The sequence below is a fragment of the Kocuria rhizosphaerae genome (assembly GCF_044462265.1).
GTDB classification, from domain to species: Bacteria; Actinomycetota; Actinomycetes; order Actinomycetales; family Micrococcaceae; genus Kocuria; species Kocuria rhizosphaerae.
The window spans coordinates 1-54,672 of record NZ_JBISWL010000095.1 but is presented as its reverse complement, the minus strand read 5'-3'; the positions used below and the strand labels follow the sequence as shown (position 1 = coordinate 54,672).

The window sequence follows — 54,672 nt, the reverse complement described above, 5'->3', positions numbered from 1 at the left end:
CGTCGCGGATCCGCGCCGGGTCCTCGTCGTGCGGGTCGTCGTCGGTCACGACGACGACGTCGGCGTGCCGCGCGGCGACCTCGCCCATGATCGGGCGCTTCGTCCGGTCCCGTTCGCCCGTCGCGCCGAAGACCACGACGAGCCGTCCCCGCGGCGGGTCGACGGCCTCCAGCGCCCGGCGCAGGGCGTCCGGGTTGTGCGCGAAGTCCACGACGGCGATCGGCTCGGCGCCGATCAGCTGCATCCGCCCGGGCACGTCGGTGGTCAGCGGGTCGGACGCGTCGAGGACCCGCTGGACCTCGGCCGGGTCCGCCCCGGAGGCCAGGACCATCAGCACCGCCAGTGCGGCGTTGGCCACGTTGAAGTCCCCGGGCAGGCCGGTGGAGACCCGCAGCGTCCGGCCGTCCCGGTGCCGCAGCTCGAAGGAGTGCCCGATGCCGTGCCGGGCCGGGGCCGTCACGGTCCAGTCCGCGAGCTCTCCGGACACGGTGCCGTCCAGCGCGACCGTGTCCACGGCCTCGGCCCCGAGCTGCTCGCGGGCGTGGGCGGCCATGCGCGCGGCCCAGACGTCGTGCTCGTCCTGGACGACGACGACGGCGCGCCGGGTCCGCTCCCGGGTGAACAGCCGGGCCTTGACCGCGAAGTACTCCTCCATGCTCCCGTGCAGGTCGAGATGGTCCTGGGTCAGGTTGGTGAATCCGGCCACGTCGAAGCGCACGCCGTCCACGCGGTGGAACTGGAGGGCGTGGGAGGAGACCTCCATGGAGGCCGCCGTGATGCCGCGCTCCCGCATGAGGGCGAGCAGTGCGTGCACGTGGGGAGCCTCCGGGGTGGTGAGCCGGGAGGGGATGGGCTCCTCGCCGGCGAGGATCTCGATCGTCCCGATGAGGCCGGTGCGGTGGCCCAGGGCACGCAGCAGCGAGTTGGTGAAGTACGTCGTCGTCGTCTTGCCGTTCGTGCCCGTCACGGCGAACAGCGTGGGCGCCGTGCCGTCCTCGGGGCGGGAGTCGTAGACGCGGGCCGCGATGGCCCCGACGGCCCGGCGGGGATCCGGGGAGACGACCACGGGCAGCTCCACGCCCGCCCGGTCGAGGAGCTCTGCGCCCCGGGCGTCCGTGAGCACGGCGACCGCTCCGGCGCGGGCGGCGTCGGCGGCGAACTGGGCGCCGTGGGCTCGGGCGCCGGGCAGTGCCGCGTAGAGGTCGCCCGCCCGCAGCTGACGGGAGTCCAGGGAGACGCCGGTGACGTCGGCGGAACGGGCGGGGGCCGGTGCGTGCGCGAGGCGGGCCGTCTCCGCGAGGCTCAGCGGGCGGGGCCGGGCGGGGCGCATCGTCTGCGCGTCGTGTCCCTGCTGGGCTGTCGCGTCCATCAACGTCCTTCGTGATCTGGTGGCGGGTGGGGGGGCCCGCCGGGTGGGGGGCGGTCCCGGTCTGACCGGGACGGCGATACGGAAGTCTAGCCGCCCTCGTCGGCCGGGCGGGACGGGACCACCGCCTCCCGGGCCGCCGAGGCCTCCTGTCCCTCCCCGTCAGCCGTGGCCGCGCCCTCCTGCGCGGAGTCGTCCTCCTCCGCTCCGGGGGCCTCGACCTCCGGCGGGGCGTCCACAGCCGGGACGTCCTGCGTGCCCTCCGCGGTCCTCGGGTCGTCCGTGCCCTCGGGGTCGTCGGTGCGCAGGGGGATCTCGACCGGCTCCGTGGTCGAGGGCGGGACGTCGTAGTGGCGCAGCACCTGGCCCATGATCTTGCTGAAGGTCGCCGTCGTGCCGATGGTCCGCACGTCGCCCTTCGGCCGCTGGAGGGTCACGGCCACGAGGTACTGGGGGTCCTCGATCGGCGCGACCCCCACGAAGGAGGTCGTGTAGCCGTCGTAGCCGCCCTTGGGGCTGGGAGCCTCGGCCGTGCCGGTCTTGCCGCCCACGCGGTAGCCCTCGACGGCCGCGTCCTTGGCGCCGCCCTGGGTCACGGTCACCTCCATCATGTCGAGGACCTGCTCGGCGGTCTTCTCGGAGACGATCCGCTCCCCCTCGGGCCGCTCGGCCGGCGTGGTGGTGCCGTCGGGCTCGACGTAGGACTCCACCACGCGCGGCTCGACCTGGACCCCGCCGTTGGCGACGGCCTGGAAGATCGTGGCCGTGCGCAGCGGGGTCTGTGCCACGCCCTGGCCGAAGAGCACCGTGTACTGCTGGCGCACGTCCCACTGGTCGGCGCTGGTGAGGATCCCGGGCGACTCGCCGGGCAGCTCGACGCCCGTGCGCTCGCCGACCCCGAACCGCTTCATCCACTCGTGCCGCTGCTCCGGGGAGAGCTTGCCGCCGACCAGCACGGTGCCGGTGTTCATGGAGTCGGCGATGATCCCGGCGAACGTGCGCCGCTGCTCGCCGTGGTCGAAGGCGTCCGTGATCTTCTGCCCGTCGATCTCCAGGAAGGGCGGCACGGTGACCTCCGTCCGGGGGGTGGCGATCCCCTCCTCCACCGCCGCGGCGGCCGTGAGGATCTTCTGGGTGGAGCCGGGCTCCACGGCCTGGGTGACCGCGCGGGCGCCGAGGTCCGCGGGCTCCGCCGAGCCGATGTCGTTGGGGTCCACGGTCGAGGAGTCGGCCAGCGCCAGCACGGCCCCGTCCTCCACCCGCATCACCACCGCGGTGCCCCACTCGGCGTCGAGCTCCTCGGCCCGCTCGGTGACCGCCTGCTGGGCGATGAACTGCACGTCGCTGTCGATCGACAGCTGCACGGAGGTCCCGTCCACCACGGGGCTCTCCTCCTGCGGGGCCACGGGGATCCGCACGCCGTCGGCGCTGATCTCGAACGTGCGGCTGCCGTCCGTGCCCCGCAGCAGCTCGTCCTGGGTCTGCTCGATGCCGCCCAGGGCCTCGTCGTCGCCGCCCATGAAGCCGACGACGCTGCCGCCCACCGGTCCGTTGGGGTAGATGCGGTCGGAGGCGGGCTGACCGTAGACGTAGGGCAGGCCGAGCTCGCGCACCGTGTTCCACTGCTCCGGGGTGACGCCGCGCGCGACGTAGGCGAAGGGCTTGTCGCCGTCCAGCGACTCCTTGACCTCGGCGTCCTCGAGCTCGAGGGCGTCGGCGAGCCGGTACACGGCCTCCGTGGGGGTCACGGTCTCCGTGGTCCCGTCCGCCCGGGGCCGCTCGAACTCCCGCACCAGGGACTGGTCCACGGTCACGTCGTAGCGCTGGAGGGTCCGGGCCAGGACCTTGCCCGCGGTGTCGCGGATCTCGCCGCGCAGGGCGGGGACGACCTCGGTGCGGGAACGCTCCTGAGCCGCGGCCTCGGCCCGTCCGGCCGCGTCGAAGCCCTGCACCCACACCAGGCGCAGTCCCAGGACCACCAGCAGGGCGAGGACGAGGGCGACGCCGATGCGGCTGCGGCGGGTGCCCAGGGCATCCTCACCGGTCGGCGTCGTCGAACGTGCGCGTGCCACGTGGTTGCCTCGTTCCTGGTCAGGGGTGGGGGTGGTCCGGGGAGGTGCGTCGCCTCCGCGAGGAGGCCGCCGCCCCGGTCACTCCCCGGGCGTGCGCTGCGGCGGGGCCGGCAGGACGCCGTCCGCGACCCCGGGGGCCGACGCCGCCCGTCGTTGCCGCTCCTCGGCCTTCGCACGCTCCTCCGCGGCCTTCTCCCGCTCCCGCTCCGCGGCGCGGTCCGCGGCCTCGGACCCGGTCTGGTGGGCGTGGTCGACCAGGATCTCGTGGTTCTCCCGGGGCTGCGCCGGCTGGGGGTCGCCCTCCACCGTACCCTTCGTCAGGTCGACCGTGCCCGAGTCCTGGGCGGGGACCATGCCCAGGTCCGAGGCCATCACCGCGAGGTTCTGCGGGGCGTTGTAGAACTCCAGGTCCTGGGTGAGCGCCTCGTTCTGCTGGCTCAGGGCCTGCTCCTGGGCCCGCAGCTCCACGAGCCGGTACTGGCCGCCGGAGATCTGGATGTTCAGCACGAGGATGGAGGCCAGCGCGACCACGAGCGCGATCAGGCTGAGCACCACCGTGGAGAGCCTCCGCCGCCGGGCCTGGTTCGGCACGACCGACAGGGGCGCCCGTCCCGCGCCGGGCGCCTCGGCCGGACGGGACGCGGGGACCTCGAGCTGCCGGGCGGAGCTGCCCTCGACCGGAGGGCGCTGAGCGCGCCGGGCCGCCCAGGCCCCGATGCCGGTGCGGGACGCCGCCGGACGCGCCGGTCGTCGCTGGAGTCCGGTTGCGCTCATGCCTCGTACCTCGTCGTGTTCGGTGCTGTGTGCCGGATCGCCGGCCGGATGCGCTCGACCGCGCGCAGACGTGCGGACGCGGCTCGGGGGTTCTCGTCGATCTCGCGGGGCGTGGGGGTCTCGGTCCCGCGGGTGAGGATGCGCAGGGTGGGCTTGTGCTCCTCGAGCTCCACCGGGAAGCCCTTCGGCGCCGTGGAGGTCGCACCCCGGGCGAAGGCCTGTTTGACGATGCGGTCCTCGAGCGAGTGGTAGCTCATGGCCACGACGCGTCCGCCGACGCGGACGGAGTCCAGGGCGGCGGGGATCGCCCGGCGCAGGACGTCGAGCTCCTCGTTCACCTCGATGCGCAGCGCCTGGAAGGTCTGCTTCGCGGGGTGGCCCTTCCGGTGCTGCGCGCCCTGCGGGACGGCCGCGCGGACGACCTCCACGAGTTCCCCCGTGGTACGCAGCGGGGCCTGCGCGCGGCGCTCGACGACGGCACGGGCGATCCGGGCCGCGAACCGCTCCTCGCCCCAGTCGCGCAGGATCCGGCGCAGCTCGGCCTCGCTGTAGCCGTTGACCACGTCCTCGGCGGTGCGTGGGGCCGTGGAGTCCATGCGCATGTCGAGCGGGGCGTCGTAGGAGTAGGCGAAGCCGCGCTCCCGCTGGTCCAGCTGGAGGGACGAGACGCCCAGGTCGAAGAGCACCGCGTCGGCGTCGCCGAAACCCAGCTCCGCGAGCGCCTCGGGGATCCGGTCGTAGGTGGTGTGGACGGGGTGGAACCGGCCGGCGAACCGGGCGAGCCTGGCCCCGGCCAGTGCGTGCGCCTGGGGATCCCGGTCCACCGCCACCAGCTGCAGCCGGGGGAACCGGCGCAACAGCGCCTCGGAGTGCCCGCCCATGCCCAGCGTCGCGTCCACCGCCACGGCTCCGTCCTCGGCGAGCGCCGGTGCCATGAGTTCGAGGCAGCGCTCGAGCAGCACGGGGACGTGGAGCTGCTCGGCTGGGCGTTGCGCCATGGGCCCTCTCTTCGGCGGTCGGGGGGATCGGTGGGGTGGCCGGCGCCGTGGCGACGCCCGGGTGGACTGACGGGCCTTGCAGGATCAGAACCCCATCCGCTGACCGCCTCTCGAATCCGGCCTGGCTCAGGGGAAGTTGAGCCAGGACGGTGACGGCTGTGCGGCTGGAGATCTCATCCGGGAAGCGCCTCGCACGCTCCGCGGTCTGGTTCGCGGCTCTCGGTCAGAAGAGCCCGGGCACCACTTCTTCCTCGGTCTCGGAGAAGGCGGCCTCCTTCTCGCTCAGGTAGTCGTTCCAGGACTGCGCGTCCCAGATCTCCGCCCGAGAGCCCGCGCCGATGACCGCCAGCTCGCGGTCCAGCCCGGCGTACTCCCGCAACGGAGGCGGTATGGTGACGCGGCCCTGCTTGTCCGGAACCTCGTCCGAGGCGCCCGAGAGAAAGACACGGATGTAGTCCCGTGCCTGCTTCGAGGCCAGCGGAGCGGCCCGGAGCTGCTCGTGGACCCGCTCGAACTCACCGATGCTGAAGACGTAGAGGCACCGCTCCTGGCCTCGCGTCAGGACGAGTCCGTCAGCGAGCTCCTCCCGGTACTTCGCCGGCAGGATCAAGCGGCCCTTCTCGTCGAGACGGGGTGAGTACGTTCCGAGAAACATGCTCACCGCCTCTCCAGCCCGAGAGTTCTCCCAGATCCATCTCCGCGCCCCACTTTACTCCACTTCACTCCCCGGTCAACGAAACCGGGGCCGGGCCGCCCCGGCGTGGCGCGCCGCGGCACGCCCCGCGACGGCATCCGCGCTGGTCAGGGGCGGGGGCGAACCGGTGGGGTGGAGAGGAGCGCCGTGGAGCGGGGCGTGGGGCGGGTCATGGCCCGCGCGTGGCGGAGGGCCGCGGAGGACCGGGGGCGGCCTGCCGCAGGCCGCTCCGGACGGGGAACGGACGGCCCGGGGAGCGGAGTGGAGGCCCCGCGCCCGCTGCCGGGGAGGGCAGTGGAGCGGCCCGGCCCGCCGCCCGGGGAGGGCGGTGGAGCGGCCCGGCCCGCCGCCCGGGGAGGGCAGTGGAGCGGCCCGCCGCATCTCGAGCACGAAGAAGCTCCCCGGCGGTAGGCCGGGGAGCTGGTCGAATGCTGTGCTGTCGGAGGGCGCGCGGTGGTGGTCCTGTCGAGGCGTGCGGTGCGGAGCGGCCGGCTAGGGCTGACCGCCCTGCCCACCGGAGTTGCGCTGGTCCCAGCGTTGCTCGAGATTCTGCAGGAACGGCGAGGACCGTCGGGGCCCTCCCCCCTTGCCGGGTCCCCCTCCGGAGCCCGGTTTGCCGGAGCGCAGCGTCGCGACGTAGACGCCCGCCCCCATGACGAGGAAGCCCAGGACACCGATGAGGGTCAGTTTGGCCATGATCCCGGCGAGCAGGACGAGCAGGCCGACCACGGCGATCACGATTCCCAGGACGATGTTGCGGGTGGAGGCTCCCCGGACGGCACGTGACCCCATGCTCGTCACGAACCTCGGGTCGTCCGCGTTGAGCTGCTTCTCCAGCTGGGCCAGGAGCTGTTGCTCGTGCTCGGACAGTGGCACGGTATGCCTCCTCATCCTTCGGGTGCGGGGTCCCCGGCTGTTCCGGCGCCGCCTGCTACCAGGATAGCCCGTCGGGTGGGGGTTTGGCACCGCGCACACGGCTGTCAACAGGCTCGGAATTCCCTGCCCGATCCCGTGGTGCGGAGGGGAGCAGGCGCGCCGGGCCGAGGCGGTCGGCGCCGAATCGTGCGTGCACCCGGTCCATGGCTTCCTCGGCCGCGCTCCACTCCTCCTCGCGACCGTCGAGACTGAGCTGGAGGGCGTCCGTGGCGTGCTCCAGGCGCTCCGCCCTGATCCCGATCAGCCGCACGGCCTGGGGCCGGTCGCCGATCTCCGCGAGCAGACCGGCTCCGTGCTCGAGCAGGTCGTGGGCCGACGTGAACGGGTGGGCGAGGGTCCGCGAGCGCGAGATGGTCGTGAAGTCGGCGTAGCGCAGCTTGAGCCCCACGCGCCGCGAACGCAGTCCCTGGCGCCGCAGCCGGGACGCGGTCCGGTGGCTCAGCCGCAGCAGCGTGTCGTGGAGCACCTGCCCGTCCGTCACGTCCTCGGGGAACGTCTCCTCGGCGCCCACGCTCTTCTCCTCCCGAACCGGAACCACCGGCCGCGGATCGCGGCCGTGGGCCAGCTCGTGGAGGTGCAGGCCGGCGGCCTGTCCGACCAGGCGGGTGAGCTGCGGCAGCGGCGCGGCGGCGAGGTCCCCGACCGTGCGCAGTCCGGCACCGACGAGGGCCTCGGCCGTCCGGGCGCCCACGCCCCAGAGGGCCGAGACCGGCAGCTCCGCGAGGAAGGCGACGGTGTCCTCCGGCTGGACGAGCAGCAGTCCGTCGGGCTTCGACCGCGTGGAGGCGATCTTCGCGACGGTCTTGTTGACCCCGATCCCCACGGAGGCGGTCAGGCCGAGCTCTCCCTGCACCCGGGCGCGCAGCCGGCGGGCGATGCGCACCGGGGGGCCGAGCCGGCGGACCGCTCCCCCGACGTCGAGGAAGGCCTCGTCCACACTGATCTGCTCCACCCGGTCCGTGATCTCCCAGAACATCTCCATGACCCGGCGGGAGTAGGCGTCGTAGGCACCGCGGTGGGGCTCGAGGAGGACGGCCCTCGGGCACATGGCCCGTGCACGGGCCAGGGGCATGCCCGACCGGACGCCGTAGGCTCGGGCCTCGTAGGAGGCGGAGAGGACGACCGAGCGGTTGCCGGCGGCCGCGACGACGACCGGCCGCCCGCGCAGGTGCGGGGAGGCCAGCAGCTCGACTCCCACGTAGAACATGTCCATGTCCACGTGCATGACGGCGCAGGCCCGCCAGCGCGCCATCCGCTCACTCGACGTCTCCGTCACCGTGCCTCCGTCACCACGTCCTCCTCCTGCACCGGCACAGCATAGCCGCCACCCCCGACGTCCTCGGAGGGCCCCGACCGGGCCCCGATCGCACCCGCCCCCTTGGGTAGGGTGGAGCCGAGACGGCGGGGCCGGCCAGGTCCACCCGCCACCGCCTTCGAGACCGAGGTCGTCCGCCCATGACCCCCGCACCGCCACCGCACCGCCCCGGGGCGCCCGCCGGCACCGCGCCGAGCTCGGCCCCCGAGGACGCCTTCCGCGCCGAGGACGAGCTCTTCGTCCGCCGGCTGCACGCCGAGCTGGAGGTCTTCTTCGATGGTCAGCGGGAGCTCCTCTCCGGCATCTCGGCGGACACCCTTCCCCTGCTCGACGCCGTGGCCGAGCTCTCCGCGGGCGGCAAGCGAATGCGCGCGCGGCTGTGCTACTGGGGCTGGCGCGCCGCCGGAGGCGACCCCGAGGATCCGACGGCGGTCCGGGCGGGAGCGGCTCTCGAGCTCTTCCAGTCGGCAGCGCTGATCCACGACGACGTCATCGACCGCTCCGACACCCGCCGGGGCGCCCCCAGCGTCCACCGCCGCTTCGAGCACCTGCACGCCGCCCGGGGCTGGAGCCTCGACGGACCGGCCTTCGGCGTGGCCTCAGCGATCCTCTCGGGCGACCTGTGCCTGTCCTGGAGCGAGGCGCTGTTCGCCCGGGCCGCCTCGGCGGCGCCCGGGGCCGAACGCGCCCGGACGGTGTTCGACCTCATGCGCTCCGAGGTCATGGTCGGGCAGTACCTGGACGTGCACGGCGAGGTGGCCGGGGCGGGCCGGGACCGGGAGGGCGCCGTCCGGCGCGCCCTGGACGTGATCCGGTACAAGTCGGCCAAGTACTCCGTGGAGCACCCCGTGGTGCTCGGCGCCGCATTGGCCGGCGCGGCCGATCGCGACCTCGAGCGGTGCTCCGCGTTCGCGCTCCCCCTCGGCGAGGCCTTCCAGCTGCGCGACGACGTCCTGGGGGTCTTCGGCGACCCCGCCACGACGGGCAAGCCGGCGGGTGACGACCTGCGCGAGGGCAAGCGCACGGTGCTCGTCGGCTTCGTGCACCGGCTGGCCGGGGCGGACGACGCCGCCCGGCTCGAGGCGGCCCTGGGCCGGCCCGACCTCGACGAGGACGAGGTGGCCGGGCTCCGCGAGATCATCACGGACTGCGGCGCCCTGCGCTCCACCGAGGAGCTCATCGACTCCCTCAGCCGGGAGGCCTTCGCGGCCCTCGAGCGGGTCGCGGCCGAACCCGTGCCGATGGCCGCACTGCGGGCGCTCGCCGCGGCGGCGGTCCGGCGCTCCTCCTGAGCACCGGTGGCGCACCCGGGCGCGCCACCGGTGCTCAGCGGCCGGTCACCAGGCCAGCGCCTGCGCCCGTCGCCGGATCTCCGTCTTCCGCCCGTCCCGCAGCGCGTCCACCGGCCGGCCCGGCAGGGACTCGTCCGCCGTGAACAGCCACGTGATCGCCTCCACGTCCGAGAAGCCCGAGTCCCGCAGCACCGCCACCGTGCCCTTCAGCGAGTCGAGCACGGTGTGGCCGAGCAGGAACGCGGCGGGCACGCGGCGGACGTTGTCGTGGGGGCTGCGCACCGCGAGGAGGGCGCCCTCGTCGACGAGGCCGTGGACGCGGGTGACCACGACGCCCAGACGCTCGGCGACGTCGGGAAGGGGCAACCACTCCTGGACGAGCCCGTCCAGTCGGTCGAACTCCTCGGTGCTGATTCCGGATGTGTTCTTCACGCCCCCAGCGTGCCACGACCTCGGGTGACCGTGCCACGCGGGCACGCCACGGTATGCTCGACGGGCGGAGACCGCTGAGACCTCCGCGCCTTCCCCGATCAGCGTCAGAGAGTCCCTCCATGCCGTTCCCCCCAGACCACGACACGACCGATCCCGACGACGCGGCGCACAGCACCTCCTCCCCCCGCACGGACGGCCCGTCCGCGCCCGCCGGCTCCCCGGAGGAGCGATCCGCAGGCTGGGCCCGCCTGGCCCGCACGGGCTCCGCCGCGACCGCCGTCGCGGCGCTCGCCGCCATCGGCGGCGGGTCCATGGCCCAGGCCGCTCCCCCGCAGACCCCCCAGGTGGCCTCGGCGCCCGTGCTGATCGGCCAGCAGGGGCCCGAGGTCCCCGAGCACACCGTGTCGCGCGGCGACTCCCTGTGGGCGATCGCCCAGCGCCACGGCGTCGAGGTCGCCGACCTCATGCGCTGGAACGACCTCTCCGGGGCCGCGGTGCTGCACCCGGACCAGAAGCTGCGTCTGGCGGGGGCCGAGAAGACAGAGCGCCCCGGGGAGGCACCGGCCCCCGAGGAGCCGGGGCCCGCCCCGGAGCCCGCCCCGGAGGACTACGTCGTGCGGCCCGGGGACTCGCTGTGGAGCATCGCCCAGGCGCACGAGGTGTCCGTCCAGGAACTGCTGGAGGCCAACGACCTCACGGTCGGCTCCCTGCTGCGACCGGGCCAGGAGCTCGCCGTGGGGGGCCCCACGCTGCGGCCGGCCTCGGCAGCGGAGCCCGAGCCGGTGCCCGAGCCGGCCGCCCCGCCCGAGCCCGAGCCCGCAACGGAACCCCGCCCGGAGCGAGCGGTCGGCGACACGTTCCTGGGACGCACCTACGAGGACGCCGTGGTGGATTCCGCCAACCGCCACCACGCGGAGCTGGCGTCCCGCCCGGTCCCGTCCCGTGAGCAGATGCGGCAGATGGTCCGCGACACGGCCGAGCGGATGGGCGTGGATCCGGCCCTGGCCCTGGCCCACGCCCACCAGGAGTCGGGATTCGACCACCGGGCCGTCTCACCCGCCGACGCCGTGGGCACGATGCAGGTCATCCCCGACGCGGGGGCCTGGGCCTCCGCCATGGTGGGCCGCGAGCTGGACCTGATCGACCCCCAGGACAACGTCACGGCCGGGGTGGCGATCATCGGCCGGCTGGCGCGGTCCGCGGAGAACACCGACGAGGCCATCGCCGCGTACTACCAGGGCCTGCACGGGGTCCAGAAGTACGGCATGTACGAGGACACGAAGCGGTACGTCAAGAAGGTCAAGGCGCACCGCGAGTCCTTCTCCCGGTGAGGCGCGGCCCAGCGATCGCCCAGCACCGGGCCGTAGGCTGACGCCGTGCAGCACGCGCTCCCCGACCACCTGACCGGCACCCTGCTCGAGGGCCGCTACGAGCTCGGCCCGCGCATCGCCCGCGGGGGAACGGCGGCCGTGTACCGCGCCGAGGACACCCGGCTCCAGCGCGTGGTGGCCGTCAAGCTCATGCACCCGCACCTGGCCGAGGACCCGGCCGCCGCGGAGCGCTTCGTGCGGGAGGCCCGGGCCGCCGCCCGGCTGTCCCACCCCCATGTCGTCTCGGTGCTCGACCAGGGCCACGCGCCCGACGGGGTGCCGTACCTCGTCATGGAGCACGTGCACGGAGTCACGCTGCGCGACCGTCTGCGCCGCCGAGGCAGGCTCACCCCCCGGGAGGCGCTCCAGATCATGGAGCCGGTCCTGGACGGGCTGGCCGCGGCCCACCGCGCGGGGCTCGTCCACCGCGACGTCAAACCGGAGAACGTGCTGATCGCCGACACGGGCCGGGTGACGGTGGCGGACTTCGGTCTCACGCGCGCGGTCGACCAGCACACCGCCACCGGCACCGTGCTGGGCACCGTGGCCTACGCCGCCCCGGAGCTCGTGACCGGCCGGCCCGTGGACACCCGCGCGGACGTCTACTCGACCGGGATCGTGCTCTTCGAGCTGCTCACGGGACGCCGGCCCTTCACCGGCTCACCCGTGGCCGTGGCGCGGGCCCACGCCGAGGGCCGCGTCCCCGACCTCCGCTCCCTGGACCCCGGGGCACCGGCCGGGCTCGCGCGCCTCGTCGCCCGGGCCACGGCTCGGGAGCCCGAGCGGCGACCCGCGGACGCCGCACGGATGCTCGAGGAACTGCGCGCGGTGCGCGCGGGGATGCGCCCGGCGGAGCTCGACCGGCTCCACGGGGAGCACGGCCCGCCCACCGCCGCGCACCGACCGGCGGCGACGGAGGGCCTCCGGCCGGGCACGGCGCCGGGCGCCGCCGCGACGGAGGCACTGCGCCCGGACGCGACGCGCCCGCTCGCCGCGGACCCGGGCCGGCCCGGGGACCACCGGAGGACCGGCGCCCCTCGTGCAGCCCGACGCCCCGGCGGGTCCTCGGACCCCTGGCGGCCCCAGGTCGAGCTGCGTCCCGTCCGCCCGCTGCGCGCGGCCGTGACCGCGGCCCTCGGTGGGCTGGCCGTGGGGGCCTCGGCCTTCCTGGGCTGGCTCATCGGCACCGGACCGGGCTGACCGGGGAGGGCTGACCGGACCGGCCGAGCAGGACCGACCGGGACGTGCGGGCGGCCCCCGAAGAACCTCCCGCAGGGCTCCGGCGCTCAGCGGCGGGAGAGGTACCCCGCCACGAGGAACGCGATCTCCAGCGACTGCATGTGGTTGAGCCGCGGGTCGCACAGGGACTCGTAGCGGTCCACGAAGGACGCCTCGTCCACGGGGTCGGACCCGCCGAGGCACTCGGCCACGTCGTCACCGGTCATCTCCACGTGGATGCCCCCGGGGAAGGAGCCGATGGCCTCGTGCACCTCGAAGAAGCCGCGCACCTCGTCCACCACGTCGTCGAAGTTGCGGGTCTTGTACCCGGAGGGCAGGGACACGGTGTTGCCGTGCATCGGGTCGGTGACCCACACGACCTTCGCGCCCGAGCGCTCGACGGCCTCGACCAGGGGCGGCAGCTTCTCACGGATGTTCTTGGCGCCCATTCGCGTGATGAAGGTGAGCCGGCCGGGCTCCCGCTCCGGGTCCAGCTTGTCGATGAGGGCCAGGGCGTCGTCGCCGGTGGTCTTCGGCCCGAGCTTGACGCCGATCGGGTTGCGCAGCCGGGAGAGCAGGTCCACGTGGGCGCCGTCGAGCTCACGGGTGCGCTCACCGATCCACAGGAAGTGCCCCGAGGTGCCGTACGGCAAGTGGGTGCGGGAGTCGATCCGGCTGAGGGCCCGCTCGTAGTCCAGCAGCAGGGCCTCGTGACCGGCGTAGAACTCCGTGGTGCGCAGGGCGTCGAAGTCGGCGCCGCACGCGTCCATGAACTTCACGGCACGGTCGATCTCCCGCGCCAGGGACTCGTAGCGGGCGTGCGCCGGGTTCGTGGTGAAGCCCATGTTCCACGCGTGCACGAGTCGCAGGTCGGCGAAGCCGCCCGTGGTGAAGGCCCGGATGAGGTTCAGCGTGGAGGCGGAGGTGTGGTAGCCGCGCACCATGCGCCGGGGGTCGTGCGTCCGGGACTCCTCCGTGAAGTCGAACCCGTTGACCATCTCGCCGCGGAAGCTCGGCAGGGTCACGCCGTCGCGCGTCTCGTCGTTGGACGAGCGCGGCTTCGAGAACTGTCCCGCCATCCGGCCCATCTTCACGACCGGCATCGAGGCCCCGTAGGTGAGGACCACGGCCATCTGCAGGAGCGTCTTCACGCGGGCGCTGATCCGGTCGGCCGTGGCCCCCTCGAAGGTCTCGGCGCAGTCGCCGCCCTGCAGGAAGAAGGCCTGGCCGTTGGCGACCTCCCCCAGCCGGGAGCGCAGCTGGTCGACCTCCCCCGCGAAGACGAGCGGGGGGACCGCGTTGAGCTCGGCGATCGAGGACGTGAAGGCCGGGTGGTCGCGCCAGGTGGGCTGCTGGTCGGCGGCCAGGTCGCGCCAGTCGTCCAGCCCCGGGTAGTCGGCCGCGGAGGGCACGGGCGAGCCCAGGTTGCGGAGGCTGTCGGGAACGGTGTAGTCGAGCATGGTGTCTTCCTGTGTCTCGTCCGGGTCGGGCCGGGCGGGGATTCAGCGTGCGGTGGGACGCTTCTCGTCGTCGGAGGCGGGCTCCGGACGATCGCGGTGGGTGATGGCGTCCGCGGCGTTCTTCGCGGACTGCGCGGCGGTGCGCGCCTTGTCCTTGGCGCTGCCGACCATCTCGGCGGCGGCCTGCCTGGCCTCCTGGCGCTTCTGCTCGGCGAGGCGCTTCTTGTGGTCACCGGCGTAGACGTCCACGGACACCTGTCCGGACAGGGCCTGGATGGCCCGCATGATCTCGTCGGTCACCTCGCGCAGCAGCGCGTGCTCGCCCTGCCGGCCCCGGTAGCCGGAGAAGTCCAGCGGCTCGCCGAAGATGGTGGTCACCCGCGCCTTCCGGCGCGGCAGAGGCATCCGGGAGCCGACGGGCTGGACCTTGTCCGTGCCGACCATGGCGATCGGCACCACGGGCGCCCCCGTCTCCAGCGCCAGCCGGGCCACGCCGATCTTGCCCTTGTACAGGCGTCCGTCCGGGGAGCGGGTGCCCTCCGGATAGATCCCGAGCAGCTCTCCCTCCGCGAGCTTCTGCCCGCCGTTGCTGAGGGACGTCGCGCTCGCCCGGCCACCGGAGCGGTCCATCGGGATCTGGTTGATCGCACGGAAGAAGGCCCCCACGACCCGGCCCTTGATCCCGGGGCCGGTGAAGTAGTCGGACTTCGCCAGGAAGAACACCTGGCGCGGCACGGCGACGGGCATGAACACCGAGTCGGAGACCGAGAGGTGGTTGCTCGCCAGGATGGCGGGTCCCTCGGTGGGCACGTGCTCCAAGCCGCGGACCTCGGGACGGAAGGCCACGTTGACCAGCGGGCCGACGACGTAGCGCTTCAGGAACATGTAGACCATGTGGGAGAGGACTCCTTCGTGGTGATCGGGGTGTCGCGTGGGTCCGTGGCGCTCGGACCGGATCCGGCCTCCGGTATTCTCTCACGTCCGCGCGCCGGGCGGGGCCAGGGGCACCGCCCGGCGGTCCCTCCTGACATCATGGACCCATGACTCCGCCGGACGAGGCCCGCCTCCAGCCCTCCCCCGCCGACCCGTTCCGCTTCCCCGCCGAGGGGGCGGCCGGGGTGCTCGTGCTGCACGGGTTCACGGGCGTCCCGTTCAGCGTCCTCCCGTGGGGCCGGGCCCTGCACCGTACCGGAGCGGAGGTCGTCGGCCCCCTCCTGCCGGGGCACGGCACACGGTGGCAGGAGCTCGCGGACGTGCGGTGGGAGCAGTGGCGCGACCACGCCGCGGAGCACCTGCGGTCCCTCCGCGAGCGGCACGACGTCGTCGTGGTGTGCGGGCTCTCGATGGGCGGCACGCTGGCCCTGCACCTCGCGGCGAGAGAGCCCGTCGACGGGGTCGTGGCGGTGAACCCCGCCCTGTCCTTGGTGAGCCGCGCGGCACCCCTGGCACCCGCCCTGCGCCACGCCGTGGCCTCCGTGGACGCCGTCGCGGACGACATCAGCGTGCCCGGGGTGACCGAGCACGCCTATCCGCGCACACCGGTGGCGGGAGTCGCCCAGCTCGGCCGGCTCATGTCCCGCACCCGCCGGATGCTGCCCTCCGTCACGGCGCCCGTCCTGGTGCTGCGCTCGCGGCACGACCACGTGGTCTCCGAGGCCTCGACGCGGCACGTGCTGCGCCACGCGGGCGGTCCCGTGGAGCTCGTCCGGCTCACCGAGAGCTTCCACGTGGCCACCCTCGACCGCGAGGCCGACGTCGTCCACGCCCGGTCGGTGCGGTTCCTCGGCGACCTCGTCGGCGGGCGCGACCCCGTGACCGCGCTGGCCCCCGACGGCGAGCCCCGGGGAGCGGGCCGGTGACCGGGCGGCCGGGCGGGCCCGCGCCCGGGCCCGAGGAAGAGTGGGCCCGGATCGTGGCCGGACTCGAGGACGTCCGCCGAGCCGGGGACCGCCACCTTCCCGGCCCCCGCGACTGGTCCCCCGAGGAGGCGCCCCTCCCGGAGTCCGCCGTCCCGGAGTCCGCGGCCGGGACGGCCGACGACGACGCGCCCTACTCACCCGACCCGGGGCCCGTCACACAGGGCCTGAGCGGCGTGGCCCTGCTGGCCTGGACGGTCCTGATCGGGGTGCCCGTGCTGCTCGTGGTCCTGGCGCTGCTGCCGGGGTCCCTCCCGTGGTGGGCGGTGGTCACCGGCCTCGTGGCGGTGGTCGTCGCGATCGGCGTCCTGCTGCGCCGGCTTCCCGAGGAGCGCGACGACCTCGACGACGGCGCCCGCGTGTGACGGCGTGTGCGTGAGCGAACTCACTAGACTGGGACCGTCGGCACACCCGAGCCGATCCGCTCACGCCGTTCCTCCGGACCCGGCCCGCCCGCCCGACCCGAACCACCCGTTCCGACCCGCCGATCACGACCTGAGGAGAACCACCATGCGCCACGTCGCCACCGAAGCCCTCGTGGACCCGCCCGTGCACCGCAGCATCACGGACTTCCTCGTGGCGCAGGCGGAGCGCGACGGCGACCCGCACCTCTACACCGTGCTCTCCGCCGACGCGGCGCCTCGTGAGGTGCACGCCCGGGAGTTCCACGCCGCCGTGCGGGGCGTGGCCAAGGGCCTGGTCGCCGCCGGCATCGAGCCCGGGGACCGGGTCGGCATCCTCAGCCGCACCCGGTACGAGTGGACGCTGGTGGACCTCGCGATCTGGTACGCCGGAGCAGTGCCGGTCCCCGTCTACGACTCCTCCTCGGCCCAGCAGATCTCCTGGATCATGGGCGACTCCGACGCGCGGGCCGTGTTCGTCGAGACGGAGGCCCTCGAGAACGCGGTGCTGGCGGCCGCCGAGGAGTCCGCCTTCCGCGCCTCCGAGCGGATCTGGCGCCTGGACGGGACGGGCACGAGCCTCGACGACCTCACCCGCTCCGGGGCGGAGGTCTCCGACGAGGAGCTCGAGGCGCGCCGGACGTCCCGCGGGCTCGACGACATCGCCACCATCATCTACACCTCCGGGACCACCGGCGCGCCGAAGGGGTGCGAGCTGACCCACGGCAACTTCGTGCGGCTCAGCGAGAACACCGCCCTGGTCGTCTCGGACATCGTCCACCCCGGAGCCCGGACGCTGATGTTCCTGCCCCTGGCCCACGTCTTCGCCCGCTTCGTGGAGGTCATCGCCCTCTACACGGGGACCGCCCTCGCCCACACCCCGGACGTGAAGAACCTCATGGCGGACCTCGCGTCCTTCCGGCCGACCTTCATCCTGGCCGTGCCGAGGGTGTTCGAGAAGATCTACCAGAGCGCACGGCTCAAGGCCGAGAAGGGCGGCAAGGTCAAGACGCTGATCTTCTCGCGCGCGACGGCCACGGCCGTGGCCTACTCGACCGCGCGCCAGGCCGGGCCCGTGCCGCCGCTGCTGCGCGCCCGGCACGCCCTCTTCGACCACCTCGTCTACTCGAAGCTGCGGGCGGCGATGGGCGGAGAGGTCACGCACGCGGTCTCGGGCGGCGCCGCCCTCGGCACGCGCCTGGGCCACTTCTTCAACGGCATCGGCGTCTACGTCGTCGAGGGCTACGGGCTCACGGAGACCACGGCCCCGATCTCCGTGAACACGCCGGAGGTCGGCAAGATCGGCACCGTGGGCCGGGTCCTGCCGGGCAACGAGATCCGGATCGCCGACGACGGCGAGGTCCTCGTCCGCGGCGCCCACGTGATGCGGAGCTACCACGGCCGCGAGGACCTCACGGCGGAGGCCTTCGAGGACGGCTGGTTCCGCACCGGCGACCTCGGCACGCTGGACGAGGACGGGGCGCTGAGCATCACCGGCCGCAAGAAGGAGATCATCGTCACCGCAGGCGGCAAGAACGTGGTGCCCAATGTGCTCGAGGACCCCATCCGCGCCTCCGCGCTGGTCTCACAGGTGATGGTCGTCGGCGACGACCGGCCGTTCGTCGCCGCGCTGATCACCCTGGACCAGGACGTCCTGCCGGCCCGGCTGGAGCTGATGGGCCTCGACCCGTCGATGCCCATCGCCGAGGCCGCGCGGCACCCGAAGGTCGTGGAGCACGTCCAGGAGATCGTGGCGCACGCCAACCGCGCGGTCTCCCGGGCGGAGGGCATCCGCGCCTTCGAGATCCTCGACGTCGACTGGACGGAGGCCTCGGGCCACCTGACCCCCTCCATGAAGATCAAGCGCGCCAGGATCGCCCAGGACTTCGCGGAGACGATCGAGGAGATCTACTCGCGGCCGGCGCCCGCCGAGGCGCCGGTGTCCAGCACCGCGGCGGAACGGCTCAGGGGGAAGCTCTCCTCCGCCCACCTGCCCGGCCGCGGCGAGGGCTGAGCACGCCCCGCGTCACCGTCCCCTGACGAGCTCGTGCGGGGGCAGGGGGGTGTGCTCGGGCACGTCGAGGCCCAGCAGGGCGTTCTCCACGACCTCGCTGAGGGCCGGATGGATCCAGTACTGGCCGCGGGCCATCGCATGGGCGTCGACGCCGAAGGACATGGCCTGGACCAGGGGCTGGATCAGCAGGGAGGCCTCCTCCCCGATCAGGTGGGCGCCCAGCAGCCGGCCCGTGCCCTTCTCCGCGACGATCTTGCACAGCCCGGTGTGGTCCTCCATGGCCCAGCCGTAGGCCGTCGCCCCGTAGTCCTGGACCTTGACGGTGATCTCCGTGCCGTTCTCGACGGCCCAGTCCTCGGCCTCGGCCTGGGTCATGCCCACGGAGGCGATCTGCGGGCTCGTGAACACGGCGGAGGGCACGAACCGGTGGTCGGTGGCACGCAGGTCCTCGGGGTGCAGCAGGTTGTGCTGGACCGTCCTGGCCTCCGCGTTGGCGACGTGCTTGAGCTGGTACGGCGAGCAGATGTCGCCGAGCGCCCACACGCCCTCGACCGGTTCCCCGCCGTGGAGGGCGTGCTGGAACTCGTCGACGGCCAGCAGACCGTCCTCGCGCACGTCCAGCCCGCCCGCCCGGGCGTCCAGCACGTCCGTGTTGGGCTGCCGTCCGGTGGCCACGAGCACCACGTCGGCGGGCAGGCGCATGGTCAGCTCGGGGTCCTCCGGGTCGTGGAAGGTGACCGTCACCGCGGAGCCGTCACCGGCCGACTCCTCGACCCCGGCCAGCGACCAGCCCGCCTCGAGCTTCCACTGCCGTGAGGCCTCGCGGGCGAAGCGTTGGGCGATCTCCGGATCGTGGTATCGCAGGATGCGGTGGGACCTGTTCACCTGGGTGACCCGGGAGCCGAGGCTCGAGAACATGTGGGCGAACTCCGCGCCGATGTAGCCGCCGCCGACGACGACCACGCGCCGGGGGAGCTCGTCGATGCGCATGACCGTGTCCGAGGTGTGGACCTGGGGCAGGTCGATGCCGGGGACGTCGGGGACGACCGGCCGCGACCCTGCCGCCACGACGATCTGCCGCGAGGTCAGCTCATGACCGGAGGCCGTGCGCAGGGTCCGCGGGCCGGTGAAGCGCACCCGCTCCTCGACGACCGTCACGTTCGGCAGGGTCCGGCGGTACTCCAGCCCGCCGTGGGAGATGGCGTCGATCCGCCCGAAGATCCGGTCGCGCATCTCGCGCCAGCGCACGTCCCGGACCTCGGCCCGCACGCCGAGGCGGTCCGCCTCGACCGCGTGCCGGGCGAGGGTGGCGGGGTACACGTACATCTTCGTGGGGATGCAGCCCACGTTGAGGCAGACCCCGCCGAAGGTCCCGCCGTCCACGATGGCCACGTCCAGGCCGTCGAAGTCCTCGGTGAGGATCGAGTTCCCGGAGCCCGAGCCGATGATGATGAGATCGAATTCGCGCATGGCGCCCATCCTATGCGGGCCTCGTGCGGTCGCCCGGCCGGCCCTACGCTGATCCCACGGCACGAGGACGGAGGCCCCGGGATGCTGGGCGTGGCGGCGGACGCGTGGTGGGTCGAGCACGCCGGGCCGGAGGCGGTCGCCCGCCGACAGCGGGCCCGCCTGGCGGCTCTCGTCCGGCACGCCCGCCACGCGTCGCCCTACTACCGGCGGCTCTACCACGGACTGCCCGCGGAGGTGACGGATCCTCGGGTGCTGCCGCCGGTCGACCGGCCGGGACTCATGGCCCGGTTCGACGAGTGGGTGACCGACCCGCGGCTCACCCTGGAGGCCCTGCACCGCGACGTGCTGGACGGCCCGTCGCCCGTCGGCGCCCGGTACCTCGGCGGCTACCACGTGATCACCACGTCGGGGACCAGCGGAGAGCCCGCGGTCCTCGTCCACGACCGGGCGTCCTGGGCCGCGGCCGCGGCCGTGCTGCGCGTCCGGGCCCGGCGCACGGCCCTGCGTCCCGAGGTGCTGGGGCCGGTGCTGCGCCACGGCCTGCGCACCGCCGTGCTGGTGGCCACGGGCGGGCACTTCGCCGCGGTGACCGTGGCCGAGGACCTGCGCCGGCGCAGCCGTGCGCAGGCCCGGCGGCTGCGGGTGGTGTCGGTCCTGCGCCCGCTCCCGGAGATCGTCGCGGAGCTGGAGGAGTTCCGGCCCACGGTCCTGGTGGGCTACCCGAGCGTCCTCCGGCTCCTGGCCGGGGAGCGGCGCGCCGGGCGGCTGGGGGTCGACCCCGCGCTGGTCGCCGTCGGGGGCGAGACGCTCACCCCGGCGGCCCGCAGGGCGATCTCCGGCTCGTTCGGCTGTCCGGTGCTCGACGAGTACGCGGCCTCGGAGGTCCCCGCCCTGGCCGTGGAGTGCCCCCGCGCGGCCCTCCACGTCAACGCCGACCGCTATCTCTTCGAGCCCGTCGACGAACGGCTGCGGCCGGTGCCCCCGGGCACCGTGTCCGCCACCGCCCTCGTGACCAACCTCGACAACCGGGTCCAGCCCCTCCTGCGCTACGACCTCGGCGACAGCGCCGTGCTGGCGGCCGGGCCGTGCCCCTGCGGCAGTCCCCTGCCGGTGGTTCGGGTGGAGGGGCGCAGCGGCGCCGTCCTCCGGCTCCGGGCCGGGGCCGGGCCGACCGTGGAGGTGCCTCCCCTGGCGCTCGGCACGGTGATCGGGGAGACGCCGGGGGTGCGCCGGTTCCAGGCGGTGGGCACGGGACCCGAGACGCTGACCGTGCACCTGGAGCCCGACCCCGGTGCCGACCTCGTGCTCATCCGCTCGGCCGCCGAGGCTCGGCTGCGGGCGTTCCTGGACGCCCGCGGGCTGGTCACGGTCGCCGTCCGGCACTCCCCCGATCCGCCCCGTCCGGACCCGCGCAGCGGGAAGTTCCGGGAGGTCTGGTCGCGGTGACGCCGTCCCGGGACCGGCCGGAGGGCCCGGGCTCCGCGCGGTCCGGGCCCTGAGGGCCCGGACCGGCGGGCGGTCAGTCGGTGGGGTCCAGGACGAGGAGGAGGTCCCCTCCGGTGACCTGGGTGACGCCGGTGAGCGCGACGCGGGTGACGGTGCCCGCGGTGGGCGCGGTGATGGAGGCCTCCATCTTCATGGCCTCGATCGTGGCGACCTGGGCGCCGGGCTCGACGGTCTGGCCCTCGGTCGCGGTGACGGTGACCGCCCCGGCGAAGGGCGCGGCGACGTGGCCGGGGTCGGTGGGGTCGGCCTTCTCGGTCTCGGGCACCGCCGAGGCCACGGAGGTGTCGCGGACCTCGATCATCCGGGGCTGTCCGTTGAGGGTCACCATGACGGTGCGCATGCCCTTGTCGTCGGCCTCCGAGATCGCCTGCAGGGTCACCAGCAGCCGCACGCCCTTGCCCAGGGAGATCACGTGCTCGTGCTCGGTGGTCAGCCCGTAGAGGAAGTCCCGGGTGTGCAGCAGGGCGAGGTCACCGTACTTGGCCCGGCTGGCCAGGAACTCCCGGGTGGGGCCTGGGAAGAGCAGCCGGTTGAGGGTGGCCCGGCGGGTCGCGGAGTCCTCGGCCAGGGCTCGGGCGTCCTCGGGGGCCAGCTCGGTGATCCCGACCTTCACGTTGCGCCCCTGAAGCGCCTTGGTCCGGAACGGCTCGGGCCACCCGCCCGGCGGGGTGCCCAGCTCCCCGGCGAGGAAGCTGATCACCGAATCCGGCAGGTCGAAGCGCTGGGGATCGGCCTCGAAGGCGGCCGGGTCCACGCCCATGCCCACCAGCTGCAGCGCGAGGTCGCCCACGACCTTCGAGGACGGGGTGACCTTCACCAGCCGGCCCAGCATGGCGTTGGCCGCGGTGTACATGTCCTCGATCGCCTCGAAGCGCTCGCCCAGGCCCAGCGCGATGGCCTGCTGGCGCAGGTTGGACAGCTGCCCGCCGGGGATCTCGTGCCGGTAGACCCGCCCGGTCGGGGCGGTGAGCCCGGACTCGAACGGGGAGTACATCCGGCGGATGACCTCCCAGTAGGGCTCCAGCGCCGAGATGGCCTCCAGGGGGATGCCGGTGTCGCGCTCGGTGTGCTCCAGGGCGGCCACCAGCGCCGAGGCCGAGACCTGGGAGGTGGTACCGGCCATGGAGGCGTCGGCGACGTCGACGGCGTCGACCCCGGCCTCGATCGCGGCCATCAGCGTGGCCAGCTGCCCGCCGGCGGTGTCGTGGGTGTGCAGGTGCACCGGCAGCGCGAAGCGCTCCCGCAGGGCCGACACCAGCCGCTTGGCCGCGGCCGGGCGCAGCAGCCCGGCCATGTCCTTGATCGCCAGGATGTGCGCCCCGGCCGCCACGCACTGGGCGGCCAGATCCAGGTAGTAGTCGAGGGTGTAGAGGTCCTCGTCCGGGTCGTTGAGGTCGCCCGTGTAGCACAGGACGACCTCGGCCACCGCCGTGCCCGTCTTGCGCACGGCCTCGATGGCCGGGGCCATCTGCTCCACGTCGTTGAGCGCGTCGAAGATCCGGAAGATGTCGACCCCGGTGGCCGCGGCCTCGGCGACGAACGCGTCCGTGACCTCCGTGGGGTAAGGGGTGTAGCCCACCGTGTTGCGCCCGCGCAGCAGCATCTGGATGGGGATGTTGGGCATCGCCTGGCGCAGCAGCGCCAGGCGCTCCCACGGGTCCTCGCCCAGGAAGCGCAGGGCCACGTCGTAGGTGGCCCCGCCCCAGGCCTCCACCGAGAACAGCTGCGGCAGGGTGTGCGCGTAGGCCGGAGCGGCCGCGAGCAGGTCGCGGGTGCGCACCCGGGTCGCGAGCAGGGACTGGTGGGCGTCGCGGAAGGTCGTGGACGTCACCGCCACCGCCGTCTGCTCCCGCAGCGCCGCCGCGAAGCCCTCCGGACCCTTCTCCTGGAGGACCTGGCGCCACCCCGGCGGCGGAGTGTGCTCGGAGGGGCCGTCGAACGGGGACCGCAGCGGCTCGTCCTGCTTGTCCCCGGGGTAGCGCGGCAGCTTCGTGCGCGGATCGATGCCCTCCACCCGCTCCCCGTTGGGCCGGTTCACCGTCACCTCGGCCAGCCAGGTCAGCGCCTTCGTGGCCCGGTCCCCCGAGGTGCGCGCCTCCAGCAGCTCCGGACGGCGCTCGATGAAGTCCGTGGCCACGTTCCCGGCCAGGAACTCCGGATCGGCCAGCACGGCCTGCAGGAACTGGATGTTGGTCGCGACCCCGCGGATCCGGAACTCCGCCAGGGCCCGCTGGGAGCGGTGCACGGCCGTGGCGTAGTCCCGGCCCCGGCAGATGAGCTTGACCAGCATGGAGTCGAAGTGGGGGGAGACCTCGGCACCGGCGTAGACCGTCCCGCCGTCCAGGCGCACCCCCGCCCCGCCGGCCGAGCGGTAGGCGGAGATGCGACCGACGTCGGGGCGGAAACCGTTGGCCGGGTCCTCCGTGGTGATCCGGCACTGCATCGCCGCCCCCCGCACGGTCAGCTCCCGCTGGCTGATGCCCAGGTCCGTCAGGGACTCCCCGGCGGCGATGCGCAACTGGGACTGGACGAGGTCCACGTCGGTGATCTCCTCGGTGACCGTGTGCTCGACCTGGATGCGGGGGTTCATCTCGATGAACACGTGCTGCCCGGCCCGCTCCCCGGCCGTGTCCACCAGGAACTCCACGGTGCCCGCGTTCACGTAGCCCAGCTCGCGCGCGAACTTCACCGCGTCGGCGTGCAGGGCCTGACGGATCCCCTCGTCGAGGTTCGGGGCCGGGGCGATCTCGATGACCTTCTGGTGGCGGCGCTGCACGGAGCAGTCCCGCTCGAAGAGATGGACGATGTTGCCCTCGGCATCGGCCAGGATCTGCACCTCGATGTGACGGGGACGCAGCACCGCCTGCTCCACGAACATCGTGGGATCCCCGAAGGCCGTGTCCGCCTCCCGCATCGCCGCCGCCAGCGCCTCGGGCAGCGCCTCGGGCGTCTCCACCCGCCGCATCCCGCGACCACCGCCGCCGGCGACGGCCTTGACGAAGACCGGGAAGCCGATGCGCTCGGCCTGGCCCAGCAGGTACTCCACGTCCGAGGAGGGGGCCGAGGAGTCCAGGGTGGGGATCCCCGCCCGCTGGGCCGCCTTCAGGGCCTCGACCTTGTTGCCGGCCAGCTCCAAGATCTCCGCGGCCGGGCCCACGAACGTGATCCCCGCCGCCTCCGCGGCACGGGCCAGGTCCGGGTTCTCGGAGAGGAACCCGTAGCCGGGATAGATCGCATCCGCCCCGGACTCCTTGGCCACCCGCACGATCTCCGCCACGTCGAGGTAGGCCCGCACCGGGTGACCCTCCTCACCGATCTGATAGGCCTCGTCCGCCTTCTGCCGGTGGATCGAGTGACGGTCCTCGTACGGGAACACCGCCACCGTCTTGGCCCCCAGCTCATAGGCCGAGCGGAACGCCCGGATCGCGATCTCCCCGCGATTGGCCACCAGGATCTTCTCGAACATCTACAACCGTCCCGCACCCGGTGCGCCTCGTGGACACCCGGGCACTTCTTCTCCGAAGTCGTGCACATGAAACCGTCAGGGTCAGGATCTCCGCCGCAGGGCGGTCCGGTCAGTCAACCACGCCGGGCCGCGGCGCACCGTGATCCGGCTCACAGCTTCCCCGGGTCAGCGTACCCGGTCCGCGGACCGGGCCCCGGCCGCCGCTCCGGGCGGTGCGCGCGGCACCGGCGACGACCCCGCCCGCACCGCTACCATGGGCCGGGACCGCCCTCCTCTCCGCGGCCCCCGTCCCGGACGAGGAGCCGTCTCCTCCGGTTCCGTTCCCTGATTCCCGCGAACGAAGGGTCCCCCTCCGTGCAGATCGTCAGCGTCAGCAGCCTCAAGGGCGGTGTCGGCAAGTCGTCCGTGACCCTCGGGATCGCCTCGGCGGCCCTGCAGGCGGGCGTGCCCACGCTCGTGGTGGACCTCGACCCGCACGCGGACGCCACGACGGGTCTCGGCGTGCGACCGCACGAGGGGCGCGACGTCGGCGAGGTGCTGCGCAGGCCACGTCGCGGAGCGCTCGAGCGCGCGGTCATGGCCTCGGCCTGGGCTGTGCAGGACGGACGGGACAGCAAGGCGCTGGACGTCGCCCCCGGCTCGGCCCGCTCCTCCCACCTGGACCGGTCGGGCTACCGGGACAAGGACCTCGGGCGGCTCGAGCGCGCCCTGGCCGGCGTGACGGGCTACGACCTGGTGCTCGTCGACTGCCCCCCGAGCCTGAGCGCGCTGACGCGCACCGCGTGGGCCGCCAGCGACAAGGTCCTCTCGGTGGCCGAGCCGTCCCTGTTCTCCGTGGCGGGCACGAAACGGACGATGACGGCGATCGCCCAGTTCGAGCAGAGCCGCACCTGGGCCGTCCCCGCGGCGGGCGTGGTCGTCAACAAGGTCCGGCACTCCTCCGCCGAGCACCGGCACCGCCTGGCCGAGCTCGAGGAGATGTTCGGTCCGCTCCTGGTCACTCCCGTCATCCCGGACCTCCCGGTGTGGCAGCAGGCGCAGGGCGCGGCCTGGCCGATCCACCGCTGGCCGGGCGCGGAGGCCCGGGACCTCGCCGGGCGCTACACGGCCATCCTGCACGGCCTGCTGGACCGCGCGGACTGAGACGGCCGGGTCAGCCGGCGTTCTTGCGCCGGGCGCGACGGGCCGACAGCTCGTCGCCGGGCGTCGACGCACGGGGGGCGGGGCCGCCCCGCCCGGTGTGCTCCCCGGGCATGGCCGCGAGCGTCCCCTCGACCTCGCGCCACACGCGGCCGACCGCGATCCCGAACACGCCCTGTCCGCCCTGGACCAGGTCGATGACCTCGTGCGGGGACGTGCACGCGTAGACGCTCGCGCCGTCGCTCATCATCGTCAGCTGGGCGAGGTCCTCGACGCCCTGGGCGCGCAGCGCGCCCACCGCCGTGCGGATCTGCTGGAGGGAGACCCCCGTGTCGAGCAGTCGCTTGACGATCTTCAGGACCAGGATGTCGCGGAAGCTGTAGAGGCGCTGGCTCCCGGACCCGGACGCGCCGCGCACCGTGGGTTCCACGAGGCCGGTGCGCGCCCAGTAGTCGAGCTGCCGGTAGGTGATCCCCGCGGCCTTGCACGCGGTGGGACCGCGGTAGCCGATGGACTCGTCGCGGACCACCGAGTCCTCGAAGAGGACCCCCTGGGTGCCGTGCGGGCTGTCGGGGCCGGCGGGGCCGCCGGGCTGCTGGCCGTTGCTCACGCCGCCTCCTCGCTGGTGGGTCCGGACCTCGCGGCACCGGGAAAGAGTGGAACAGCCGAACGACGTCCGCCCCCCTGGGCCGCCTCGGGTTCAGCTCCGACGTTAGACCTCCCCGGGGGTCCGGTCAAAGACATCGGGCCCCCGGGTCCCGTGTCGTCCCGGCCGCCGGCCGCGCCCCTCAGAAGTCCTCAGGGTCGACGTTGTCCAGGAAGTCGCGGAACTGCTCGACCTGGGTCTCCGGGGGCAGCTCCGGCTCCCCCTCGGCGGGCCGCTGGGGCGGCTCGCGCAGTTCGCCGTCCGCGCTCATCACCAGCCCCGCCTCCTCCAGGACGGTCTCGGTGCACAGGATGGGGCACTCGACCCGCGCGGCCAGCGCGATGGCGTCCGAGGCGCGCGAGTCCACGACCGTGCCGTCGGAGAACTCCAGCGCCGCGTGGAAGACCCCCTCCTCCACGGTGTGGATGCGCACGCGGGTGAGGCTGCGGCCGAAGGCGGTGGCCACGGAGAGGACGAGGTCGTGGGTCAGCGGCCGGGGCGGTTCGATCCCCTGGACGGCGAAGACGATCGACGTCGCCTCGTTCGTGCCGATCCAGATGGGCAGGTGCCGCCCGCCCTCGACCTCCCGGAGGACCACGACGGGCTGCGCGGACGGCACGTCCATGCGCACGCCGGCGATCTCCATCAGGACCTGGTGGACGGCCATCTCAGCCCTCCACCGCCGCGCGCTCCTGGAGGACGGCGATCTCCGACCTCACGAGCGACGTGTGGATGGTCAGGCACAGCCCCGAGATCTCCTGGGCGCGCTCCACGGCCCGGGCGCGCGAGGCGGGATCGCGGCGGGAGGTCAACGGCGCCACGGCCTGCTCGACAAGTCCGAGCTCGCGGTCGGCGGCGGCCTTGAACGGGCGCAGGTGGCGCGGTTCCAGGCCGTGCGCGGTGAGGGCCAGGGCGGCGCGGGTGATCGCCAGGGCGTGGTCGTCGAAGGTGCCGTCCTGCTCGCGGATCAGGCCGTAGCTGATCAGCTCCCGGACGAGCGAGATGCCCGCACCGGTGCGGCCTGCCAGTTCCCGCAGGGTGTAGGCGGGCGCCGGGACGACCGGTGGCGGGGCCGAGGCCGGTCCGGCCGGCGGGACATCACGGCGGTCGTCCTGGTCGCCGGTGTCCTCGTCGGCGTCCAGCCGCTCCCGGATGACCTTGAGTGGGAGGTAGCGGTCCCGCTGGAGCTCCAGGATCCGGCGCAGCCGGTCGATGTCCGCCCGGGAGAACTTCCGGTAGCCCGAGGACGTGCGCGCGGGATGCACGAGCCCCTTGTCCTCCAGGAAGCGGAGCTTGGACGCGGTGATGCCCGGGTGCTCCGCGCCGAGTTCCCGGAGAACGGCGCTGATGCCCACCCGGGGTTCGTGCTGGTCGCCCTCCCGGGGGGGATCGGTCTCCGCGGGGTCGGTCATGGCTCCCTTCTACTGGTCCGACTGCGGGCGCAGCGAACGGTAGAACGTGAACCGGAACTTCCCGATCTGGACCTCGTCGCCGTTGTCGAGCACCGCGTTGTCCACGCGGTCGCCGTTGACGTAGGTGCCGTTGAGGGACCCGGTGTCGATGACCTCGAAGGTGTCACCCCGCCGGACGAACCGGGCGTGCCGCCGCGATACCGTGACGTCGTCCAGGAAGATCTCCGAGGACGGGTGGCGGCCCGCCGGAACCTCGTCCCGGTCCAGGAGGAAGCGGGATCCCCCGCCCGCGCCGTCGTGGGCCACGAGCAGCGCGGTGCGCGGCGGGAGCGCCGACACGGCGGCGGTCTCCTCGGGTGAGAGCTTGTGGGAAGCGGCGTGCGAGAGGACCTCGGCCACCATCTGGATGGATGTGGTCTCCGGCTCCCCGTGGGGTGCGTTCGTGCCCTGACGGTTGTTGGACATCTCTTCCCTCGACTGGTGACGTGTTGGTTGACGGATCCCTCGGGATCCCGACCCCGCGACCGCCTCCCCGGCGGTCTTCCGGGGACCGGTCGGAGCCACCCGGACGTTTCTCAGTGTACCGGGTGGCGGCGACACGGACGGGCCGCCGGGCGCTCCCGGGCGTCCGGTCGACCCCGTGCGGGGCGGAGCGGCCTCAGCCCAGCTCGGCGGCGTAGCCCTCGGCGTCGAGCAGGCCCGCACGGTAGTCCTCGCCGGCCGGCCGCACCTCGAACAGCCATCCGTCGCCGTAGGGCGAGGCGTTGACGGCCCCGGGCTCCTCCTCCAGGCGCTCGTTGACCGCGGTGACCTCACCGGAGACGGGAGCGAAGATGTCGCTCACCGACTTCGTCGACTCGATCTCGCCCACGGCGGCGCCCGACTCGACCGTCTCCCCCACCTCGGGCAGCTGGACGAAGACGACGTCGCCCAGCTCGCTCTGCGCGTGGTCGGTGATCCCGATCCGCACCACCCCTTCCGCGTCCGGGGCCGCGATCCACTCGTGCTCGGCCGTGTAGGACAGATCGGCAGGGATGTTGCTCATGTGTCACTCCTGTTCGAGCGGACGTGGTCGGCTCGATTATGGCACAGGCCCGCCCGACGGACAGGGAGCCGTGCCCCTCCGACACGGCCCTGCCGCGGGGCCCGTGAGCGGACGGCCACGACGCCCCGCTCCGGGCGTCCCGGGGTGTACTGTGCTCGCCAACCGGCCCGACGAGGGAGGAGAGCGCCGTGTCCGCAGTCGCTGTGGTGGGCCAGGTGGGACGGGATCTCGTGCTCACGGTCGACGAGCTGCCCGGGGCGGGCGGCGCGGCGGGTGTGCGCGAACGCCGGGAGCTGCTCGGCGGCAAGGGCGCGAACCAGGCCGTGGCGTGCCGGCAGCTCGGCACGGAGGTGGCCCTCGTGGGCGTCGTCGGCGCCGACGCCGCCGGGGAGGACGTCCTCGCCCAGGCCGTCCGCGACGGGATCGACGTGTCCGGCGTGGTCCGGCGCCCCGGGGCGTCCACCGCGCTGCTCGTGGACCTGGTGGGACCGCCCGGGGTGCGCCGGCTGCTGGAGGACGTGGCCGAGGACGTGCTGCTGCGCCCCGAGGACGTGCGCGCAGCCGCACCGCGGCTGCGGGCCGCCGACGCGGTGCTGGTCCAGCTGCAGCAGCCGGGACCGGCGGTGACCGAGGCGCTCGCGCACGCGCGCGCCGGCGGTGCGCTCACCGTGACCGACGGCGCCCCGGCCGACGCGGGGGTGCGCCGTCGGGTCCTGGAGTCCGCGGCCGTCGTGCGCGCCGACGCCCAGGAGGCGGAGGCGCTGCTGGGACGGGTCCCGCACGGCGTGGGCGGGACCGTCCGGGCGGCGGGCTCGCTGGTCGAGGAGGGTCCGCGCGTCGTCGCCCTCGCGGCCGGGGACGCGGACGTGGTCGCGTGGGCGGGCGGCCATGTGGTGCTGCCGCACCTGGGGACGGACATCGTGGACCGCACCGGTGCCGGCGACGCGTTCGTGGCCGCGCTGAGCGTCGCCCTGCTCCAGGGCGAGAGCCCCGAGACGGCGGGCTGGTGGGCGGCTGCGGCGGCGGCGGAGCTGGTGGCCCGGGCCGGTGGCCGCCCGGACCTCGCCCCGGACCGGCTGCGCGCGGCGGTCCGTCGAGCGCGGGGGGCGCGCGGGCGCCGGCCGTAGGCCCTGCTCCCGCCGGCACCGGCGCGAGCACAACGGCGAGCCCGCCACCGGCCGGGCGAACCGCCGACAGGGGGACAACCGGTATCCCGCCCCACCCGGTCCGCCGGGCGCTGACGCCCCCATTGGCCTCTCCATGGCCTCCGGATCAGGGGAAACGTCGGGGAATGTGGGGACAGCTCTGCCATGGTGCACGGGTCATACCAGCCCGTATCTTGATGAATACGCAACGAGCGGCGAACGGCCCCTCGTGAATACCCCAGTATCGTCCCGACCCCTGGAGTCCTCTCCAGCGCGGACGACAACCATTCCCCCTCCTGGCCGGCGACGCCCCACGGGCTCATCCGATGCTGCCCCCGGCAGCACGAACGGTCTCTTCTCGCAAAGGATTCTCACCATGAACAAGCTCACCAAGGGCTCCCTCGCGGCCGGCGCCGGCATCGTCCTCCTCCTCGGCGGAACGGGCACCTTCATGTCCTGGAACGACAGCGCTGCGGTCGACGGCGCCACGGTCGTCTCCGGCCACCTGGACGTCGCGGCCGCCACCGGCACGTGGGCCGTCAACGGCGTCCCGGTGACCGACATCGGCACCTACCCCGTCGTCCCGGGCGACACCGTCGAGTACACCACCGACCTGACCGTGACCGCCGAGGGCGAGAGCCTCGAGGCCACCCTGGGCCTGACCGGCGACTCGATCGCCGCGGCGGACCCTGCCGCCGGCGCGGACGTGGCTCTCGCCGCGGAGCTGGACCGGACGGCGTCGATCGCTCTGGCCACGGGGAACACCGGGCTGCTGAGCGTCACCGACACGGACGGCGACGGCGTCTACACCGTGGACGCCGGAGCGGAGTCGGCCACCGCGACGATGACGGCGACGGTCACGATCCAGTTCCCGTTCACGGGCGAGGACCAGAACGCCTCCCAGGACGGCTCCGTCACCCTCGCCGACATGGCCGTGAACCTGACCCAGGTCGTCTAGGCCCGGCGGGGGCACCGGCCGGGGCGCCCGCGCCGGCGGCCGGGAGCGGTGTTGACCGGGTGGTCCGGGGCCACGGCCCACTCCGGCGAAGATGACGCGGCAGACGAGGAAGAGGGCCGACAGGTGGCGAACCATCAGGTGACCACGGCACGCTCCAGGCTCCGAAGCACGACCTGCGCGGTGGCCGCGGCGGTCGGCGTGGCCGTTGCCGTCGGCGGTGGGACCTACGCCGGGTGGAACGACCGGGAGGCCCTCGCCGGTGGCGTCGTGGTGACGGCGGGCACCGCGGGCCTGTCCGTGACTGCGCCCACGGGGCTGGACGCCGGCCGGCTGTACCCGGGCCGGTCGGTGTCGGCGGGGTTCTCCGTGCACAACACCGGGACGGTGCCCCTGGACCTGCGCGTGGCGGCCCTGAGCTGGCCGTCGGCCGGGGCGCCCGCGGACCGAACGGCGCTGGCCGGGGCGTCGACCGTCCACCTCTGGCCCGACACCGGCGAGGGCTGCGGTCCCGTCCCGGCCACCCCGGCGTGGACGGGCACGTTCGCCGCACCGGCGGGCGACCTGGGCGTCTCCGTGGCCGGCGGCGCAGGGCAGGCGATGTGCCTCGCCGTCGCTCTGGCTGCCGACGCCCCGGACGTCGCGCAGGGCGCAACCGTCGATGTCAGCCTCACGCTGGGCGGGGTGCAGCCGTGACCGGCCGGGCGCCCGCCTCGTCACCGGCCGGCCCGCGCCTCGCCGCCGTCCTGGTCCTGGTGCTCCTCCTCGTGCCGGCGGGAACCGGTCTCGCGCACGCGTTGTGGACCGCATCGGCCACGACCACCGCCACCGTCACCGGCGGCGTGCTCGGCACGGCCGTCGCGGGGACGCAGGGGCTGACCGCCGAGAACATCGCCACGGCAGGGCACACGAGACCGGTCCCGGTGACGCTGCACAACACCGGCGACGAACCCCTCGGCCTCTCCCTGGCGATCGCCACGGACGACGTCACCCTCGACCCTGCGCGGATCGAGCTCGTCCTGTGGAAGCGCACGGACGCCACGTGTCCCGGCACGGTGCCGGCCACGGGGACCGTGACCGGCACCCTGGCCGCCCCACCGGCTCTGCCCGCCGGCGCCCAGAGCGCAGGGGGCGCCTCCGCCACGGTGGTGTGCGCCGCGACCCGCTTCACCGGCACCGTCTTCGGCTCCGCCGGGCAGTCGCTCACGGCCGCTCCGTCCCTGATCGGGCGCCTCGCCGGAACGAACTGGAGCGCCACCGCCCACGGCGCCACCTTCACCCAGACCATGGCCCCCGCCCCGGCCCCCGTGACGGGACTGACGTGCGCGAACCGGGACGTGCTGAACCTCCTGGGCCTGGTCGTGGGCGGCAACGGCATCCGGCTCTCCTGGTACACCGTGCCGGACGCCACCGGCTACCAGGTGCGCTCGGCCACCGGCCAGGTCCTGGCCGACACCGCCACGGCCGCCGCCGACCTCGGGCAGGGCGTCGACCCCGGCGCCTCGGTCCAGGTCGCCGCCGTCGGCCCCACGGGCTACTCGGCAGCGGTGTCCCATCCCGTGCACAGGAATCCCCTGCTCGGCCTGCGGTGCGGAAGCGCACCGTGACCGCCCGCCGAGCCGCTCTCCCGCCCGTCACCCACCCGAACCGAGGAACGTCATGCTGACCCGCCGCCATCCCTCGCACGCCCCGGCGCCGGAGGACACCACGCCGGAGACCTCGGACGCCTCGGTGTGGCAGTACCTGTGGACGGGACTCAGTGCGGGCTTCCTGGCCCTCGTGCTGGGGCTCGGTGTGCTCGTCATCGGGCTGCCCGCCGCGGTGGGCGGCATGCCCCTGACCGTGCTCTCCGGGTCGATGGAGCCGACGTACTCGCCCGGAGACCTCGTGGTCGTCAGGCCCACCCCGGCGGAGGAGATCCGCCTGGGGGACGTGGTGACCTATCAGGTGCGTTCCGGGGACCCGACCCGGGTCACCCACCGTGTGGTGTCCCGATCGGTCGCCACCGACGGCACGACGGCCTTCGTCACCCAGGGAGACAACAGTGCCGCCCAGGACGAGGCGCCGGTGCGGGACGTCCAGGTCGTGGGCACCGTCTGGTACAGCATCCCGTGGCTGGGCTGGGTGAACCACTCGGTGTCCGGGTCCACCCGGCAGTGGCTGCTGCCCGCGGTGGCCGCCTGCCTGTTCCTCTACGCGGGCTGGACGGCGGTATCCGCCCTGCGCGAGCGCGCCGGGCCCGGCGTCCTGCCGTCTGCCCGCAGCCGGCCCCGCGGCGACCGCTGACTCGGTGCGCCGGTGGCCGTCGACGACGGCGACAGCGCCGAGCGAGGTCGCCGGCATCGCGCGCCCGGGCACAGCAAAACACCCCGGACCTGCGGTCCGGGGTGTTTCCGATGTCCTGAGACATCACACGGTCGGGATGACAGGATTTGAACCTGCGACCCCTTGACCCCCAGTCAAGTGCGCTACCAAGCTGCGCCACATCCCGTGGTGCCCGGCGCGTTCCCGCCCCGGGCACTCGCATCACACTACAACAAGCTCGGACGGAATTCATCTCGGCGCGGGGCCCTCAGCGTTTCCGGCTCCGCTTCTCCCGCACCCGCATGCTGACCTCGATGGGGGTGCCCTCGAAGCCGAACGTCTCGCGCAGCCGGCGGGTGATGAACCGCCGGTAGCCCGGGTCCAGGAACCCCGTGGTGAACAGCACGAACCGCGGCGGACGCGAGGCCGCCTGCGTGCCGAAGAGGATGCGGGGCTGCTTGCCCCCGCGCACCGGGTGCGGGTGGGCGGCCACGATCTCGCCGAGGAACGCGTTGAGCCGCCCGGTGGGGATGCGGGTGTCCCACGACTCGAGGGACCTCTCGAGGGCCGGGACGAGCCGGTCCTTGTGCCAGCCCGTCTTCGCGGACACGTTCACCCGCGGTGCCCAGGCCACGTGTGCCAGGTCGCGGTCGATCTCCTTCTCCAGGTAGTAGCGGCGGTCCTCGTCCACGAGGTCCCACTTGTTGAACGCGAGCACGAGCGCCCGTCCGGAGTCGACGGCCAGCTGCAGGATCCGGACGTCCTGCTCGGAGAGCACCTCGTCGGCGGCGAGCAGCACGACGGCCACCTCGGCACGTTCCAGGGCCGCCTGGGTGCGCAGCGAGGCGTAGAAGTCCGCCCCCTGGGCCATGTGCTGCCGGCGTCTGATGCCCGCGGTGTCGATGAACCGCCACGGCTTGCCGCCGAGCTGGATCAGCTCGTCGACCGGGTCCCGGGTCGTCCCCGCGAGGGGGTCCACGACCACGCGCTCCGACCCGGCCAGCTTGTTGAGCAGGGAGGACTTGCCCACGTTGGGCCGCCCGATTAGCGCCACCCGGCGGGGGCCGCCGGTGATCTCGGTGCCCGCCACGCCGGAGAACTCCGGCAGGACGTCCATGACGACGTCGAGCACATCAGCCGCGCCGCGACCGTGCAGCGCGGAGACGGGGTGCGGCTCGCCCATGCCGAGGGACCACAGGTAGGTGGCCTCGACCTCCAGGTGCGGGGAGTCCACCTTGTTGGCGACGAGCACCACCGGCTTGCCGACCTTGCGCAGCATCTTCACGATGGCCTCGTCGGCGGCGGTCACGCCCACGGTCGCGTCGAGCACGAGCAGCACGGCGTCCGCGAACTCCACGGCCAGTTCGGCCTGCTCCGCGACCCGTGCGTTGATGCCCTTGGCGTCGTACTCCCACCCGCCGGTGTCCACGAGGGTGAAGGGGCGCCCGTTCCACACGGCGCGGTAGGTGACACGGTCTCGGGTCACACCGGGGGTGTCCTCCACGACGGCCTCGCGCCGGCCGAGGATGCGGTTCACGAGGGTGGACTTCCCGACGTTGGGCCGCCCCACGATGGCCAGCACCGGCGCGGGTCGGCGCTCCGGCGCCCGGTCCTCGCCGTCGCCCCACTCCTCGAGCAGGGCGGCGTCCTCCTCGTCGAGCTCGTAGTCCTCGAGGCCGGCCCGCAGCGCCTGCGCGCGCTGCTCGGCCTCGTCGTCGTCGAGGGCCGCGAGCCGCTCGGCGACGTCGTCCGTCACCCCGACGAGGACGTCGTCCTCGTCGGGGCCGTGGGCGTTCGCGGAGTTCTCGGCAGTCATGGTCGTCCTTCGCTGGGCCGGGTGCGGCCGGTCGGGGTGCGGGGTGCGGTGGGGTCCGGGGCCCAGTCTAGGCGGGGCGACCGGCGGCCCGGACGACGGCGTCGACCACGGCCTGGACGGTCTGCTCGACCGTCAGGGCGGACGAGTCGATGGTCACGACGCCGTCGGCGGCCTCGGTGAAGTTGACGACCGTGGAGTCCTTGGCGTCCCGCTCCACGACGTGCGCGCGCAGCTGCTCGGCGTCCTCGACCCCGCCGTTCTGCAGCCGCCGCCGGGCCATCCGGGCCCGTTCGTCGGCCGTCAGGAGGATCCGGGCGTCGGCGTCCGGGGCCACGACCGTGGTGATGTCCCGGCCCTCGGCCACGATGCGCCGCCCGCTGCCGGCGATGACCTCCTGCTGACGGGCGACCAGGACGCGGCGGGCGGACGGGTTGGTGGCCACGGAGCTGACCGCCTCGGTGACGCGGTCGCCGCGGATCGCGGCGCCCACGTCGGTGCCGGCCACGAGGACCTGCTCGCGGTCGGGGTCGGTGCCCTGCGACAGCGGGAGGGCGCGGGCGGCCTCGACGACGGCCCCGGCGTCGGCGAGGTCCACCCCCTGCTCCAGGCACCACCAGGTCAGCGCCCGGTACATCGCCCCGGTGTCCAGGTAGGCCAGACCGAAGCGGCGCGCCACCTCCTTGGACACGCTGGACTTGCCGGAGCCGGAGGGCCCGTCGATGGCGACGACCAGACGGCGGCCCGCCGCGAGCGGCGCCCCGGCGTCCTGGACGGGGGTGTTCGTTCGGGTGTTCACTGCACGACCTTCCATCCGCGCTCCTGGAGCGCCTCGACGAGTTCATTGCGACGGTTGGGGAGCACCGAGACCTCGACGAGGCCCACGGGCCGGCCCGGGGAGTGCTCGAGGCGCAGGTCCTCGAGGTTGATCCCGGCCTCTCCGATCTCCGTGAGGAGCCGGGCGATCTGCCCCGGGACGTCCCCCACGAGCACGGTGACGGTGGCGAAGGCGCGCGGCGCCCCGCCGTGCTTGCCGGGGATGCGGGCCCGCCCGGCGTTGCCCTCGGCCATGAGCTGGGCGATGTCCAGCCGCGCACCGGGGGCGGCGGGCGCCTCGAGCGTGGCAATGAGCCGGTCGAGGTCCTCCCGCACACCGTGCAGCGACGCCACGACGGGGGCGGCGTTCGCGGAGAGGATCTGCACCCACAGGCCGGGGTCGGACGCGGCGATGCGGGTGGTGTCCCGCAGGCCCTGGCCGGCGAGCGAGAGGTGGTGCGGCGGGGTGTCCTGGAGCCGGGACGCCAGCAGCGAGGACATGACCTGCGGCAGGTGCGAGATCAGCGCGACCGTCGCGTCGTGCTCTCGCGCGTCCATGAACGTCACGGTCGCGCCGAGGTCGACGGCGAGGTTCTTGGCGGCGGCGAGCGCGGCCGGCGAGGACTCCCCGGTGTCGCACACGATCCAGGGCATCGAGGTGAACAGCTCACCCCGGGCGGCCACGGGGCCCGACCTCTCCCGCCCGGCCATGGGGTGGGTGCCCACGTACCGGCTCAGGTCGCCGCCGAGGGAGCGGACGTCGTCGAGCACCGCCTGCTTGACGGAGGCGATGTCCACGACGACGGCGCCCGGGTGCCGGCCCAGGGCCTCGACGACCGTGTGCGCGGTGACGTCCGGCGGGGTGGCGACGACCACCAGCGCCGGCTCCGGGACGGGGCTCTCGCCCGCCTCACGGCAGGAGCGGCCGGCGCCGATGTCCTGGGCCACGGCCTCCGCGGTGGGCGAGGCGTCCTGGAGCCAGACGTCCACGCCGAGGTGGCGCAGTCCCAGGCCGATGCTGGCGCCGAGCAGGCCGGCGCCGATCACGAGGACCGGGCCGGCCGTCGCAGCGGGCGCGGGATTCTCCGGCACGGACCGCCCCCTACATCCCGACCGAGGCCAGGAGGTGCCCGACCTCGGTCCTCGACAGCTTGCGGACGGTCCCCTGGCGCTGGTCGCCGATCCGGATCGGGCCCACCTGGGTGCGCACGAGCTTCTCCACGGGGTGGCCCACGGCGTCGAACAGCCGGCGCACGATGCGGTTGCGCCCCGAGTGCAGCACGACCTCCACGAGCAGGTGGCCCGGTGTCGAGTCCACGAGCCGGAAGGAGTCGACCGCCGCGATCCCGTCCTCGAGCTCGATGCCGGCCTTCATGGCGGCGCCGACACCCTTGTCCATGGGTCCGCGGACCTGCACGAGGTAGGTCTTCGGCACCTCGTACGACGGGTGGGTGAGCCGATTGGTCAGCTCGCCGTCGTTGGTCAGCAGCAGCAGGCCCTCGGTCTCGACGTCGAGGCGGCCCACGTGGAAGACGCGCTCCCCGCGCTGCCGGTTCAGGAAGTCTGCGACGCACGGGCGCCCCTCAGGGTCCTCCATCGTGGACAGCACGCCCTCGGGCTTGTTGAACGCGTAGTAGACGAGGTTCTCGTCCAGCTGGACGCGGATCCCGTCGACGTGGATCTCGACGGTGCGGGGGTCGACCCGCAGGCCCAGCTCGGTGACGGTCTCGCCGTTGACCTGCACGCGGCCGCCCTCGATCATCTCCTCGCAGACTCGGCGGGAGGCCACACCTGCCTGGGCCATGAGCTTCTGCAGGCGCACACCCTCCGGGTCGTGCTGGTCGAGGCGGTCCACCGGCGGGTTCGTGGGCCGGCGCTTGCGGTGCGGCGGCCGGTACGGGGTCGCCGGCATCCTCCGGGAGCTGCGCTCGGAGGACGCGAAGGGGCGGGGGCCGCGCTCCGCGCCCGGCACGCGCTTGGCGGATGCCTTCGGTGCTCCGGGCCGGGAGGCTACGCCCTTGGCGCCACCCCTGGATGCCGGCCCCTGGGCGCCGGCCGCCCGGGGGGCACCGGACCGCGGAGCCGCGCCATCGGGCGCACCCGACCGCGGGGCACCGCCCTTCGGCGCACCGGACCGGGGAGCCGCACCCTTGGGCGCACCCGACCGCGGGGCACCGCCCTTCGGCGCGTCGGACCGGGGAGCCGCACCCTTGGGCGCACCCGACCGCGGAGCACCGCCCTTCGGCGCGCCGGACCGGGGAGCCGCACCCTTGGGCGCACCCGACCGCGGAGCACCGCCCTTGGCGCCGCCGCGCCCGGGGGCCGCCCGGCCGCCCGTGGCCGCCGTGCCGCTGCGGGGAGCGGCGCCCCGCCGTCCGCCGGGGCGGCCGGATGAAGATCGTGAAGTGGCCATGGTGGTGTCTCAGTCCTCGTAGTGGTCGATCTGGTCGATGCCCGGCAGGTGCGGGGCGATGTCGGGGAGCTCGTCGAGCGAGCCGATGCCCATCTTCTCCAGGAAGTACGTAGTGGTGCCGTAGAGCACGGCGCCGGACTCGCCGTCCCGCTCGAGCTCGCGGACCAGCCCGCGCTGCACGAGAGTGCGCACGACGCCGTCGACGTTGACCCCGCGGATCGCGGAGATCCGACCCCGGCTCACGGGCTGACGGTAGGCCACGACGGCCAGGGTCTCCAGGGCCGCCTGGGACAGCCGTGCCGTCCGTCCTTCGGCGACGAACGCGGAGACCACGGGGGCGAACTCGCTGCGGGAGTAGATCCGCCACCCGGCGCCGGTGCTGCGCAGCTCGAATCCGCGCGGCTCCAACGTTCCATCATACCCGGGATCCAGAGCGACGCCGTCGTACTCCGCGCGCAGCCGGTCCAGGACCCCCCGGACCCGGGTCACGGGCACCACGAGGGCGGCTGCGAGCTCGTACTCGCTCACCGGCTCCTCGGCCACCATGAGGATCGCCTCGACTGCGGAGCGCAGCCCCCCGGGCAGCGCCTCGAGGTCGCCGGCGGGCGCGGTCGTGGGCTCGGCTGCGGGCTCCGCGTCGGGCGCCGCGGCCGGCTCGGCGTGGGGCTCCGGGGCGGCGCTCATGCCGGTGCCCTCTCCGGCGCCGGCCCGGCGGCGGGAGCGCCGTCGTCGGACAGCCGCTCGACGCTCCATCCGCCGTCCGCCGCGGTCCAGCGCACCGTCAGCTCGCCCAGCGGGGACTCCTGGACCAGCTCCACCACGGCGTCCCGGTACATCTCGAGCAGGGCGAGGAACCGGACGACCACCGCGAGCGAGGACCCGGCGTCAGCCACCAGAGCACGGAAGGGGTGCGGACGGCCGTCCTCGAGCAGGCCCACGAGCACCTCGGCCTCGTCGCGCACGGTCACGGCCGCCCCGTGCAGGTGGTCCACGCCGACCTCGACGGGAGCATCGGGCCGGGCCTCGAACACCGCGCGGGCGATCCGGGCGAACTGCTCGGGAGTGGTCCCCCAGTCCAGCTCGGGCAGCGCGGCGGTCAGCTCCGGGTCCAGCGGCACCGACCGGGGTAGCCGCGCGGACTCGGCGTGCATCCTCTCGTCGAGCAGGCCGGCCACCTCCTTGAAGGCCTTGTACTGCAGCAGACGCGCGAACAACAGGTCGCGGGCCTCGAGCAGGGCCACGTCCCCTTCGTCCTCGACCTCGCCGCGAGGGAGCAGCCGGGCGGCCTTGAGGTCCAGGAGCGTGGCCGCGACCACGAGGAACTCACTGGCCTCGTCGAGCGCGCGCGCGGAGCCGACGTCCCGCAGAGAGCGCACGTAGTGCAGGAACTCGTCCGTCACGGTGGCCAGCGCGATCCGCGTGATGTCCATCTCGTGCTTGGCGATCAGCGTCAGCAGGACCTCGAACGGTCCGGCGAAGTCCTCCAGGCGGACCGCGAAGCCACCGGCCCCCTCGGGGGCCGGCAGCTCCTCCGGGTGCATCAGGGTGCGCCGCCGCGCGAGATGAGCTCCCGCGCCAGCTGACGGTAGGACTCGGCGCCCTGGTGGCCGGTGGCGAAGGAGAGGATGGACTCGGCGGCCACCGTCGCGTCCGGGAACTTGACGGTTCGCTTGATGACGGTGTCGAAGACCTTCTCCCCGAACGCGTCGACGATCCGGGCCATGACCTCCCGCGAGTGCAGGGTCCGGGAGTCGAACATCGTGGCGAGCACTCCGTCGATCTGCAGCCGCGGGTTGAGCCGGTCCTGGACCTTCTCGATGGAGTCCACGAGCAGGGCCACGGCGCGCAGCGCGAAGAACTCGGCGATCAGGGGGATGATCACCCCGTGCGCGGCGGTCAGCGCGTTGACGGTCAGCAGGCCCAGGGAGGGCTGGCAGTCGACGATGATGACGTCGTAGTGCTCCTCGACCTTGCGCAGCGCGCTGGCCAGGACCTGCTCCCGGGCGACCTCAGTGACGAGCTGCACCTCCGCCGCGGACAGGTCGATGTTGGCGGGCAGCAGGTCGACGCCCTCGACGTCGGTCTCCTGGACGACGTCCCACACGTCCACGGAACGGTCCATCATGACGTTGTAGACCGTCAGCTCGAGCTCGTGGGGGTTCGCGCCGAGACCGGCGGAGAGCGCGCCCTGCGGGTCGAAGTCGACGAGCAGGACCTTGCGACCGAGTTCGGCGAGCGCGGCCCCCAGATTGATCGTCGAGGTCGTCTTGCCCACCCCGCCCTTCTGGTTCACCATCGCGATGATCCGGGCGGGCCCGTGGGCGGAGAGCTCGGGCGGATCGGGGAAACTGCGGACGGGACGACCGGTGAGGCCGACGGCCTCGGCCTCGCCCGTTCCGGGGATCCGCTCGTCGCTGCGCTGGCTCACTCGTGGCACCGCTCTTTCGTTCGGGGTCGTTGCGGGGGCGGGCCGCCGAATCTGTGGGGCGGCCCGGGCCGACCTGGGGTTCTGCCGGGCTCGATCAGCTTCAAGGGTACCGCCGCGGCGTGCCCGGCCCGAATTCCCGGGGCGCCGGGCGTGGGGAACGCGCACGGCCGCGCCCGCGGGGCCCCTGAGGGCGCGGCGGGCGCGGCCGGTCGGTCGGCGGTTCGGGTCAGCGCGCGCCGGCGCCCGCTGCTGCCTCGACCCTCTCGGCGACGGTCTGCTCCACGGTCGCGCCGTCCGCGGCGGGCCCGCCGGCGACGGGCGCCCCCACGGACTCCTCGCCGGGCGCACCGTGGCCGTGGGCGGCCATGGTGGACTCGTCGAACCTGTCCTGGCCGGAGAGCACGCGCTCGACCTGGACGAGGTCGATCTCACGGGTCCACGTGCCGATCAGCAGGGTGGCGACGGCGTTGCCCGTGAAGTTGGTCAGGGCTCGGGCCTCGGACATGAACCGGTCGATGCCGACGATGATGCCGACGCCGTCCACCAGGTCGGGGCGGTGGGACTGGAGGCCTCCGGCGAGGGTGGCCAGTCCGGCGCCGGTGACGCCGGCCGCGCCCTTGGAGGCGATGATCATGAACACGAGCAGCGAGATCTGCTCGCCCAGGGCCAGCGGGTTGCCCATCGCGGAGGCCACGAACAGGGCGGCCATCGTCAGGTAGATCGCGGTGCCGTCGAGGTTGAAGGAGTAGCCGGTCGGGACCGTCACGCCGACCACGGGCTTGGAGACGCCCACGTGCTCCATCTTGGCGATCAGCCGGGGCAGGGCCGCCTCCGAGGAGGACGTGGAGAAGATCAGCAGGTACTCACGGCCCAGGTACTTCATGAGCCGGAAGATGTTCACCCCGGTGACCAGCTTCAGCAGCCCGCCGAGGACGACCACGACGAACAGCGCACAGGTGATGTAGAACGCGATCATGAGGGTGGCCATGGACACGATGGCCTGGACACCCGTCTCGCCGACGACGCCGGCGATGGCGCCGAACGCGCCGATCGGGGCGACCCACATGACCATGATCAGGATCCGGAAGACCAGGGCCTGGATGTAGCCGACGGCCTTGAGCACGGGCTTGCCGGCCGGGCCCATCTGCTGCAGGGCGAAGCCCACGACGAGGGCCACGAAGAGGGTCTGCAGGATGTTTCCCGCCGTCAGCGAGGACAGCAGCGTGGTGGGGATGATGCCGAGCAGGAAGCCGATGGTCCCGCCCTCGCCGTCGCCGTGGCCGGCGTCCTTGACCTCGTACTCGGAGCCCTGGATGTTCAAGCCCTCGCCGGGGTGGATGAGGTTGCCCACGACGAGCCCGATGGCCAGGGCCGCAGTGGACATGGCCATGAAGTAGGCCAGGGCCAGGCCGCCGACCTTGCCCACGGTCGCCGCCTTCGCGATGGAGCCGACGCCCAGCACGATCGTGCAGAAGATGATGGGGGCGATCATCATCTTGATCAGGGCGATGAAGGCCGCGCCCACGGGCTTGAGGGTCTGGGCGAACTCGGGGGCCACGAGGCCCAGGACGGCGCCGGCGACGACGGCGACGATCACGAAGACGTACAGGTAGTGCGTCTTGTCCTTCTTCTGCATCTGGGCGGGCTTCTGCTTCTGGGCGGGCCGTTGCGGGTCGACGGGTTCCGTGGCGACGGTGGCCATGCTTCTCCTCCGGTGCGGTGGGGACGTGGGCCCGGCCCGTGGTCCGGGCCGGTGTGACGAGTCTCACGGGGCCGGGAGCCGGTGTCGCCTTGTGGTCATAATGGTCGTGACGCCGGACACAGACGCCCGTCACGGCCCCGGAAGGAGGACGCGCCCATGTCGCTGGCCCGGCGCTTCCTCGTCCTGCAGCTCGGCGTGGTGCTCGTGGTCACCGTGGCCGTCTCCCTGGTCCTCTTCGCCCACGAGCGGGACGCGGCCGTGGAGCGCGCCGAGGGCATGACCCGGGTGGCGAGCACCGCGCTCGCGGACGACCCCTTCGTGCTGACGGCCGCCCTGTCGGCCGACCCCACGGCCGACCTGCAGCCGCTCACGGACCGGCTGCTGGAGGACACCGAGCTGGACTTCGTGACGATCATGGCCCCGGACGGCACCCGCTGGACCCATCCGATGCCGTCCTCTGTGGGCGAGACGTACCGCGGCGACCGCTCCCACGCCCTGGCCGGCGAGGTCTGGACCAGCACGGAGCGGGGCAACCTCGGCCGCTCGGTGCGGACCATCGCCCCCGTCCGCGACGACGAGGGAGCCGTGGTGGCGCTCGTGGCGACGGGCGTGCTGGTCGAGGCGCTGTCCGACCGCACCCTGGCGCAGCTGCCGGCCGTCCTGCTGGTCGGCCTGCTGCTGCTGGCCGCGTCCTCCGCCGTGACCTGGCTCATGGCCCGGTACCTGGACACCGCCACCCACGGGTGGGGCCCGGAGCAGCTCGCCCACGTGCACGCCCTGCACGAGGCCGTGCTCAACGAGGCCACCGAGGGCCTCATGCTCGTCGACGCCGGGGGGCGGGTGCCCGTGGTCAACGCCCGGGCGCGGGAGCTGCTGGGCCTGCCGGGGCCGGCCCCGGCCGGGCGGGCGGGTGCCCCGCCGCTCGCGGACCTGGGCCTGCCCCGGGCCCTGGAGACCGTTCTGCGCACGGGGGCCGTCGTCTCCGAGCAGTGGGTCGTCGCCGGCGAGCGGACCCTCATCGTCTCGGCGCTGCCCGTGGGCGGCGGTCCCGGCCGCGTCGTCATCCTGCAGGACCACACCGAGATCTCCCGGCTCTCCGGGGAGCTGCGCACGGCCACGACCATGGCGACCGCCCTGCGCGCGCAGACCCACGAGCACGCCAACCGCATGCACACCGTGGTCTCGCTCCTGGAACTGGGGCGCACCGCCGAGGCCATGGCCTTCGCCTCGGCCGACCTCGCCCGGGCCCGGGGGCTGTCCGAGGACCTGGTCGACCGCCTGGACGACCCGTTCCTGGCCGCCCTGCTCGTGGGCAAGACCGCGGCCGCGCACGAACGCGGCGTCGAGCTCCACGTGGAGGTCGGCGGCGGTGTCCCGCGGTTGCCGGTCTCCCCCGCCGACCTCGTGACGCTGGTCGGCAACCTCGTGGACAACGCGGTCGACGCGGCCGCGGCCAACGCCGACCGGGTCCGCCCCGTCGTCGAGGTCGAGATCGCCCGCGACGACGGCCGGGACGACGGCGGGGACGGGTCGTCCCCGGCGGCCGTGACGATCACTGTGGCCGACACCGGGATGGGGGTCGCGGCCGACGTCGCGGCGGGCATGTTCGAGCTGGGGACCTCGACGAAGCCGGCCGGCCCCGAGGGCCGGGGCGTCGGCCTGCACCTGGTCCGGGAGGTCGTGGACCGCTGGGGGGCCCGGATCGAGCACGCCGACGACGGCGGAGCGGTGTTCACGGTGACCGTCCCCGTGCCCGCCGGGGACGCGGCGGGGTCCCCGTCGTGACGGTCTCGGTCCGCGTTCTCGTCGTCGACGACGAGCCGCTCACGGCCGCCTCCCACGCCCAGTACGTGGAGCGGTCGCCGGGCTTCGAGGTCGTGGCGACCGCCGTGTCGGGACGGACGGCCGTGCAGGCGGTCCAGGCCGCGCGGCGCGCGGGCCGCCCCGTGGACCTGGTGCTGCTGGACGTCAACCTCCCCGACCTGTCGGGGCTCGACGTGGCCCGTGCCCTCCGTGCCCGCGGGGAGGCCGTCGACCTCTTGGTCATCACCGCGCACCGGGACGTGGCGACGGTCCGGCAGGCGGCCTCCCTCGGCGTCGTCGGCTACCTCATCAAACCCTTCACCTACACCGTCTTCGAGGAGAAGCTCACGGCGTACCGGCGCTGGCGGGCCCTCCTCGGTCGCGGGGGGCACGTGGACCAGGCGGAGGTGGACCGCGCCTTCGCCGCCCTCGGCGAGAGCGCCCGCCCGCCGGCGCCGAAGGGGCTGGCGACGCCGACCCTCGCGGCCGTCACGGAGCTGGTCCGGGCCGGCGGCTGGCTCTCCGCGGGCGAGGTCGCCGAGCGCAGCGACCTGTCCCGCGTCACCGCGCGGCGGTACCTGGAGCACCTCGTCGATCGCGGCTTCGCGAGCCGCCGGCCCCGCTACGGCACCCCGGGACGGCCCGAGCTCGAGTACGGCTGGACCGCGGAGGAGAACGGGAACTGACCCGGCCCCGGAGGGACCGAGCGGGCACCGGCCTCACTGCCGCCACGTCCCCGCTCGGTCACGGCTCACCGCGTGCCGGGCGGGCGCAGCACGTCCCGCAGCGCGTCCAGGACCGAGGCGTCCTCGATCGTCGAGGGCACGGTCCAGTCCTCGCCGTCGGCCATCTGGCGCATGGTCTTGCGCAGGATCTTCCCCGACCGGGTCTTGGGCAGGCCGTCCACGACGGTGACCTCCTTGAAATCGGCGACCGCACCGATCTGCCGGCGCACGAGCGCCACGAGCTCCTGCCGCAGCTGCTCCTCGGGCACGTCGACCCCGGACTTGAGCACCACGTAGCCGACGGGGCGCTGGCCCTTGAGCGGGTCCGCGACGCCGATCACGGCGCACTCGGCAACCGCCGGGTGGGACGCCAGCACCTGCTCCATCGCCCCGGTGGAGAGCCGGTGGCCCGACACGTTGATGACGTCGTCGGTGCGGCCCATGACGTAGACGTATCCGTCCTCGTCCACGTGGCCCGAGTCGCCCGTGGCGTAGTAGCCGGGGAACGCGGTGAGGTAGGACTCGAGGTAGCGCCGGTCGTCCCCCCACAGCGTGGTGAGCGTGCCCGGTGGCAGGGGCAGACGCAGGGCGATGTTCCCGTCCTCACCGGCCTCGACGGGCTGTCCCAGGGCGTCGAGGATCTCCACCCGGTAGCCCGGGACCGGCACCGACGGGGAGCCGGCCTTCAGCGGGAGACGCTCGATGCCGAAGGGGTTGGCGCAGATCGCCCAGCCGGTCTCCGTCTGCCACCAGTGGTCGACGACGGGCACCCCCAGCACCCGGGAGGCCCAGGACCAGGTCTCCGGGTCGAGCCGCTCCCCCGCCACGAACAGCGCCTCCAGCGTGCCGATGTCGTGCCGGCGCACCAGCTCTCCCTCCGGATCTGCCCGCCGGATGGCGCGCAGGGCCGTGGGAGCCGTGAAGAGAACCTTCACACCGTGGTCCTCGACGCGCCGCCAGAACGCCCCGGCGTCCGGCGTGCCCACCGGCTTGCCCTCGTAGAGCACGGTCGTCGCGCCGGCGAGCAGGGGGCCGTAGACGATGTAGGAGTGCCCCACGACCCATCCGACGTCGGAGGCCGTCCACATCACCTCCCCGGCGCGCACGTCGTAGATCTGGCGCATCGACCAGGTGAGGGCCACGGCGTGGCCGCCGTTGTCGCGGACCACGCCCTTGGGCGTGCCCGTGGTGCCCGACGTGTAGAGCACGTACAGCGGGTCGGTGGCCCGGACCGGCACGGGCGCCGCCGGCCGGGCGCCCACCAGGACCTCGGACCACGTGAGCCATTCCACGGCCGGCCGGCCCTCCCGGCCGGCCCGGCCGCGGGCGTCCTCGACCGTGGTCCGGAACCCCGGACGCTCGTGCACCACGACCGCCTCGGGACGGTGCCGCGCGATCTCCAGGGCCTCCTCGATGGCCGGGAGGTACTCGATCCGCCGCTGGGGCTCCACCCCGCCCGTCGTGGTCACCACGACGCGCGGACCGCAGTCGTCGATCCGGGAGGCCAGCTCCTTCGGGGCGAACCCGCCGAAGACCACCGAGTGCACGGCGCCCAGCCGGGCGCACGCCAGCATCGCGACGACGGCCTGCGGGATCATCGGGAGGTAGAGCAGCACCCGGTCCCCCCTGACCACGCCCCGCGCGGCCAGCGCGCCCGCGAACAGGGCCACCTCCTCGCGCAGCCGCTCGTAGCTGTAGCGCTCCTGCATGCCCAGCACGGCGGAGTCGTAGACCAGCGCCGTACGGTCCCCGTGCCCGGCCTCCACGTGGCGGTCCAGGGCGTTGTGGCAGGTGTTGAGCTCGCCGTCGGGGAACCAGCGGTAGAGCGGGGCCGAGCTGTCGTCCAGGGCCCTGGTGGGGGCGCGCACCCAGTCGACGGCGCGCGCGGCCTCGAGCCAGAACCCCTCGGGGTCCTCGACGCTGCGCCGGTAGACCTCCGCGTAGTCCGGGGCATGACCCGGCTCCGGCGGCAGGGTGTGGTGGTCGGGGCTCATGAGGTCCTCCCGGGCGTTGCGCTTGGGGCCGCGCGGTCCACGGGGAGCCGGCGGCCACTGGTCCTGACACGGCGTGCTTGCCGCCACCCTAGTGCTCTGGATCACACCGGACAAGAGGTCTGTATACAAAGGCCCGATCACGAGCGCCCAATTTCGGCAACTGTGGTTCATGCTGGCGAAACGTGTATACACTGGAGAAATCAGTGTGATACCCATCACCGACCCCGCGGGGCTCGGGAGCGAGGAGGGTGGCGTGCGAGCCAGTGACCGCGCCTACGAGGCCCTGCGCAAGGACATCGTCGAGTGGCGGCTGCTCCCGGGGCAGGTGCTCGGTGAGGTCGAACAGTCGGAACGGTTCGGCATCTCCCGCACCCCGATCCGGGAGGCGCTGAGCCGGCTCACCGCCGACGGCCTGACCGAGGCCCACCGCGGGCGGGGCGTGGTCGTCTCCCAGGTCTCCCTCGAGGACGTGCGCGCGCTGTTCGAACTGCGCGAGGCCCTCGACTGCCGTGCGGCGCGGCTCGCGGCCCGGCGCCGGGACGCCGCGGAGTTCGAGCGCCTCGCCGACGAGCTGGAGTCGGTGGGCCGGGTGCTCCACACGGCCGGCACCGACCGCTCCGGCTACTACGAGCTCGTGGAGCGCATGGACCGGGCGATCGACGACGCCTCGGCCAACGCCTACCTCACGGCCGCGCAGCGGTCCCTGCGCACGCACCTGGCCCGTGTCCGCAAGCTCTCCCGGACCAATCCCGACCGCCTGGCCCGTGCTGCGACCGAGCACGCCCTGATCGCCCGTGCCATCGCGGCGGGCGACGAGGAGCTCGCCGAGGCCGCCACGCGCGTGCACCTGGCGAACTCCCTGCACGCGGTCCTGACCACCCCCGTCCGAGAGTGGGTCCAGACGGGCCCGCCGCTCGAGGCCACCGGCTGATCCCGGCGGCATCCCCCGGCCGCGACGCGCGGCCGGACGTCCCGTAGAACCCACACCGAGAGGAAGTTCCATGACCGTTCTGCACCAGGTGCGCGTGCACCCGTCGAAGGACAACCTGCCCCGACCGGAGCAGCTGGCCTGGAAGATGGCCGAGGTCGCCGCGGACCCCGTCGAGGTGGGCCCCGAGGTGACCGAGATGGTCATCAACCGGGTGCTGGACAACGCCTCGGTCGCGATCGCCTCCCTGAACCGGGACCCGATCGTCGCGGCGCGGGACCAGGCCACCGCCCACGCGCCCACGCCCGGGGGCACGGGCGCGGCCCTGTACGGCGTGGACGCCGCCGCCCGGAAGGTCTCCCCCGAGTGGGCCGCCTGGGCCAACGGCGTGGCCGTGCGCGAGCTGGACTACCACGACACGTTCCTGGCCGCCGACTACTCCCACCCCGGGGACAACATCCCCCCGATCCTCGCCGTGGCCCAGCACGTCGGGGCCACCGGCCACGACCTGGTGCGCGGCATCGCCACCGGCTACGAGCTGCAGGTGGACCTGGTGAAGGCGATCTGCCTGCACGAGCACAAGATCGACCACGTGGCCCATCTCGGTCCCTCGGCCGCGGCCGGCATCGGCACTCTCCTGGGCCTGGACGTGGAGACGATCTTCCACGCCATCGGGCAGGGCCTGCACACGACCACGGCCACCCGGCAGTCCCGCAAGGGCGAGATCTCCACCTGGAAGGCCTACGCCCCGGCCTTCGCCGGGAAGATGGCCGTGGAGGCCGCCGACCGGGCCATGCGCGGTCAGACCTCCCCGACCCCCATCTACGAGGGCGAGGACGGGGTGGTCGCCTGGCTGCTCGGTGGACCCGAGGCCCGCTACGAGGTCCCGCTGCCCGCCCCGGGCGAGGCCAAGGCCGCGATCCTGGACACCTACACCAAGGAGCACTCCGCGGAGTACCAGGCCCAGGCGTGGATCGACCTGGCCCGCAAACTGCACCGTGAGCGGCCGGAGCTCAGCGACCCGGGCAATGTCGAGCGGATCGTGCTCCACACCTCCCACCACACCCACTACGTCATCGGCTCCGGGGCCAACGACCCGCAGAAGTACGACCCGGCCGCGACCCGGGAGACCCTCGACCACTCGATCCCCTACATCTTCAGCGTCGCGCTGCAGGACGGGGCCTGGCACCATGTGGACTCCTACGCCCCCGAGCGCGCCGGGCGCCCGGACACCGTCGAGCTGTGGCGGAAGGTCACCACCGCCGAGGACCAGGAGTGGACCCGCCGCTACCACTCGATCGACCCCGCCGAGAAGGCCTTCGGCGGACGCGCCGAGATCACCCTGACCGACGGGTCGACGGTGGTCGAGGAGATCGCCGTGGCCGACGCCCACCCGCTGGGCGCCCGCCCCTTCGCCCGCGCCCAGTACGTGGCCAAGCTGCGCACGCTGGCCGAGGGCCTCGTGGCCGAGGAGGAGCTCGAGCGGTTCATCGCCGCGGCGGAGGACCTGCCGAACCTGGGCGCCGGGGACCTGGACGTCCTCAACATCACCGCGGGTGTCGACCTGCGCACGGGCACGAAGGGAGTCTTCTAGACCATGCTGTTCTCCACGACCACCCCCGAGGCCAAACGGACCGCCCTGCGGCAGATGCTCGCCGGGCCCCGCACCGTCCAGTTCCCCGGTGCCTACACCCCGCTGTCCACCACGCTGATCCAGGAGCAGGGCTTCGACGGGGTGTACATCTCCGGGGCCGTGCTCGCCAACGAGCTCGGCTTCCCCGACATCGGGCTCACGGCTCTGCCCGAGGTGGCGGCCCGGGCCGGTCAGATCGCCCGGATCACGGACCTGCCCGCCCTCGTCGACGCCGACACCGGCTTCGGCGAGCCCATGAACGTGGCCCGCACCGTACAGGAGCTCGAGAACGCGGGGCTGGCGGGATGCCACATCGAGGACCAGTTCAACCCCAAGCGCTGCGGCCACCTCGACGGCAAGAACGTCGTGGACCTCGACACCGCCGTCAAACGGATCCGTGCGGCCACCCAGGCCCGCCGGGACCCGAACTTCCTGATCATGGCCCGCACCGACATCCGCGGCGTCGAGGGCCTGGGCGCGGCCACGGACCGGGCCAAGGCCCTGGTCGACGCCGGCGCGGACGCGATCTTCCCCGAGGCGATGGCCGACCTCACCGAGTTCGAGGCCGTGCGCGCCGCCGTCGACGTCCCGGTCCTGGCGAACATGACCGAGTTCGGGAAGTCGCAGCTGTTCACCCTCGGGCAGCTCCAGGACGTGGGCGTGAACATGGTGATCTACCCCGTCACCCTCATGCGCGCCGCCCTGGGAGCGATGGAACGCACCCTGGCCACGATCCGGGCCGAGGGCACCCAGGAGCCGGCCGTGCCCGAGATGCTCACCCGCGCCCGGCTCTACGAGCTGGTCGACTACAACGGCTACAACCGGTTCGACACCGGGGTCTTCGACTTCGAGGTCCCCGGTCTGCACGACTGACCCGACCGCCCACCCGCAACCCCAGGAGATCCTCATGACCGAGCCCCAGACCGAGATCCACAAGGGCCTCGCCGGCGTCGTCGCCGACTACACGGCCGTCTCCAAGGTCAACCCGGACACGAACTCCCTGCTCTACCGCGGCTACCCCGTCCAGGAGCTGGCCGCGAACTGCTCGTTCGAGGAGGTGGCGCTGCTGCTGTGGAACGGCGAGCTGCCCGACGAGGCGGAGCTGGCCGACTTCCAGGCCCTCGAGCGGGCCCACCGGGCCCTGAGCCCGGAGCTGAAGGCGATCATCGACGCCCTGCCCACCACCTGCCACCCCATGGACGTGTGCCGCACGGCAGCCTCCGTGCTGGGCGCCGAGGACCCGGAGGCCGAGGACCCCTCGCCCGAGGCGGAGCTGCGCAAGGCCCACATGCTGTTCGCCGCCATGCCCGCGGTCGTGTGCTACGACCAGCGCCGCCGCCGCGGCCAGGACCTCGTGGAGCCCCGCGACGACCTCGGCTACTCCGCCAACTTCCTGTGGATGGCCTTCGGCGAGGAGGCCGACCCCGCCGTCGTGGAGGCGTTCAACACGTCGATGGTCCTCTACGCCGAGCACTCCTTCAACGCCTCCACCTTCACCGCCCGCGTGGTCACCTCCACGATGTCGGACCTGCACTCGGCCGTCACCGCCGCCATCGGCGCCCTCAAGGGCCCCTTGCACGGCGGGGCCAACGAGGCGGTGATGGAGACGTTCGTGGAACTGGGGATCCGCGCCGACGAGTCCCACGCCGAGGCCGAGGCCCGCGCCAAGGCGTGGATGGAGGAGGCCCTCGCGGCCAAGCACAAGGTGATGGGCTTCGGCCACCGCGTGTACAAGCACGGCGACTCGCGGGTGCCGACCATGAAGGCGGCCCTGGACCGGATGATCGACCACTACGGCCGCCCGGAGCTGCTCGGGCTCTACGACGGGCTGGAGAAGGCCATGGACGAGGCGAAGGGCATCAAGCCCAACCTCGACTACCCCGCCGGGCCCACCTACTGGCTCATGGGCTTCGACATCCCGACCTTCACCCCGCTGTTCGTCGCCGCCCGGATCACCGGGTGGACCGCCCACATCATGGAGCAGGCCGCCGACAACTCCCTGATCCGCCCCCTGTCGGAGTACAACGGTCCCGCCGAGCGCCACCTGCCGGGCGGTCGTCCCGTCGCTCAGTAGGTCGGTGCCGGCGGCAGGCCCATGTAGTGCTCGAGGGTGGGAATGCCCTGCTCGACCATGCCGCGCGCCACGTGGGTCCCGACGTAGCGCAGGTGCCAGGGCTCGTAGGCGTAGCCGGTGGTCGGCGTGTGACCGGCCGGGTAGCGCACCACGAACCCGTGCTCGTGCGCGTGGGCCCGTGCCCAGGCACCGGCGGGGGTGCTCTCGAAGCACGCCTGCAGACCGCAGGCCCCGCTGGGGTCGCCGATGTCCACTGCGAGGCCCGTCTGGTGCTCGCTGTATCCGGGGCGGGCGGAGACGAGATCCGCCTGCTCCCGGCCGTACAGCGCCACGTAGTGGCGGTACAGACCGTCCTGCGTGGCGTAGGAACGGTAGCCGCTGACCGTGGTGAGGGGCGAGCCGTCCGCGGCCGCGGCCTGCTGCATCCGCCGGTAGGCCGCCGCGGCGTCCGCGCGCACGAGGTGCCCGTCCACCCACTCGAGGTTGCCGGGCACGTGGTCGATCGGGGACAGGGGCCGGCGCTTGTTGACCACGACGTGGACGGACGCCGCCCGGTCGATCTCCCGGTGGACCCGGGTGCCGGCGCCGCGGACCCACTCGATCGAGCCGCGCTGGAACGACTGCCGGCACGTGCTGCCGGAGCAGCTCTCCCCCGACGTCGGGTAGCCCAGGGCGCCGCGCTCGGCACCGTGGCGCAACCAGGCGGCCCGGATGCCCCCGGTGGTCGGATGAGCACCGCTGGCCCGGGACCACAGCATCACCCCGCCCTCGAAGGCCTGCCAGCAGCCGGCGTCCCGCAGCCCGCACACCTCCCGGCTCACGGGGTAGCCCAACGGTCCCCGCTCCCAGCCCTGGGCGGCCCACGCGGCCCGCACGGCGCCCCACGTGGGCCGTGCCCCGGTGCGGGGCGACCAGTGGATGTGTCCGCGCTCGAACTTCCGGAAGCACCCGTCACGCGGCAGTCCGCAGCGCTCCGGGCCCAGGGCCGCACCCAGCCTGCCGGACGCGCCGCCCAGCCGGGCGTGCTCCGCCTCGATGGCCGTGGCCGCGGTGGCCGGCGCGATGAGCGCCGGCACCGTGAGGGTCCCCAGCACGAGGCCGAGCGCGGACAGCAGCACGAGCACCGCCCGGCGAGCCCCTGCTGTCCTCGGTGTGTTCTGCCGCATGAGATTCCGATCCGTCCGTCCGAGCGCACCCCTCGTGCGTTCGTCCCAGGCTAGACGCGGGACCCGGGATGCGGGAAGCACGGGAGGCGTACGGCCCGGCGGACTTTCCGGGTCACGGTGCTACCTGGCCCGGGGATGAGCGGCCGCGTAGACCTCGCGCAGGGAGTCCACGGTGACCAGGGTGTAGACCTGCGTCGTGGCGACCGAGGCGTGGCCGAGCAGCTCCTGGACCACGCGCAGGTCCGCACCGCCCTCCAGCAGGTGCGTGGCGAAGGAGTGGCGCAGCGTGTGCGGGCTGACCCGGTCCCCGAGGCCCGACCGCTGCGCGGCCGATCGCACCGCGGTCCACGCCGTCTGGCGGCTGATCCGCCCGCCCCGGGCATTGAGGAACAGGGCGGGAGTGCCCCGGCCCTTCGCGGCGAGCGCGGGGCGGCCCCGGACGAGCCAGTCGTCCACGGCGCGCACGGCCCAGGAGCCGAGGGGGACCATCCGCTCCTTCCCGCCCTTCCCGAGGATCCGCACGAACGGCAGCTCGGCGCCCGGCCCGTCCGGCCCGCCGCCGCGGCGCACCGCGCGCGAGAGGTCGTCGACGTCGAGGCCCGTGGCCTCCGAGATCCGGGCCCCGGTCGAGTAGAGCACCTCGAGCAGGGCACGGTCGCGCAGCTGCCGAGGGGTCTCGGTGCCGGCTGACTCCAGCAGGGCCGTCACCTGCTCCACCGGGACGGCCTTGGGCAGTCGCATGCCCGGTGTCGGCGGGGAGACCGGTGCCGCGGGGTCCGTGCGCGTGAGGCCCTCCAGCGCCCAGAACCGGTGCGCACCGCGGACGGCCACGAGGCAGCGGGCGGCGCTGCGGGTGCTCAGCGCGGCCCTGCCCGCGTCCCCTGCGGAGAGCTCGCGGAGGAAGTCGCGCACGTGCGCCGTGGTGATCTCCGCCGGCCGCTCCACCGACGGGTCGGTGCGCTCCCGCAGGTGGCGGGTGTAACGGAGCAGGTCCCGGCGGTAGGCCGCGAGAGTGTTGGCGGCCAGGCCCCGCTCCACGGCCAGGTGCTGCAGGTAGCGCTCCACGGCCCGGTCGAGGGCGGAAGCCGCCGGGTCCGTCGTCACCGCAGCTCGGGGTGGCCGGGCCAGGGCGTGTCGACCGGGCGCAGGGACCGGTAGCCGTCGGCGCGTGCGGCGTGGGCGGCCAGCAGCCCGACGACGGCCGCGGGCGAGTTCAGCCTCCCCGCCAGCACCGCCTGCACCGCGCCCTCGAGAGGCACCCACACGCCGTGGATCTCCGCCTCCTCGCCGTCGCGCTCGTGGCGCTCGTGCCCGGGCACGTCGCTGAGCTCCCGGGCCAGGAAGATGCGGTTGGCCTCGGAGGAGGAACCGGGGCTGTTGTGGAAGTCCACGAGGACGTCCCACCGCCCGGCGCGCAGGTCGGCCTCCTCCAGCAGCTCCCGCCTGGCGGCCTGGGCGGGGTCCTCTCCGTCGACGTCGAGGAGACCGGCGGGGATCTCCCACATGGTCATTCCGACGGGCCGGCGGTACTGGTTGATCAGCAGCACCTCGTCGTCGTCGTTGAGCACGAGCACGGAGACGGCGCCGGGATGGGTGATGTAGTCGCGCCGGAGGACGTCGGCCCCCTCGGCCAGCTCGAACTCGTCACGGCGGACGTCCCAGATGTAGCCCTCGTAGACGGTCTCCGAGGCCACGGTGCGGCGGTCGCTGACGGTGTCCGTGAGCTCCTCGGGGGCGAGGTGGCGGATGTCCATGGGGTCCTTCCGGGTCGGCCGTCCCCTCACGGGGCGACGTGGAACGAGGACGGCGCGGGCACCGTGTCCGCTGGGG

Annotated in this window: 47 protein-coding genes, 1 tRNA gene and 1 pseudogene; 19 read left to right on the top strand and 30 right to left on the bottom strand. The window is 73.8% G+C overall.

Translation table 11 applies throughout. The features are described 5' to 3' along the window. The 7 genes from ACH9EU_RS11530 to dinB all read right to left on the bottom strand — a co-directional run. Window positions 1-1,369, bottom strand: a 1,369-nt coding sequence (locus tag ACH9EU_RS11530; RefSeq protein ID WP_396414072.1) for a UDP-N-acetylmuramyl-tripeptide synthetase, incomplete at its 3' end; no start/stop codon positions are given. Between the two features lie 86 nt (window positions 1,370-1,455). Next, window positions 1,456-3,438 (bottom strand): penicillin-binding transpeptidase domain-containing protein, encoded by a 1,983-nt coding sequence (locus ACH9EU_RS11525; RefSeq protein ID WP_396414071.1) that lies wholly within the window; start codon window positions 3,436-3,438, stop codon window positions 1,456-1,458. Window positions 3,439-3,516: 78 nt separating this feature from the next. Beyond that, a complete protein-coding gene (locus tag ACH9EU_RS11520) occupies window positions 3,517-4,212 on the bottom strand; it encodes a hypothetical protein (protein ID WP_396414070.1) in 696 nt (231 codons plus the stop codon). Further along, on the bottom strand, window positions 4,209-5,210 hold the full coding sequence (rsmH, locus tag ACH9EU_RS11515) for a 16S rRNA (cytosine(1402)-N(4))-methyltransferase RsmH (RefSeq protein ID WP_396414069.1): 1,002 nt from the start codon (window positions 5,208-5,210) through the stop codon (window positions 4,209-4,211). The genes ACH9EU_RS11520 and rsmH overlap by 4 nt, the downstream gene beginning before the upstream one ends. 223 nt (window positions 5,211-5,433) lie before the next feature. Beyond that, window positions 5,434-5,865, bottom strand: a complete 432-nt coding sequence (gene mraZ / locus ACH9EU_RS11510) for a division/cell wall cluster transcriptional repressor MraZ (RefSeq protein ID WP_396414068.1) — start codon at window positions 5,863-5,865, stop codon at window positions 5,434-5,436. Window positions 5,866-6,396: 531 nt separating this feature from the next. Continuing rightward, on the bottom strand, window positions 6,397-6,780 hold the full coding sequence (locus ACH9EU_RS11505) for a DUF3040 domain-containing protein (RefSeq protein WP_396414067.1): 384 nt from the start codon (window positions 6,778-6,780) through the stop codon (window positions 6,397-6,399). 55 nt (window positions 6,781-6,835) lie between these two features. Beyond that, window positions 6,836-8,092: a DNA polymerase IV gene (gene dinB, locus ACH9EU_RS11500; protein ID WP_396414073.1), complete on the bottom strand. Its 1,257-nt coding sequence runs from the start codon at window positions 8,090-8,092 to the stop codon at window positions 6,836-6,838. 203 nt (window positions 8,093-8,295) lie between these two features. Here dinB and ACH9EU_RS11495 point away from each other — a divergent pair, with 203 nt between their 5' ends. After that, window positions 8,296-9,447 carry a polyprenyl synthetase family protein gene (locus tag ACH9EU_RS11495; RefSeq protein WP_396414066.1) on the top strand — a complete coding sequence of 384 codons (1,152 nt, stop codon included), beginning with the start codon at window positions 8,296-8,298 and terminating at the stop codon, window positions 9,445-9,447. Window positions 9,448-9,492: 45 nt separating this feature from the next. Here the strand turns inward: ACH9EU_RS11495 and ACH9EU_RS11490 are convergent, their stop codons facing one another. Then, a complete protein-coding gene (locus ACH9EU_RS11490) occupies window positions 9,493-9,879 on the bottom strand; it encodes an Rv2175c family DNA-binding protein (RefSeq protein WP_396414065.1) in 387 nt (128 codons plus the stop codon). Between the two features lie 119 nt (window positions 9,880-9,998). Between ACH9EU_RS11490 and ACH9EU_RS11485 the strand changes: the two genes are divergently transcribed. Next, entirely contained in the window at window positions 9,999-11,210 is a 1,212-nt protein-coding gene (locus tag ACH9EU_RS11485; RefSeq protein WP_396414064.1) for a LysM peptidoglycan-binding domain-containing protein, read from the top strand. A gap of 45 nt (window positions 11,211-11,255) precedes the next feature. Then, a complete protein-coding gene (locus ACH9EU_RS11480; protein ID WP_396414063.1) occupies window positions 11,256-12,449 on the top strand; it encodes a protein kinase domain-containing protein in 1,194 nt (397 codons plus the stop codon). Window positions 12,450-12,535: 86 nt separating this feature from the next. Here the strand turns inward: ACH9EU_RS11480 and ACH9EU_RS11475 are convergent, their stop codons facing one another. Further along, window positions 12,536-13,927, bottom strand: coding sequence for a class II 3-deoxy-7-phosphoheptulonate synthase (locus ACH9EU_RS11475; protein ID WP_396414062.1), 1,392 nt, complete (start codon window positions 13,925-13,927; stop codon window positions 12,536-12,538). Between the two features lie 42 nt (window positions 13,928-13,969). Further along, window positions 13,970-14,821, bottom strand: coding sequence for a 1-acyl-sn-glycerol-3-phosphate acyltransferase (locus tag ACH9EU_RS11470; RefSeq protein WP_396414061.1), 852 nt, complete (start codon window positions 14,819-14,821; stop codon window positions 13,970-13,972). A 146-nt stretch (window positions 14,822-14,967) separates the two neighbouring features. Here ACH9EU_RS11470 and ACH9EU_RS11465 point away from each other — a divergent pair, with 146 nt between their 5' ends. The 3 genes from ACH9EU_RS11465 (at window position 14,968) to ACH9EU_RS11455 (ending at window position 18,258) form a co-directional block, all read left to right on the top strand. Continuing rightward, a complete protein-coding gene (locus ACH9EU_RS11465) occupies window positions 14,968-15,786 on the top strand; it encodes an alpha/beta fold hydrolase (protein ID WP_396414060.1) in 819 nt (272 codons plus the stop codon). Beyond that, entirely contained in the window at window positions 15,783-16,208 is a 426-nt protein-coding gene (locus ACH9EU_RS11460) for a hypothetical protein (protein ID WP_396414059.1), read from the top strand. The genes ACH9EU_RS11465 and ACH9EU_RS11460 overlap by 4 nt, the downstream gene beginning before the upstream one ends. Window positions 16,209-16,353: 145 nt before the next feature. After that, entirely contained in the window at window positions 16,354-18,258 is a 1,905-nt protein-coding gene (locus tag ACH9EU_RS11455; protein WP_396414058.1) for an AMP-binding protein, read from the top strand. A 12-nt stretch (window positions 18,259-18,270) separates the two neighbouring features. Here ACH9EU_RS11455 and ACH9EU_RS11450 read toward each other — a convergent pair whose 3' ends face one another. After that, complete coding sequence (locus tag ACH9EU_RS11450) at window positions 18,271-19,728, bottom strand: mycothione reductase (RefSeq protein WP_396414057.1); 1,458 nt, start codon at window positions 19,726-19,728, stop codon at window positions 18,271-18,273. 81 nt (window positions 19,729-19,809) lie between these two features. On the opposite strand from ACH9EU_RS11450, the gene ACH9EU_RS11445 reads away from it, so the two are divergent. Next, window positions 19,810-21,174 carry a phenylacetate--CoA ligase family protein gene (locus tag ACH9EU_RS11445; RefSeq protein WP_396414056.1) on the top strand — a complete coding sequence of 455 codons (1,365 nt, stop codon included), beginning with the start codon at window positions 19,810-19,812 and terminating at the stop codon, window positions 21,172-21,174. Window positions 21,175-21,247: 73 nt separating this feature from the next. Here the strand turns inward: ACH9EU_RS11445 and ACH9EU_RS11440 are convergent, their stop codons facing one another. After that, on the bottom strand, window positions 21,248-24,700 hold the full coding sequence (locus tag ACH9EU_RS11440) for a pyruvate carboxylase (protein WP_396414055.1): 3,453 nt from the start codon (window positions 24,698-24,700) through the stop codon (window positions 21,248-21,250). Between the two features lie 354 nt (window positions 24,701-25,054). On the opposite strand from ACH9EU_RS11440, the gene ACH9EU_RS11435 reads away from it, so the two are divergent. Further along, complete coding sequence (locus ACH9EU_RS11435; protein ID WP_396414054.1) at window positions 25,055-25,843, top strand: AAA family ATPase; 789 nt, start codon at window positions 25,055-25,057, stop codon at window positions 25,841-25,843. 10 nt (window positions 25,844-25,853) lie between these two features. Here the strand turns inward: ACH9EU_RS11435 and ACH9EU_RS11430 are convergent, their stop codons facing one another. The 5 genes from ACH9EU_RS11430 to gcvH all read right to left on the bottom strand — a co-directional run bounded on the left by ACH9EU_RS11430 (window position 25,854) and on the right by gcvH (window position 28,943). After that, the gene (locus ACH9EU_RS11430) at window positions 25,854-26,450 is read right to left on the bottom strand and encodes a MerR family transcriptional regulator (RefSeq protein WP_396414053.1); all 597 of its coding nucleotides are present in this window, start codon (window positions 26,448-26,450) and stop codon (window positions 25,854-25,856) included. 178 nt (window positions 26,451-26,628) lie between these two features. Next, window positions 26,629-27,153: a bifunctional nuclease domain-containing protein gene (locus tag ACH9EU_RS11425; protein WP_396414052.1), complete on the bottom strand. Its 525-nt coding sequence runs from the start codon at window positions 27,151-27,153 to the stop codon at window positions 26,629-26,631. Window position 27,154: 1 nt separating this feature from the next. After that, window positions 27,155-27,898, bottom strand: a complete 744-nt coding sequence (ftsR, locus tag ACH9EU_RS11420; protein WP_396414051.1) for a transcriptional regulator FtsR — start codon at window positions 27,896-27,898, stop codon at window positions 27,155-27,157. 9 nt (window positions 27,899-27,907) lie between these two features. Next, entirely contained in the window at window positions 27,908-28,363 is a 456-nt protein-coding gene (locus ACH9EU_RS11415; protein WP_396414050.1) for an FHA domain-containing protein, read from the bottom strand. A 193-nt stretch (window positions 28,364-28,556) separates the two neighbouring features. Next, entirely contained in the window at window positions 28,557-28,943 is a 387-nt protein-coding gene (gcvH, locus tag ACH9EU_RS11410; RefSeq protein ID WP_396414049.1) for a glycine cleavage system protein GcvH, read from the bottom strand. A gap of 188 nt (window positions 28,944-29,131) precedes the next feature. Between gcvH and ACH9EU_RS11405 the strand changes: the two genes are divergently transcribed. The 5 genes from ACH9EU_RS11405 (at window position 29,132) to ACH9EU_RS11385 (ending at window position 33,329) form a co-directional block, all read left to right on the top strand. Further along, the gene (locus tag ACH9EU_RS11405; RefSeq protein ID WP_396414048.1) at window positions 29,132-30,070 is read left to right on the top strand and encodes a PfkB family carbohydrate kinase; all 939 of its coding nucleotides are present in this window, start codon (window positions 29,132-29,134) and stop codon (window positions 30,068-30,070) included. A gap of 394 nt (window positions 30,071-30,464) precedes the next feature. Further along, window positions 30,465-31,046 (top strand): alternate-type signal peptide domain-containing protein, encoded by a 582-nt coding sequence (locus ACH9EU_RS11400; protein WP_396414047.1) that lies wholly within the window; start codon window positions 30,465-30,467, stop codon window positions 31,044-31,046. A 138-nt stretch (window positions 31,047-31,184) separates the two neighbouring features. Further along, window positions 31,185-31,739, top strand: coding sequence for a TasA family protein (locus tag ACH9EU_RS11395; protein WP_396414046.1), 555 nt, complete (start codon window positions 31,185-31,187; stop codon window positions 31,737-31,739). Continuing rightward, complete coding sequence (locus ACH9EU_RS11390; RefSeq protein ID WP_396414045.1) at window positions 31,736-32,650, top strand: hypothetical protein; 915 nt, start codon at window positions 31,736-31,738, stop codon at window positions 32,648-32,650. The genes ACH9EU_RS11395 and ACH9EU_RS11390 overlap by 4 nt, the downstream gene beginning before the upstream one ends. 52 nt (window positions 32,651-32,702) lie before the next feature. After that, complete coding sequence (locus tag ACH9EU_RS11385) at window positions 32,703-33,329, top strand: signal peptidase I (RefSeq protein ID WP_396414044.1); 627 nt, start codon at window positions 32,703-32,705, stop codon at window positions 33,327-33,329. 131 nt (window positions 33,330-33,460) lie between these two features. Here the strand turns inward: ACH9EU_RS11385 and ACH9EU_RS11380 are convergent. From ACH9EU_RS11380 to ACH9EU_RS11340, 9 genes and pseudogenes are all read right to left on the bottom strand, one after another. Beyond that, a tRNA-Pro gene (locus ACH9EU_RS11380) sits at window positions 33,461-33,534 on the bottom strand. A gap of 81 nt (window positions 33,535-33,615) precedes the next feature. Beyond that, on the bottom strand, window positions 33,616-35,163 hold the full coding sequence (gene der / locus ACH9EU_RS11375; RefSeq protein WP_396414043.1) for a ribosome biogenesis GTPase Der: 1,548 nt from the start codon (window positions 35,161-35,163) through the stop codon (window positions 33,616-33,618). 67 nt (window positions 35,164-35,230) lie between these two features. Then, the gene (gene cmk / locus ACH9EU_RS11370) at window positions 35,231-35,974 is read right to left on the bottom strand and encodes a (d)CMP kinase (RefSeq protein WP_396414042.1); all 744 of its coding nucleotides are present in this window, start codon (window positions 35,972-35,974) and stop codon (window positions 35,231-35,233) included. Then, window positions 35,956-37,068, bottom strand: coding sequence for a prephenate dehydrogenase (locus ACH9EU_RS11365; protein WP_396414041.1), 1,113 nt, complete (start codon window positions 37,066-37,068; stop codon window positions 35,956-35,958). The genes cmk and ACH9EU_RS11365 overlap by 19 nt, the downstream gene beginning before the upstream one ends. 10 nt (window positions 37,069-37,078) lie before the next feature. Beyond that, window positions 37,079-38,263, bottom strand: a pseudogene (locus ACH9EU_RS11360) (pseudouridine synthase); the annotation flags it as partial. A gap of 135 nt (window positions 38,264-38,398) precedes the next feature. Next, on the bottom strand, window positions 38,399-39,073 hold the full coding sequence (scpB, locus tag ACH9EU_RS11355; RefSeq protein WP_396414039.1) for an SMC-Scp complex subunit ScpB: 675 nt from the start codon (window positions 39,071-39,073) through the stop codon (window positions 38,399-38,401). Then, complete coding sequence (locus tag ACH9EU_RS11350) at window positions 39,070-39,930, bottom strand: segregation/condensation protein A (protein WP_396414038.1); 861 nt, start codon at window positions 39,928-39,930, stop codon at window positions 39,070-39,072. Before ACH9EU_RS11350 ends, scpB begins: the two co-directional genes overlap by 4 nt. Continuing rightward, entirely contained in the window at window positions 39,930-40,817 is an 888-nt protein-coding gene (locus ACH9EU_RS11345) for an AAA family ATPase (RefSeq protein ID WP_396414037.1), read from the bottom strand. The genes ACH9EU_RS11350 and ACH9EU_RS11345 overlap by 1 nt, the downstream gene beginning before the upstream one ends. 226 nt (window positions 40,818-41,043) lie before the next feature. Then, window positions 41,044-42,519: a cation:dicarboxylate symporter family transporter gene (locus ACH9EU_RS11340; protein ID WP_396414036.1), complete on the bottom strand. Its 1,476-nt coding sequence runs from the start codon at window positions 42,517-42,519 to the stop codon at window positions 41,044-41,046. Window positions 42,520-42,675: 156 nt separating this feature from the next. On the opposite strand from ACH9EU_RS11340, the gene ACH9EU_RS11335 reads away from it, so the two are divergent. Further along, complete coding sequence (locus tag ACH9EU_RS11335; RefSeq protein WP_396414035.1) at window positions 42,676-44,304, top strand: sensor histidine kinase; 1,629 nt, start codon at window positions 42,676-42,678, stop codon at window positions 44,302-44,304. Next, entirely contained in the window at window positions 44,301-45,008 is a 708-nt protein-coding gene (locus ACH9EU_RS11330; RefSeq protein WP_396414034.1) for a response regulator, read from the top strand. The genes ACH9EU_RS11335 and ACH9EU_RS11330 overlap by 4 nt, the downstream gene beginning before the upstream one ends. A 65-nt stretch (window positions 45,009-45,073) precedes the next feature. Here the strand turns inward: ACH9EU_RS11330 and ACH9EU_RS11325 are convergent, their stop codons facing one another. Then, complete coding sequence (locus tag ACH9EU_RS11325) at window positions 45,074-47,041, bottom strand: propionyl-CoA synthetase (protein WP_396414033.1); 1,968 nt, start codon at window positions 47,039-47,041, stop codon at window positions 45,074-45,076. A gap of 253 nt (window positions 47,042-47,294) precedes the next feature. Between ACH9EU_RS11325 and ACH9EU_RS11320 the strand changes: the two genes are divergently transcribed. The 4 genes from ACH9EU_RS11320 to ACH9EU_RS11305 all read left to right on the top strand — a co-directional run bounded on the left by ACH9EU_RS11320 (window position 47,295) and on the right by ACH9EU_RS11305 (window position 51,676). Next, entirely contained in the window at window positions 47,295-47,972 is a 678-nt protein-coding gene (locus tag ACH9EU_RS11320) for an FCD domain-containing protein (RefSeq protein WP_396414032.1), read from the top strand. 70 nt (window positions 47,973-48,042) lie between these two features. Further along, the gene (locus ACH9EU_RS11315) at window positions 48,043-49,563 is read left to right on the top strand and encodes an MmgE/PrpD family protein (RefSeq protein ID WP_396414031.1); all 1,521 of its coding nucleotides are present in this window, start codon (window positions 48,043-48,045) and stop codon (window positions 49,561-49,563) included. Between the two features lie 3 nt (window positions 49,564-49,566). Further along, complete coding sequence (gene prpB / locus ACH9EU_RS11310) at window positions 49,567-50,475, top strand: methylisocitrate lyase (RefSeq protein WP_396414030.1); 909 nt, start codon at window positions 49,567-49,569, stop codon at window positions 50,473-50,475. Between the two features lie 34 nt (window positions 50,476-50,509). After that, window positions 50,510-51,676 (top strand): bifunctional 2-methylcitrate synthase/citrate synthase, encoded by a 1,167-nt coding sequence (locus ACH9EU_RS11305; protein WP_396414029.1) that lies wholly within the window; start codon window positions 50,510-50,512, stop codon window positions 51,674-51,676. On the opposite strand, the gene ACH9EU_RS11300 is transcribed toward ACH9EU_RS11305, so the two are convergent. The 3 genes from ACH9EU_RS11300 to ACH9EU_RS11290 form a co-directional block, all read right to left on the bottom strand. Continuing rightward, a complete protein-coding gene (locus ACH9EU_RS11300) occupies window positions 51,670-52,842 on the bottom strand; it encodes a D-alanyl-D-alanine carboxypeptidase family protein (protein WP_396414028.1) in 1,173 nt (390 codons plus the stop codon). The two genes, ACH9EU_RS11305 and ACH9EU_RS11300, sit on opposite strands and share 7 nt — an antisense overlap. A gap of 120 nt (window positions 52,843-52,962) precedes the next feature. Next, the gene (locus ACH9EU_RS11295; RefSeq protein WP_396414027.1) at window positions 52,963-53,946 is read right to left on the bottom strand and encodes a tyrosine recombinase; all 984 of its coding nucleotides are present in this window, start codon (window positions 53,944-53,946) and stop codon (window positions 52,963-52,965) included. Further along, window positions 53,943-54,596 (bottom strand): NUDIX domain-containing protein, encoded by a 654-nt coding sequence (locus ACH9EU_RS11290; RefSeq protein WP_396414026.1) that lies wholly within the window; start codon window positions 54,594-54,596, stop codon window positions 53,943-53,945. The genes ACH9EU_RS11295 and ACH9EU_RS11290 overlap by 4 nt, the downstream gene beginning before the upstream one ends. Between the last annotated feature and the right edge of the window lie 76 nt (window positions 54,597-54,672).

What these genes read in the sequence shown, in the direction of transcription:
- ACH9EU_RS11520 (WP_396414070.1), bottom strand. Translation starts at nt 4,212, where the DNA reads ATGAGCGCAACCGGACTCCAGCGACGACCGGCGCGTCCGGCGGCGTCC.
- rsmH (WP_396414069.1), bottom strand. Translation starts at nt 5,210, where the DNA reads ATGGCGCAACGCCCAGCCGAGCAGCTCCACGTCCCCGTGCTGCTCGAG.
- mraZ (WP_396414068.1), bottom strand. Translation starts at nt 5,865, where the DNA reads ATGTTTCTCGGAACGTACTCACCCCGTCTCGACGAGAAGGGCCGCTTG.
- dinB (WP_396414073.1), bottom strand. Translation starts at nt 8,092, where the DNA reads ATGGCGCGCTGGCGGGCCTGCGCCGTCATGCACGTGGACATGGACATG.
- ACH9EU_RS11495 (WP_396414066.1), top strand. Translation starts at nt 8,296, where the DNA reads ATGACCCCCGCACCGCCACCGCACCGCCCCGGGGCGCCCGCCGGCACC.
- ACH9EU_RS11485 (WP_396414064.1), top strand. Translation starts at nt 9,999, where the DNA reads ATGCCGTTCCCCCCAGACCACGACACGACCGATCCCGACGACGCGGCG.
- ACH9EU_RS11475 (WP_396414062.1), bottom strand. Translation starts at nt 13,927, where the DNA reads ATGCTCGACTACACCGTTCCCGACAGCCTCCGCAACCTGGGCTCGCCC.
- ACH9EU_RS11470 (WP_396414061.1), bottom strand. Translation starts at nt 14,821, where the DNA reads ATGGTCTACATGTTCCTGAAGCGCTACGTCGTCGGCCCGCTGGTCAAC.
- ACH9EU_RS11465 (WP_396414060.1), top strand. Translation starts at nt 14,968, where the DNA reads ATGACTCCGCCGGACGAGGCCCGCCTCCAGCCCTCCCCCGCCGACCCG.
- ACH9EU_RS11455 (WP_396414058.1), top strand. Translation starts at nt 16,354, where the DNA reads ATGCGCCACGTCGCCACCGAAGCCCTCGTGGACCCGCCCGTGCACCGC.
- ACH9EU_RS11450 (WP_396414057.1), bottom strand. Translation starts at nt 19,728, where the DNA reads ATGCGCGAATTCGATCTCATCATCATCGGCTCGGGCTCCGGGAACTCG.
- ACH9EU_RS11445 (WP_396414056.1), top strand. Translation starts at nt 19,810, where the DNA reads ATGCTGGGCGTGGCGGCGGACGCGTGGTGGGTCGAGCACGCCGGGCCG.
- ACH9EU_RS11440 (WP_396414055.1), bottom strand. Translation starts at nt 24,700, where the DNA reads ATGTTCGAGAAGATCCTGGTGGCCAATCGCGGGGAGATCGCGATCCGG.
- ACH9EU_RS11425 (WP_396414052.1), bottom strand. Translation starts at nt 27,153, where the DNA reads ATGGCCGTCCACCAGGTCCTGATGGAGATCGCCGGCGTGCGCATGGAC.
- ftsR (WP_396414051.1), bottom strand. Translation starts at nt 27,898, where the DNA reads ATGACCGACCCCGCGGAGACCGATCCCCCCCGGGAGGGCGACCAGCAC.
- ACH9EU_RS11415 (WP_396414050.1), bottom strand. Translation starts at nt 28,363, where the DNA reads ATGTCCAACAACCGTCAGGGCACGAACGCACCCCACGGGGAGCCGGAG.
- gcvH (WP_396414049.1), bottom strand. Translation starts at nt 28,943, where the DNA reads ATGAGCAACATCCCTGCCGATCTGTCCTACACGGCCGAGCACGAGTGG.
- ACH9EU_RS11400 (WP_396414047.1), top strand. Translation starts at nt 30,465, where the DNA reads ATGAACAAGCTCACCAAGGGCTCCCTCGCGGCCGGCGCCGGCATCGTC.
- ACH9EU_RS11385 (WP_396414044.1), top strand. Translation starts at nt 32,703, where the DNA reads ATGCTGACCCGCCGCCATCCCTCGCACGCCCCGGCGCCGGAGGACACC.
- der (WP_396414043.1), bottom strand. Translation starts at nt 35,163, where the DNA reads ATGACTGCCGAGAACTCCGCGAACGCCCACGGCCCCGACGAGGACGAC.
- cmk (WP_396414042.1), bottom strand. Translation starts at nt 35,974, where the DNA reads ATGGAAGGTCGTGCAGTGAACACCCGAACGAACACCCCCGTCCAGGAC.
- scpB (WP_396414039.1), bottom strand. Translation starts at nt 39,073, where the DNA reads ATGAGCGCCGCCCCGGAGCCCCACGCCGAGCCGGCCGCGGCGCCCGAC.
- ACH9EU_RS11350 (WP_396414038.1), bottom strand. Translation starts at nt 39,930, where the DNA reads ATGCACCCGGAGGAGCTGCCGGCCCCCGAGGGGGCCGGTGGCTTCGCG.
- ACH9EU_RS11340 (WP_396414036.1), bottom strand. Translation starts at nt 42,519, where the DNA reads ATGGCCACCGTCGCCACGGAACCCGTCGACCCGCAACGGCCCGCCCAG.
- ACH9EU_RS11335 (WP_396414035.1), top strand. Translation starts at nt 42,676, where the DNA reads ATGTCGCTGGCCCGGCGCTTCCTCGTCCTGCAGCTCGGCGTGGTGCTC.
- ACH9EU_RS11325 (WP_396414033.1), bottom strand. Translation starts at nt 47,041, where the DNA reads ATGAGCCCCGACCACCACACCCTGCCGCCGGAGCCGGGTCATGCCCCG.
- ACH9EU_RS11315 (WP_396414031.1), top strand. Translation starts at nt 48,043, where the DNA reads ATGACCGTTCTGCACCAGGTGCGCGTGCACCCGTCGAAGGACAACCTG.
- prpB (WP_396414030.1), top strand. Translation starts at nt 49,567, where the DNA reads ATGCTGTTCTCCACGACCACCCCCGAGGCCAAACGGACCGCCCTGCGG.
- ACH9EU_RS11305 (WP_396414029.1), top strand. Translation starts at nt 50,510, where the DNA reads ATGACCGAGCCCCAGACCGAGATCCACAAGGGCCTCGCCGGCGTCGTC.
- ACH9EU_RS11300 (WP_396414028.1), bottom strand. Translation starts at nt 52,842, where the DNA reads ATGCGGCAGAACACACCGAGGACAGCAGGGGCTCGCCGGGCGGTGCTC.
- ACH9EU_RS11290 (WP_396414026.1), bottom strand. Translation starts at nt 54,596, where the DNA reads ATGGACATCCGCCACCTCGCCCCCGAGGAGCTCACGGACACCGTCAGC.